Below are 55,189 nucleotides of genomic sequence, written 5' to 3'. Positions count from 1 at the left end.
TGCTGTTGTGGTGGTGCTGCCGGTAGATGGGATCCTTCGAGAAGTACAGCAGCGTGTCGTGCATCCACCCCATGTTCCACTTGAAGTGGAAGCCCAGGCCGCCCTCGCTCGCGGGGTGGCTCACCTTGGGCCACGCCGTGGACTCCTCGGCGATCACCACCACGCCCGGGTGCTTGTTGCGGATGACGGTGTTGAGCTCGCGCAGGAAGGCGATGGCCTCCTCGTTCTCGCGGCCGCCCCAGCGGTTGGGCACCCACTCGCCCGCGCGCCGGCTGTAGTCCAGGTAGAGCATGGAGGCCACCGCGTCCACGCGCAGCCCGTCCACGTGGTACTCCTCGATCCAGAAGAGCGCGTTGGCGATGAGGAAGTTGCGCACCTCGTTGCGGCCGAAGTTGAAGACCAGCGTCCCCCAGTCCGGCTGCAGGCCTTGCCGCGGATCCGCGTGCTCATAGAGCGCCGTCCCGTCGAAGCGCGCCAGCGCGTGCGCATCCTTCGGGAAGTGCCCCGGCACCCAGTCGATGATGACGCCGATGCCCTGCGCGTGCAGGTGATCCACCAGGAAGCGGAAGTCGTCCGGGTGCCCGTAGCGCGCGCTGGGCGCGTAGTAGTTGCCCACCTGGTAGCCCCAGGAGGGGCCATACGGGTGCTCCGACACGGGCAGCAGCTCCACGTGCGTGAAGCCCAGCTGCTTGAGGTAGTCGCTCAGCGCGGGGGCCAGCTCCCGGTACGTCATCGGCCGGTCCCCTTCCTCCACCATGCGCCGCCACGAGCCCAGGTGCACCTCGTACACGCTCCAGGGCTTCTGGGCCGGGACGCCCTCATCTCGAGTGGTGCGCCACTTCTCGTCCGTCCACGTGAAGCGGTGGAGATCATGCACCACGGACGCGGTGAGCGGCGGCACCTCCGTGCGGAAGGCGAAGGGATCCGACTTGAGGATGGGGGGGCCGCCGTGGCCGGGCCGGATCTCGAACTTGTAGCGCGTGCCCTCTCCCACCTCGGGGACGAACAGCTCCCAGATGCCCGAGGCGCCCATGCGCCTCATGGCATGCAGGCGGCCGTCCCAGCTGTTGAAGTCCCCCACCACGGAGATGCCGGCCGCCGTGGGCGCCCACACGGCGAAGGACACGCCCGCCACGCCTTGGTGGTGGAGCGGGTGCGCGCCCATGCGCTCCCAGAGCTTCTCGTGCCGGCCCTCGCCCGCGTAGTACAGGTCCAGCTCCCCCAGCGTGGGTGTGAAGCTGTACGGATCCCTCACGGTGAAGATCTTGTTGCCGGGGTACTCCACCTCCAGCAGGTAGCTGAAGACCTGGTCGCGCCCGTTGATCCGGGCCTCGAAGAGGCCGCCCCTGTGGTGCTCCATGGGGATCTTCCCGCCGGAGTCCTGGAGCACCCGGATGGCGGTGGCATCCGGCCGGAAGGCGCGCACCACCACGCCGTCTCCATCCGGGTGGATGCCGAGCACCCGGTGCGGCTCCGGGTGACGCAGCTCGATGATCTGCTGGATCTCCGCGTCGATCTGTTGCCGGTCGGCGGGCTTCTTCACTTCGGCTCCTCCATCCGCAAGAGGGCCTGAACGGGGATGCGGACCCAGTCCGGGCGGTTCTGCAGCTCATAACGCACTTCGTAGAGCAGCTTCTCCAATTCGAATGCGCGCAGCATCACCCAGAACGTCGCCTTGTCCGCCGGGAGGAAGGGCGCGCCCTGGGTCGTCTCCAGGTAGCCCGCGAGGAAGGCATCGCGCGAGGGCTCCATGCGCGGCGCGGGTGGGTTGCCCTCCAGCAGCACCGTGGCCTCCGCGTAGTCGAACGAGCGCAACATCCCCGCCACGTCCCTGAGCGGCGAGTACTTCTCCCGGCGCTGGGTGAAGGTGCGGGACGGCTCGCCCTCGAAGTCGAAGATGAGCCACTGGCCCTCGGCGCGCAGCACCTGCCCCAGGTGCAGATCCCCGTGGATGCGGATCTTCTGCCCGGAGGGCGTCACGTGCGCCAGCCTCCGCGCGTACTCCATCAGCCGCTCGCGATGGTGCTCCAGATCCACGTGCAGCCGCCCTGCGTCCGCCAGCGTCACCCCCAGCTCGCCCATGATGGAGGCGCTCCAGCGCTGCAGATCCTCCTGGAGCACTGGCTCCGGGGAGAAGACCTGATCGCTGGCGTCCGAGGACAGGGCGCGGTGCAGCTCGCCCAGGCGCCTTCCCAGCTCCCGCATCTCCTCCAGGAAGCCCGGCTCCAGCGGCTCGGACTTGCGGAACCGGTCCAGCGTGTACTTCCAGCCGTCCACGGCGTTGGGGACGAAGCGGTGCACCAGCCCCAGCGTGGCGCCGGCGGCCCCCTCCAGGTTCATCGCGCCCAGCAGCGTGGGCGTGGCGCGGAAGGAGGTGCGCGTGGCGAGGAAGCGCCCCACCTCGTACTCCGGGTTCACCCCTGCCTCCAGCTTGCGGATGATCTTGAGGATGACCTTCTCCCCGAAGACGACGGAGGTGTTGCTCTGCTCCACCATGAGCCGGCGCACGGGCGTGGGCTCGGGCAGTGAGAGGTGTCCCTCCGGGGTGTCCAGCCACTCGCCCCGGACGAGGCCAGAGGCGGACGGCAGCTCACGCTGCTCGCGGATGATCTGGAAGAGGGAGCGCAGGCAGTCCACGTCCTCGAGCGCGTCCTGGATGCCCTCCGCCGAGGGCTTGACGGGCAGCAGGTAGCGCTCGGACTTGCCCAGCTCGTACAGCACCTCGACGATGGCCAGGGTGAACGCGCACGGGCCGAAGTCCAGGGTGGCGTGATCCAGCACACCCACGGACTTGATGGGCCAGGCCTTGCCGCTGAACCAGCGCTGCTGCTTCAGGTACTCGGGCAGGTGGGTGAGATCAACGGGCGTCATGAGGGCGTCCTCCCCGGAAGGGGTTTCTCCAGCCGGAACCACAGGAACATGTAGGGACCCATGGAGAACTGGTACGGCAACGACGAGATTCGCGGGAAGGGTGTCTCGCCCAGCAGCTCCACGGGCACGTAGCCCTCCCACTCGCGCAGATCCACCACTGCTGGCTGCGCGAAGCGTGAGAGGTTGCAGATGATGAGGAACGTCTGGCCCTCCCACTCGCGGACAAAGGCCAGCACCCGGCGGTTGTCCGGGTTGACGAAGCGCAGCGTTCCCATGGCGAAGGCCAGGTAGCGCTGGCGCACTTTGATCAACCGCTTCACCCAGTGCAGCAGCGACGTCTTGATGCGCTCCTGGGCCTCCACGTTGATGGCCTGGTAGCCGTACACCGGATCGGTGATCACCGGGGCGTACAGCCGCGCGCTGTCCGCCCGGCTGAACCCCGCGTTGCGGTCGCCCGTCCACTGCATGGGCATGCGCACGCCGTTGCGATCGCCCAGGTAGATGTTGTCCCCCATGCCGATCTCATCGCCGTAGTACATGACGGGCGTGCCAGGCAGGGTGAAGAGCAGGCTGTGCATCAGCTCGATGCGCCGACGGCCGTTGTCCATCAGCGGGGCCAGCCGGCGCCGGATGCCGAGGTTGATCCGCATCCGGGGATCCATGGCGTACTCCCGGTACATGTAGTCGCGGTCCTCGTCCGTCACTATCTCCAGCGTCAGCTCGTCATGGTTGCGCAGGAAGATGGCCCACTGGCAGTTGGCCGGAATCTCTGGCGTCTGCTGGAGGATCTCCTGGATGGGGGTGCGGTCCTCCCTGCGCACGGCCATGAAGAGGCGGGGCATCACCGGAAAGTGGAAGCCCATGTGGAACTCGTCGCCGTCGCCGAAGTAGACGCGCACGTCCGCGGGCCACTGGTTGGCCTCGGCCAGCAGCATCTTGTCCGGGTACTCGGTCTCGATCGTCTTGCGCAGGCGCTTGAGGAAGGCGTGCGTCTCCGGGAGGTTCTCGCAGTTGGTGCCCTCGCGCTCGAAGAGGTAGGGCACGGCGTCGCAGCGGAACCCGTCCACGCCCATGTTCAGCCAGAAGCGCATGACGTCCAGCATGGCCTCTTGGACTTCGGGGTTGTCGTAGTTGAGATCCGGCTGGTGGCTGAAGAAGCGGTGCCAGAAGTACTGCTTGGCCACCGGATCCCACGTCCAGTTGGAGCGCTCGGTGTCCAGGAAGATGATGCGGGTGCCCTTGTACTTGTCGTCCGTGTCGCTCCAGACGTACCAGTTGCGCTTGGGGCTCTTCGGATCGCGGCGGGACTCCTGGAACCAGGGGTGCTGATCGCTGGTGTGGTTCACCACCAGCTCGGTGATGATGCGGATGCCGCGCTGGTGGGCGGCCTCCACCAGCCGCTGGAAGTCCGCCAGCGTTCCGTAGTCCGGGTGGACGGCGTAGAAGTCCGCGATGTCGTAGCCGTCATCCCGCAGCGGAGAGGGGTAGTGGGGCAGCAGCCAGAGGCAGTCCACCCCCAGATCCTGCAGGTACGGCAGCTTCTCGATCAGCCCGGGGATGTCACCGTGGCCGTCCGCGTTCGAGTCATGGAACGCGCGGATGTGGACCTCATAGATGAGGGCCTTCTTGTACCAAAGCGGGTCCTGTTCCATACGCCTCTCGGGTGTCACTCGTAGTAGTCGAACGCCTGCTCGGTGCGGCGGAAGCGGTACACCGCCCAGATCGCTGCGGGCTGCTCGGGGGTGAGGCGGACCTGGGCGTGGGGACCCTGCCAGAGGCGGCGCTCGTCTGTCATCAACTCATGCACCTGGTACGTCTCCTCGGGGAGGATGCCCAGCTCCTCGAGCGGCACGTCCAGGAGGGCCTCCTGGGGCAGGTGCGGATCCAGGCTCACGGCGACGAGCACCTGGCTAGAGCCGTCCTGAGTGCGCTTGCCGTAGAAGAGGATGCGATCGTTGTCCGCGCGGTAGAAGCGCAGGTTGTCGTAGAGCTGGAGCGCGGGGTGCTGCTTGCGGGCGGCGTTGAGCTTGCGGATCCAGTCGCGGATGTGGCCGGGCCGCTCCAGATCCCAGGCTACGAGCTGGTACTTCTCCGAGTCGAGGTACTCCTCCTTGCCGGGCAGGGCGCGGGCCTCGCACAGCTCGTAGCCGGAGTAGATGCCGTAGGAGGAGGAGAGGGTGGCGGCCAGCGCCACGCGGAGGCGGAAGCCTCCCGGGCCGCTGCGCTGGAGCAGCTCGGGGAGGATGTCCGGCGTGTTGGGCCAGAGGTTTCCCCGGAAGTAGTCGGACACGGGTGGGGAGGTGATCTCCGTCAGGTAGTCCTCCAGCTCCTGCTTGAAGATGCGCCAGGTGAAGTAGGTATAGGACTGGGTGAAGCCGATCTTCGCCAGGGCCTTCATCACCTTGGGGCGGGTGAAGGCCTCCGAGAGGAAGACGACGTCCGGGTGGACGTCCTGCACCCGGCGGATGAGCCAGGCCCAGAACTGGATGGGCTTGGTGTGCGGGTTGTCCACGCGGAACATGCGCACGCCCTGTTTCACCCAGTGGAGCACCACCGACTCGAGCTCCGGCCACAGCGTGGCCCGGCCGGGCCCCATCCAGTCAAAGTTGACGATGTCCTCGTAGCGCTTGGGAGGGTTCTCCGCCGTCTTGATGGTGCCGTCCGGCCGGTGGAGGAACCACTCGGGGTGCTCCTGCACATAGGGGTGGTCCGGCGAGACCTGGAAGGCGAGATCGATCGAGACCTCGATGCCGTGCAGCTCCGAGGCCTTGAGGAAGCGGCGAAAGTCCTCGGGCGTGCCGAGCTGAGGGTGGATCGCCTTGTGGCCGCCCTCGGCGCCACCGATGGCCCAGGGACTGCCCACGTCCTCGGGCTCGGCCTTGAGGCTGTTGTTCTTGCCCTTGCGCGCGGTGAGGCCAATGGGGTGGATGGGCGGCAGGTAGATGACGTCGAACCCCAGGGACTGGATGTAGGGGAGCCAGGCCTCGGCGTCCTTGAAGGTGCCGTGGGTGCGGCCGTCACGCACAGCCGAGCGCGGGAAGAACTCGTACCAGGCACCGGTGCGCGCGCGCTCGCGCTCCGCGAAGACCTCCAGCACCCGATCGTACTGGGTGGCCAGCGAGCGATCCGCGTACTTGCCGGCGAGCCGCGCCAGCTCGGGCGCCAACGCGACGGAGATGAGCTCGGGGGAGGGAGGCTGCTTCAGCTTGCGGGCGGCCTCGGCGAGCACCTGGGCGTCCTCTTCATTGAAGGGGCGGGAGCGCTCGGCGGTGCTCTCCATGAGGGCGGCCCCCTCGAGAAGCTCGCTGCGCACCTCGCGGCCCGCATCCACCTTGCGCTTGAGCTCGGAGGCCCAGGTGGCGAAGAGGTCCGGCCAGGCCTCGATGGTGTACTGGTAGCGGCCGTTGCGGGCGAGGGGGAACTCGGCGACCCAGAGATCGTTGCCGAGCGCCTTCATGGGCACCTCGGCCCAGGGGGTCTCCTGGCCCGCGGGGCTGAACTGGCGCCATCGGACGATGGCGACGAGGACGTCATGGCCCTCTTTGAAGAGATCGGCCTCGACGGTAAAGGTGTCGCCGGCGACGCGCTTGACGGCGAAGCGGCCACCCTCCAGCTCGGGGCGAACGCTCTCGATGACCACACTTCCGATTCTTGAGCTCATAAGGACAGCCGGCCCTTATAGGGGCAGGGAGGGGAAGTTCCGGGCACCATGACGCGGGGACGTTGATGCCGGACGGCTCCGTGCATGGAGGCGTTGGAGAGTGAACGTTCTGGCGGGGCCGGAGGACGGCGCTTGGGTTGGGATCGGGCGCGGGCATCGGTGCTAAAAGGTGGGGCCCTAACCGTGGATGCGGTATCCGGGAGCCCGTGGTGCCTTCTGATCCCCCCGCTACGCGAGCGAGCGATCCAGCGGCCGACCGGGCCCTCTTGCAGCAGGTGGCCTTGGGGAGCAGCGAGGCGATACGTGTGCTCTACGCGCGCTGCGCGCGGCGGGCGTGGGCGGTGGCGCTGCGGATCCTGGGCTCTCGGGCGGACGCCGAGGAGGTGCTGCAGGAGACGTTCCTGGAAGTATGGCGCCGCGCCCGGGAGTACGATCCGAGCCGGGGTGGGGTGGAGACGTGGGTGACGACGATCGCGCGGACGCGGTCGATCGATCGGAAGCGGGCGCTGGGCACGGTGGCGCGGATTGCCGAGGACGCGGCGCACCAGCCTCCGCCCATCAGCTCCGCGCCGGTGGATCCCTCGGAGGCCGCGGCGCTGGGGCAGGAGCAGGCCCGGGTTGCCACCGCGCTGCGCGAGCTGCCGCCCGAGCAGCGCACGGTGGTGGAGCTGGCCTACTTCGAGGGCCTGTCCCAGCGGGAGATCGCCGAGCGCACCGGGGATCCGCTGGGCACGGTGAAGACGCGGGCCCGGCTCGCGCTGGAGAAGCTCGCGAGCTTGCTGGGACGAGGGTAAGTCCAGGAGACGCGGGAGCTCAAAGCACGGGCCCGCGCTCTGGGGCACGCAGGTCGCGGGCCCCTCGTCTCGGCAGTGAGGCGTGCTCTGGCCAAACGGCTCAGGGCCGTCGAGTGCCGGCGCGCGACCGGGCTGGTTGACACTGTCAATCAAGAGAGGCCGGGTTCATACTCGCTCCTCAGCACAATGAAGACCGCCGTCATGAAGATCTCCGTCAGACCGGGAGGGGGATACCTCGCCCCTCTGGAGTGGGATCGCCTGGTGGAACTGTTCCAGAAGAACCCCGACTCGAAAGATCGCCACACCACGATCGGCGGGTTCCTCTACACCGCACTGTTCACGGGGAAGACGGGTGAGCAGTGGGAGGCGATGGCGTGTGATCCCGTCAACGATGCCCAGATCCGGCTTCGGTTCGAGGCGAGGGCGCTCTGGTCGGAGGTGTCGGCGAATCCGTCCTCGAACGGTTCTGCTCCATGAAGGAGGAGAGTCCATGCCGTTGGCACGTGGCTGTACTGCTCTTCGTGGTTTTGCAGATGGGGTGTGCTCGTGGCCTCAACACCGTTACCGGGCGAATCACCCCAGCTCACTATCGCTTCAAGACGGTCGTTGAGCTCTCGAAGCGCAACAAGCTTCGGCCAGATGGTTGGCGGGCCGTCTGCATCAACGCTCGCATCACCGAAGGCGACTCTGGAGCTACCGACGTCTGCAAGTTCGAGGTCGGGTTGCCGCTGCGCAACGAAGATCTGGGAGACATCCCGCCGGAGGTGGCTCAACGAAGTGCGGCGATCACAGCCAATCGCGCTGCACACCTCGTTCTGGCTGAAGCCAGGCCAGGTGAAATGATCGCTGTGCTGTGTCTCCAGTTCAAGGATCGCTACGAGCAACTGCTCAAGGAGGAGATTGCCGGCGCACGAGTGTCCCAGTGCGAGACTGAAGGTATCGAGACGGTGTACTTCGACATTCCAGGTGGCCTGACGCCATGAGCGACTTCACGAGAAAAGCGCTCATTGGCATCGCTCGGCGGTTCTACCCATCGGGGTTTCCCGTGGAGGAGGACGACTACAGCCAGCCGCTTCTTGCTCATCAGCGCACGCCAGAGCATGAGCGGTGGCGGTCAGCCTGGAAGAAGGCACTGGCGTGGGAGCAGTGGGATCAGGTGCTTGCCGCAGTGGAGTCTGCGTTCCCCGAGAATGGAGTCAGGGATGCAACCCAACCATGGCACTCCGCATGCCGTCGCTGTTGCCTCTACGTCAAGGAAGCTCTTCCGGCGGGTGGACAGACCGTCATCCGGATTGTTGCCGCCGCCAGTGTGTTGGCTCCTCTCTATGTGACGTACGTCACGACACGGACTCTCAAACCTGGTGCACGAGCGTCTTCCCCCCAGCTCACCTTCGAGCCCCCCCAGGAAGCCAAGCCGCAGGTGGATGCACTGACACGGGTGATCGAGCGGGAACTGGGCTACCGGCCGTTTCCGTTGGAGCTCGCGGAGGTCACTCTGCCCGACGTGCGAGTGGGCTATCGCAACAGCTTGGCTCCGCCCACACTCCTGGATGCACTCTTCTCGGACGATCTAGCGAATCTGCCCTGAGGGACAGAACCCAAGCTGGAGTCCATACGCAGAGCGCACAGCCACGCTGGCCGAGCTCACCGGCTGGGAGCTGGCCACCGTCCACGGGAAGAGGAGCCGAAGGGGCTGTCCCCGATCAGGGGAGCAGGGAGGTGCGGCGCAGGCGCTCGCGCAGGAGCTTGAGCCGCTCCTGAGGCTCGTAGCTGAACACGAGGCGGATGTAGCGCTCGGCCACCGACGAGCCCCAGTTCGTCATTGGCGTGGCCGCCACCTTCGCCTGCGACATGAGGATCGAGGCCGCGTCCGTGGCGCTGTAGCCCAGCGCGTGCGCATCCAGCAGCATGCTCCAGCCGCCCTCGGGGATGACGATGGGCAGGCCCTCCAGCTGCTCGAGCACCAGATCGCGCCGCTTCTTCCACTCGACCAGCGCCGCCGACACGCCTCCGTCCTCGGCACGCAGCGCCACCTCGGCGCCCTTCTGCGCAATGCCCGGTGGCGCAATCACCAGGTAGCTGTGCGTGTAGAACACGTCCGCCATCACCTTCGGCGGGCCGGCGATCCAGCCGATGCGCCAGCCGATCATCCGGTACTCCTTGGAGATCGAGCCGACGATGAGGGTGCGCTCCGGCATGCCCGTCAGCGTGGCCGGGTGGCGCAGCGTCAGCCCGTCATAGAGGACGTGCTCCAGCGCGGCGTCGTAGAGCAGCCACAGGTTGCGCGTCACGCACAGCTCGCGGATGGCCATCCACTCGGCCTCGGAGAGCACGTGCCCCGCGGGCATGTTCGGGTTGGAGAGCACCATCGCGCGCGTGCGGCTGGTGACCATGGCCCGCAGCATGTCCAGGTCCAACCGCCACCGGCGATCCACCACCTTCATGGGCACGAACATGGGCACGCCGCCCGCGAACGTGACGCGGTGGATCATTCCCGCGTACGTCGGATCCGTGAGCAGCACCTCGTCGCCGGGCTCGATGATGGCCAGCAGCGCCGAGATCAGCCCCTGCGTGCCGCCCGCCGTGATCACGATCTGCCGATCCGGATCGTACGAGAGGTTGCACTGCTTCTTCAGCCGCTGCGCCACCGCCTGGCGCAGGCTCGAGGCCCCCGTGAAGGGCGTGTAGCTGTTGGCCTCGTTGGTTCCTACTGCCTCGCGCGTGGCCGCTACGGCTTCCGGCGGTGGCGCCAGATCCGTACCGAAATTGTCCAGGCGGAGGACCTCTGGATCCATGGTGGCGTCAGACACCACCCGGTCGACGTTGAACCCCACCACGCGCATCATTCGGGACGGACGCATCTCTCCTCCGGTGCGGCGGGGACTATAGCCTCAGCAGGTAGGAGGAGTGGATCAGTGTTGAGATCCCTCCTGAACCCTTGAGTGCTTAGATTGGCCTACATCAGCCTCCATGTGAACCAAAAGTGACGCTGTGGGTAGGGGCCAGTACGCTCTGGGTGCGAACAACTGGAGGCATTTCCCATGAAAGCCGTTTACACACTGAGTCGACCGGTGCTCCCCGCAGGGACTTCGTCCAAGGTCGACCTGCTGGTGGCCTTCCGGCCCGACACCGCCCAGGGGCCCGCACGGCGCGGGCTCAACCTGAGCCTGGTGATCGATCGGTCGGGCTCCATGGCGGGTGCGCCGCTGAAGCACGCGCTGCAGGCCTCCCGCAACCTGATCGAGCGCATGGGGCCGGAGGACTGGATCTCGATCGTGGCGTACGACGACTCGCCCATGACGGTGGTGGCGCCGCAGCGCGTGCAGGATCGCGCGGCGATCGAGAAGGCGCTCTCGAAGGTGGGTGTCGCGGGCTGTACGAACCTGACGGGGGGCTGGCAGCAGGGTGTGAACCACGTGAAGGGCCAGCTGGCCCAGGAGCGCATCAACCGCGTCCTGCTGCTGACGGACGGACAGGCCAACGTGGGCGTCACCCGGCCGGAAGAGATCCTCTCGAAGGTGAAGGAGGCGACGGGCGCTGGGATCTCCACCACCACGCTGGGGTTTGGCTCGAACTTCAATGAGGATCTGCTGATCGGCATGGCCGGCGCGGGGGAGGGGCACTTCTATTTCATCCAGTCGCCGGATGACGCCGAGGGCGTGTTCGGCATCGAGATGGAGGGCCTGTCCTCGGTGGCCGGGCAGAACCTGGTGGTGACCATCCAGCCTGCGCCCACGGTGAAGGTGGCCAGCGTGCTCAACCGCTACCGCTTCGAGGCGCGCGGCCAGCAGGTGGAGGTGGGGCTGGGGGATGTGTACACCACCGAGGATCGGCAGCTCGCGGTGGAGCTGTCCGTGGAGGCGGGAGCGGCGATGGGCAGCGTCCCGCTGCTGACGCTGGCCTACAAGTACCAGGCGCTGGTGGACGGTGCGCTGAAGGAGTTCACCGGAGAGCTGCCGGTAACGGTGACGGTGGGCTCGGAGGAGGAGGCCAGCGCCCTGTCGGCGGACAAGAACGTGTTGGCGCAGACGAACCGGCTGCGCATCGCCCAGGTGAAGGACCGGGCCGTCACGCTGGCGGACAGTGGAGATCTCAAGGGGGCCTCGCAGCAGCTGCGCGGCACGATCGCGGAGCTGTCCGCGAACATCGACAAGAGCTCCTTCGAGCTGGTGGAGGAGGTGGAGCAGCTCGAGCACTACGCGAAGCGGCTGGAGTCGAAGAAGTACGACTCGGTGATCCGCAAGGAGCTGCGCGATCAGTCGTACCAGGCGGGCACGCGCAACCGGAATGATCTGGCGCTGCGCGGGACGGCGGGTGGCTCCGCGGACGAGCTGGAGGCAGTGTCCAGCGCCGAGGGGGGCGTCGTCGTGAAGTGCGAGCGCGAGGGCGGCAAGCTGCGCGTGCGCGCGGCCTCCGAGGGGTATGACGCCTCGTTCAACATCCAGTTTCCGCGCAGCGCGCGCGAGGAGGGGGTGACGTACCTGGTGGAGAAGCTGGTGCCCTCGGCGGACGGGAGCTTCTACCGGGCGCAGGGCACCATCAAGCGGCTGGTGCTGCCCGGGCAGGAGCGTGCGGCCCGGTCAGGGAGTGGGGGAGGAGCTCCGAAGAAGACGGGCAAGGCGTCGAAGGTGACGGGCTCGGCGAAGGATCTGCCCACCACCAACGCCGTGGGCAACGGTGTCCTCGTTCAGTGCGTGAAGGAGGGGAGCAAGCTGCGCGCCCGGGTCGTCTCCGACGGATTCGATCCGAACCTCAACATGCGCTTCCCGAGGGACATCCGCGAGGAGGGCATCCTCTACGTGGTGGACGAGGTGATCGAGATGTCCGGCGGCGGCTCGTACATCGCCTGCGGTGACATCAAGCGGCTGGTGCAGTAACGGTCATGGCTCAGACTGAGGGAAGCGGCCAGCCACTTCCCTCAGCGCCGCGTCACAGCCCCAGGCGTGACCGCAGCCACTTCCTCACCACCCATGCTGCCAGTCCCCCCAGGATCGGCAGGCCCAGGATCACTCCTACGAGCTGTAGCCACTCCGCCGAGCTCGTAGGACGGGACAGGGCTCCTACCTGCCAGGCCACCAGCCCCGTGCCGGAGACCACCAGCACCCCGGCCGCCAGGATGACCAGCCGACGGAGCCAGTTGCGCTGAGGCGGTGGCTCGAGCGCGGCTTCTGTCTGGAACTGCAGCGTGGCTGTGGGATCAGGGTGATCCGGCAGCTCCGCCACCTGCGCGAGGTAGCTCTGCCAGCGCGGTGCATCCTTCACCAGATGGGAGAGCAGGGCCATCCAGCCGATGGGCCCCTTCAAGAGCTTCAGCTCCGCGCGCAGGATCTCCGCGAAGATCAGCGAGCTGGCGCTGAGGCACTGGGACATCTGCTCCAACCGCGCAGCCAGCGTGTCGGCCGCCGACGGAGAGGCCTGGCTCCCGATGAACACCCCCAGGCTGCCATTCAGTGCGATCTGGCACTCCACTCGGCCCAGGCCCTGACCCACTCGGATGCTTCCGTCCAGGAAGGGCTGCACACCGTGGATGAGCGCTGCCACGGCCCTTCGGACCGTGGAGAAGATCTTCGACCCTTGCTGGAACACGTACCGGACCATGTTCCACACGAACGCCTTCGCGTACTCCACCCCCTTGCTCACGACCTCAGCCAGGGAGGAGAGCCCCGCGATCTGCTTCTGCAGCCACCGCGCGCCGCGCTTCACCCCATCCCAGATGAAGAACACGGGGCGGCAGGGAATGGTGTGCTCCCAGGCCTGGCGGAACTCCTCCAGGTGGCTGGCCACGAAGCTGGACACGTGCTCGTGTGCCTTCGCGTCGTCTCCAGTGAGAGCCCCCTGGTCCTGTTGCAATGCCGCGAACAGCGTGACGTCGATCAGCTTCGAGCGGCGCTCGATCGTCTCTCCGGGCGGCAGCGCCCGGTGGCTCCAATAGACCCGAAGTCCATCGGCCAGCCCCTTCTGTCCTGGAGCCACCTGCGTGGAGACGCGCAGATCCCCGACCTCATACCCCTGCAACCACAGCTCGTTGCGCACCATCCGCCGCAGCATCCGCGATGTTGCGTCGGCCTCCGGGGTCTCGAGGTCCTGCGGCCCGAGGACAGTCTGTCCCTCGAGTCCTCTCGCGGCGATCGAGAGGAGGAGCTCGTCATCGAAGAGCAGCGCCACCACCTGCCGCTCCGGAACCTCGGCCCCCGCAGGTAACCCCAGCTCGCGGGCAGCCCGCCGGAAGGCGGCCAGTGGCTCCGCGAGCAGCTCCTCCCGATCGGTAGGAGTTGCCTCGAAGCCCAGCATCCTCAGTCGCAGGGCCGTGGCTCGAACCAGGGCAGGGCAGGGACTCCCTCCGCTCGGGTACCAGCGCTCGAGCTGGAGGGGCGGCTCCAAGGTGATGAACTCATCGAGCGCCTCCCACGTCTGCCGCCCCACCCAGCCATCCACATCGATCTGCGCATCCTGCTGGAACTGGCGCACGGCCTGACGCAGGGTGCTGCTGTCGCCTTCTGCTCCAGGGGCGTAGCCCAGCAGCTCGAGCCGGGCCCGGACTGCCGACTTTCGGAGGTTGTGCTCCTTGTTGCCGGGCCGCACTTCCTCTCCCCAGCTCGTGTCGCCCGCAGGCAGCGGCGCCAGCTCGAGCTGCCGCTCTGCCCGGGTCAGCCGCTCCAGCAACCCCTGGAGCCTACGGTACGGATCGACCAGAATCTCGTCCGGCCTCGCAGGCGCCTGGAGGTGGAGTGGCTGCGTTCCTCGACGGTGGATCTCCCGCCGGATCTCGTCGAGGACGGCGTCCCAGATCGGCGCGTTCACGGAGCGGGAGCCTTTACTTCACCGCGTTCTTGAGGCCATCCATGAAGAACTGGATCAGGGACTGCCGGGCCAGGCGGCTGTTGTTCACCGACTTCTCATGGATCTCCAGCAGCGCATCCAGCCGGTCCAGCTTCTCGGAGGTCTGGAAGTTGTAGGTGTCCCCGTCGAACAGGACCTTGGTGGCAGCCACCAGCTTCAGGGCGCCGTCATTGGCCTTGGACTTCGTGAAGAGCTGGTCCCAGTCGATGCCGCCCCCGTCCTTTGTCAGCACCGAGTTGACATCGCCCGTGTAGGTGAACACCTGCAGCGAGCTGAGGTTCGCCGTCGCGTTGGCCAGTCCCTGCAGCGCTTCCTTGAAAGTCGCCATGGTGCCTCCTCTTGAGAGAGGCATCGAGTATGTCAGCTGCATCTGACAGGCGGCAATGGACCCAGGCCGCGCCGCTCGGAGCTCCCTGCGCTGCTTCAGTAGATCTCCACCTGATCCGCGACCTTCTCTCCCTCGCGCTCGTCGTAGCGGGTGCGGACCTGTTTGCCCTCTTGGAGCTCCAGCCGCTCCACGGGCTGGCCTCTGCGGACGAAGTCCGTCTCATCGTCGATCTCGAACGGCTGCTCATCTCCGTTCTGGTCGCGGACGATGAACTGCGTCCGGCTCACTGCAGTCACCGTCCCGCGGAACTCGGCGATGTCATCGCCGCCGAGCACACCCTCGCTCGCCAGGGGCGCGTCCTTCGCCACCACCGGCGCTTCCGCCCGCTCACAGCCGCCGAGCCCCAACCCCATCAGTGCCACCACACTCCACACCCAACGCCGCATGATCTCCCTCCTTGGCTCCAGGGCTCCCACCCGTTGTGAACGAACTCCCACCTGTGAAGGTTGGAACCCGGACAGCCCGTCACAACCAGGCTCATGTCAGTGGCTCGCGCTCTTGCCTGCTTGCCTGCTGCAGGGAGCGTGTGTGCGTAAACCTGCGAGATGCCAGGGCAACAGTCGACCCGGAGTCGATTGAGCGCGGGCCGGGACGGGCCTACGCTGTCAGACCATGCTCACCGTCGTGTTCCTCTCTCTTCTCCTGGGTTCGGCGCCGAATGACGGCTCGCCTGCCTCCTCCTCTTCATCCTTTGAAGCCCCTCCCGTGGCGGACGAGTCCCCCACCGCCTGGTCCTGCACCGCGGACACCCTGCGCTCGGGCAAGGAATGCGTCTTCGAGGCCGAGCTGACGCCTTCCGCGGCCAACAAGGACCAGGCTGCCAGCAACGTCCGCACCATCCAGGGGATGGGCCGGACCTTGTGTGCGGAGGCGGCGCGGGCTCGCTCCGAGAACGGCAAGGCGGACCGCAACCTCGCCTCCTCGTGCGAGAAGAAGTACGTCTCCGCCGCGGAGGTGTGCGATCTGGAGGGCACCGTCCCCATCGTCGACGCCAAAGGGCGCTTCGCCCCGGCCGCGCGCGCCTGCTACCGCGCGATCTCGGGCGTGCTGCAGGAGACCCAGCTGATGGCCACCGTGGCTGCCCCCTGCTGCCAGTGTGCCGCCCAGCGAGGCTGCCCGGGCGTGGGGGATCGCTGCTACGCGGAGCTCACCCAGCAGCAGGCCGGCGTCTCCACGCTCGCATGCATGCGCGATCGCTGCAGCGATGCCTGCTCCCTGGTGCCGTCGGCGGCTGGCCAGGGCAAGTCCGCTACTCCCTCCCTCAAGCCCGAGCCTCGGCCGAACCGGGGCTCCGCGTCCCTGTAGTGCACGGGAAGAGGACTCCCATGAAAAGAGCTACCTTGGTTGCTTCGTTGAAGCCGGCCTCGCGCCACGCGTGGGCCCTGATCTGCGCGCTCGCCATGACGGGGTGCGCGACCTCTCGCGCCGTGGAGGAGGATCCACGGGACAAGCCCTCCTCGTCGGGACCGAGGGTGACGGAGCTGCCTCCCGATCCCTTCAATCCCCAGACGTTCGCCGCTCAGTACTCGAACCCCTCCGAGTGTGAGCGACAGGCGCGGCGCTTCCTTCCCATCTCCCGCGATGATGCCTGGGCCGCGCTGAAGGCCTGCATCGACGGCACGCCCTTCACCTCGCTCCAGGCGCTGATGAGCCGCGCGTGGAGCAACGAGCTTCGCTCTCGTGCTGGAGCCGCGGCGCTGATCGCCAAGGTGGTGGCCCAGCGGGGAGGCAGCGTGGAGGGAGATCTCCGCCTGCTGAATGAGCAGCGGCTTCCGATCTTCTCCCTCGCCGCCGCCGTCGCCCAGCCGGACACGTACAAGGGGCGCTTCATCCTCGTCCGTGCCCAGGTGGGGGACTCGCGGGCCGAGGGTGAGAAGCCCACCGTGTGGCTCGTCGAGCAGGGCCTGGGCTCTGTCGCCAGCGAGCAGCAGGTGGGCGTGGCCGTCCGCAGGGACTCTGCCTCCACCACGTCGGGCAACCTGGGCGGTGAGACGACGCTCGGCAGCGGTACGGTCGGAGGTTCACTCTCGCAAGCAGACACGGATCGCAAGAGCCGCACCGTCCTTCGCTATGACAACATCTCCAGTGACACGGGGCGGGAGGCGCTCGGGCGGCTGGCGAAGCCGGATCCGTTCCTCGCGCCTGGCCGGGACTTCGTCATCCTCGCGCGGTTCGATGGCATGCGGACCACGTCCGGCTCCCTGGATGCGGACGACGAGGGCCCACGCATCCCCGTGCTGAGCATCGTCAGCTACTTCATCCCGCACCCGCTCGTCGTCTACTGAGCCTTCGAGTCAGGGGAAGCGCGCGACGAAGCCTGAGAGCAGCGCACCGCCCTCGCGGAGGGCTTCACGAGGGGGCTTTGGCGTGCTCGCGGGCAGCCGCGACAACAGCTCCACCAGGGCCGGCCGCATCTCCTCGAATGCGGCCGAGGCCTCCGCCGCGCTGCCGAAGAAGCGGGTGTGGACGAGCCACCCGGCGACGCCACAGGTGATCGCGTAGAAGGAGCGGCTCTCGTCCTGCTCCATCGTGAGCCGCACCTGCTCCGTGTACTCCTCGTCCCAGGTGATCGTCCCGCCTTCGGAGCCCTGCATGCCCAGGGTGCTCCCCCCCTGGTAGGGCTGCCACGATCTGTCTTCACTCATAGGAGCGCTGATCAATACCCCATCTGCGTCTGCCGGGGACGGCCCGCCTTGTCCGGGACGAACGCGGTGCGCTCGGCATCTCCGGTGACGGTGGCCGCCACGGAGAGCCGCCCTTCGCCCACGGTGAGGTGCTGAGAGCTCGGCTTCGCGGACGTCTCGTGCCAGGCGTGCAGCACGTACTCGCCCGGGGGAACGCCGCGCAGCTCGAACCGCCCCCGCCCGTCCGCCTGTGCGTACCAGGGCGAGTCCACCACGTAGACGAACGCGGACATGGAAGCGTGGATGTTGCAGAGCAGGCGCACCGGGCCGGGATTCGTGAAGACCTTGTTGCGCGCCACGCCCTCCTTATAGAGCCCCAGATCGAAGTCGTTGGGCCGGCTGAGCGAGAAGACGTTGTGGAACATCTTGTCCTCGTTCACGAAGGACACCTCCGTGCCCGTTGGTACCAGCAGCACGTGCGGCAGGAACCGCTTGCCCCGCTGGACCACGATCTGGCGCGGCGCGGGCTTCGGCTTCGGAGTGGGGCCCTGCGCGCGTGTCAGCCACACCACCGCGCCTGCCGCCCCGGACGGCCCGCCCTGCACCGTGCCCTCGAGGGTTCCCGTGGCGCTCACCCGAGGGCGGCGCACCTCCACGCGGGGGGAGCTCGCCGGAGCCTTCCGGGGGGACACGTTTTCCTGGAACGCCGCGGGCTCGGGCTTCAGCTCCGGCTTCGGCGTCGGGAGCAATGTGTAGCCCTGGGGCGGGGGAGGCATGGGCAGGTCCAGCGCCGCCTTGCCTCCGGCCTTCTGGCGGGCCTCGGCTGCCAGCGGCTTCACCACCGCCTCCAGCTCCAGCGGCAACCCGGGCACCCGCAGGAGCTCCTCCCAGCGAGAGGCTGCGGTGTCCATGTCCCCCCGGTCGTATGCGAGCCGGCCGCTCGAGAGGAGGTTGAAGATCAGGTACTGGCGCTCCGCCGCGGCCTTGAAGGCCAGATCTTCCGGCTCGCGGACGACGAGGGGCAGTGGCATCTCCTGGCCCGGCCAGTCCGAGGACGGAGCCGATCCGGCAGGCAGGGCGATCAGGACCGCAACGAGGAGCGCCAGGGCGGTGCGCAGAGATGAGAGCATGAGGAGCATCACTCCAGGCAAGAGGCTCAGAAGACGTAGATGGCCGAGGCGGTGAACACGTCGTTGTCGACACGGGGCGCACCCGCGTTCTCCCGGTTGAAGAGGTACTCAGCCTTGAGCGAGAGCACGCTCCAGAAGTCCAGCCGCGTGCCCACCGTGTAGCGCGACGTCAGGATGCCCCCGAAGCCGTGGAACTCGGCGGCACGCCGGTCATAGCGGCTGTACACGGTGGCGGTGCGCAGTGCCTCGTCCCCCACCGGCACCGCGAGCGCGAGCGTCCCGTAGAAGCCATCCACCGCGAAGCCCGAGGCATAGAAGAAGTCCCCCACACCGGTGTGCTTGCCAGGGGCCGAGCCCGCATCGTCTCTCGCGCGCACGTACTCGGCCGCCAGGCTGAACCAGCCCGCGGTGAGGCGCGCGTCCGCCCCCAGCTGAGTCTGGCGCACATGCGCGTCATCCTGATCGTTGCGCGCGCCTGTCTGCCCGCTCATGCCCAGCTTCAGCTGCAGCCGCAGCAGCTGAAGCTCGTAGCCGAGCCTCGCGCTCACGAACGGCAGCCCCGTGAGGCTCAGGTCCGCCGTCTGGAGGCTCTCCACCCGGCTGCTGCTGTTGGTGATCGCCACGTTCAGCGACACCGCCGAGGACAGCGAAGGGAGCTGCCGCCGGTAGAAGGACTTCACCCCGAGCTGGTGTCCGGTGGTGTAGCGGGCCATCAACGACGGAGTAATTCCCGTGCGGAGGGGGGACTCGTTCTCCCGGTACTCGATGCCGAAGACGGAGTCGAAGCGGCCTACAGTGACGGTGAGCTCGTGGCCCGAGAACGGGGTGACGCGGCCAAACGCCTGCTGGAGCAACAGCCGCGTGCCGCCGCTGCCCTTCTCGAAGCGGGGCAGGAACTGCGTCCGCGCGAAGACGAGCACCGGTGCCGACGAGGGCTCATAGAAGAGATCCAGGCTGGCGGTGTTGAGCAGGAAGGACGCATGGCCGCCAATGTCCACCGTGCGCGGCAGGAAGCCGTTGACGAAGCGCCCACCGGCATCCAGCGAAGCCACATCGCCGCGCGAGTTCACCGCTGGAGCAAAGGCGTCCGCGCCGTAGTCCGCGGGCACGCGCGTGTCGTCCGGGTGGAAGGAGCTGCCGCGCCCCTGGGCCTTGGCGAAGCCCACGTCCACGTAGCCGGACACCCGGAAGGGCGAGACGGACTCTGCCTCCGGCGTGTAGCCGCTCGGAGCCGAGCTGGATGAGGCGTCCGGCTCCTCCACGCCCGGCAGGGCCTCTGGGAGCACCTCGCCGACAGCGTCCGCCATGGCCTCCGAGACTTGCGTGCCCTCTTGGGATGCTGACTCCGCGGGCGCGGGAGCCGCGGCCAGCAGCAGCAGGGTGAGCGTGGGAATGAACCCCGTGCGCGCGCTCATCGGCCCACCTTCTTTCCGTCATAGAAGAGGACAGGGGAGGTGAAGAGCACGTCCTGGGGCAAGAGACTCGACGGCGCGAGGTTCGTCTCCACCGCTGCTTGCGAGTCCAGCCAGCGGCACGCCGTGGGAAACCTCGCCGGATCCTGGAAGCAGTCCGGGTTGAGCGCCACCCGGAGCACGTAGTCCTGGGCGTCCGCTCGCGCCTGGATGTCCGGGTGGACATCCACCACGGAGACGCCACCCTCGCCACGCAGCATGTCCTTGAGGGGCTCCATCGTGCTCGGCACGAAAGGACCCGCGGACACTGGCAGCAGCGCGAGGTGAGGGCGGCTGAGCGCTCCAAAGAGGGGCACCCCGGCCGCGGACACCCGCGCCACCTGGCCCGCCCCTCGAGGGCCCGTGCCGATCACCGCTGGGAGTCCCAGGGGAGTGGGGCGCCCCTCCGAACCCGCGCGCGCGAAGACGTAGAGGGCCGCCTCGTCGATGATGCCCGCCCGGCTCGGCGCCGTGCTCCAGGTAAAGTTGCTCGAGCCGAAGCTCAGATACGGCACTCGCCGCCCGTGCAGCCACGTCTCTCCCTGGCGCGCGCTGCCTACCGCCTCCCCCGTGTACGGGCGAACCGGACCCGTGTGGCCCTCAGCGATGGCCGGCATGACGTCGGAAGGTGTCAGTGGCGCGAGCAGGCCGCCTCCGCGATGCATGGGCAGCCCCGCGGACAACAGAGCGGTAGCACTCGTGTACCGATCCGGCGGGGTGTCCTCCGGAACCACCGCATAGATGATCTCCCAGAAGGGACTGTAGAAGAGGCTCTCCTCCTCGATGTCCACCACCGGCAGGGAGTCCTTCAAGCGGTACTGCCCGGGGTTGGAGGGCTCGTATGCGGTGACGAGCACGTACCAGGGCTGCACCCAGACCTCGGGTACTCGCTCCCACACCTCCGCCACTGCGAACGCCGCGGGGCGCCCCTGGCTGAACGCCGGCAGCACGTTCAGCCCGTCCTGCTCCTCCACCTGGAGCAGCGGCGTCGGGGAGAAGGGCGGCGACCACTGCGGGATCGGCTGGCCTCGCGGGGTGATCCACTCCGTGGCGGGGACTCCCGCGATGGTGCCTGCGAAGAGCGATGCCTCTCGCAGCTGGCGCAGCGTCCAGATGTGGGGCGGGGGCGTGGAGCCCTGGCTCGAAGAGCCACAGGCCGTCGCCAGCAGCAGCAGCGCGAGGACGATCGCCATGCGGAGGAGAACGAAGGGGGCGGGTATCATGGGGACCTCGCGTGGGGAGAGACGGGAGGTGAGGGCAGGAAGAGCCCGGCGTCAGCCCGTGAAGGCCTGGCCGAGCAGGGTGGGAGGATCCGACACAGCGGCCAGCGCGGAGCGGTAGGCGGACTCGGCGCGCAGCTCCTCGCCGAAGAGGCGCAGCATGGTGCGCTCCAGACTCGAGGCGTCCTCCGGCCTCACCGCGGGCAGCGCCCGGGCGAACTCCTCGGCCGACTGGAACCGGTCCGCGGGGCGGGGCTGCAGGGCTCGGTGGAGGATCGCCACCGCGGGCGCGGGCAGCCGGTGGATGCGCTCCCAGTGCGCCTCGCCGGGGCCCTCGGCGGCCTGGATGACCCGATCGAAGTCGTTCTCCCCGTCATAGAGCAGCTCGCCGGTGAGGCACCAGAAGAGCGCCAGGCCCAGGGAGAAGAGATCCGCACGCCCGTCCACCTCGAGCCCGCGTGCCTGCTCCGGAGCCATGAAGTTCACGTTGCCCTTCACGAGCCCCACCCGCGTCTGCGTGGAGCGGTGCGCGCTCTTGGCGATCCCGAAGTCCAGCAGCTTCACCTCGCCGCGCGAGGAGGCCAGGATGTTCATCGGCGACACGTCGCGGTGGACGATCCCCAGGGGCTTGCCCTGCGCGTCCTGCCGCGTATGCGCGTACCCGAGCGCCTTGAGGATCTCCTGCGCCACGAAGAAGACCGTCGCAGGCTCCAGGGGGCCGCCATCCCGCTCGAAGGAGCGGCGCACTACCGTGTCGAGATCTCGGCCGAGGATGTACTCGGTGGCCATGTAGTACTCGCCGTCCACCTGACCGAAGTCATAGACGGGGACCACGTTGGAGTGGACGAGGCTGGCCCCCAGCCGGGCCTCATCCATGAACTGCGCCACCGCATCAGACTGGCGCGCGAGCGGCTCGTGCAGCCGCTTGATGACGAACAATCGCTCGAAGCCGCCCGCGCTCCGGGCCAGTGCCAGGTACACCCGTGCCATCCCTCCCTCGCCGAGCGGCCGCAGCAGCTCGTAGCGGCCGAAAGGCACTGGTGCCGCCAGCGACGGCTCGGTGCGCGGGTGCAGCAGGGGAAGGGAAGCGCTCGGGGCGTCCTGGATGGCCGGAAGGGTCTGCGACAGGCGCTGGAGCTGGGCCTCCGCCGCGGCGAGCCGCTCTGTCGTCTTCGCGAGCAGCTCCGCCGTGGCCTTCTCCCGCTGAGGACGCAGCCCGAGCCAGAGCGCGATGCCCGAGATGAGCAGGGCGGTGAACCACACGGGCACCATCAGCGCTCGCGCGGCTCCACGCAGCTGGGATGCCTCCGCCCGGGTGTCCGCCTGGAGCCAGAGGAACAGGCCCGGCCCCACCTGGGCCCGAGCGATGGACCACTCACCGCTCGGACCGCTGATCGGTACGTCCTCTTGCTCTGGCAAGGGGAGCTCTTGGGAGACCAGGCCTCCCTCACGCGCCAGGGGCACCCCCTTCGCGTCGACGAGGACGAGCGTGGTGCTGAACTCCTGCGCGAGCGCCTCGAGCTCCGCGCTCTCCAGGGGCCGCGCGAGCACCAACAGGGCCCGCCCGGCCACCGCCAAGGAGGACACCTCCACCTCGGCCACGGCGGCCAGGTGCGGTACCCCGCCCACGAGAATGAGGCTCGAGGCCAGCGAGCGGCCCTCCGAGGCGGCCAGCAGGGTCGAGAGATCCACCTGCCGGGAGGCTCCATCCGGAGTGAAGTCGAAGCGCTGGCGCCCATCGATGAGCGCGTGAAAGGTGAACTCGTCCCGGAAGGCCTTCCACCAGCCCTCCGTGCCGAAGGCATCCTGCAGGGTGGCCGTGTCGACATGCTCGGCGACGAGCGCGCGCACAGGATTCAACGATGCGCCCGCCGCGGCCCGGGCCTCCACCCCTCGCAATCGACGGGTGAGCGACTCGCGCGCCCCGGTGAGCGCCACGCCCGCGATCTGGGCCGCCCGCGTCCGCGCCACCTTCTGTCCGCGATCCTCCAGTTTGATCGTGGCGAGTCCCGCACCCACCAGAGCGCAGGCGGTGACGAGGAACCCCAGGACGCGGCGGTGCACAGGGCGCATGGTTTCGGCCCGAACGCTGTGCATGCTGGCAGGCACGGCAAGGTCTACACGTGCTTGTGGGTGGGGGCTTTCTTCCGGCAGCCAACGTCGTCCTGCCCCAGATGATCAGTGGTTGAAAGTCGCAGCAGGCGTGTGCACTCGCTGGCGTCCGTGTGCCCGGTTGCTTCCGGGGATGCCGTGCCTACTTCTCTGCCGGCCTTCATGGCCGGCGCGCCCCCTCAGTCGCGCCACCCCACCCCAGACGTCTGGAGGAAGACATGCGCATTGTACCCGGAGGCCAGGCGGCGATCCGACCGTGGCTGGTCCGCGGCACGCTGGCGATGCTCGCTGCCTGTGCCCCTCCCACCCCTGAGGAGAGCGGTGCGCCCGCCATGCGTCAGGATGAAGTGGTGGAGCTCGCTTCGATCGATCCGGCGCGCGAGCTCTTCATCTCCGATGTCAGCGTGGTGGACGACACCCGCTACACCACGTGGGCTCCCAAGAAGGACAAGGATCCCGAGGGTGCCTGGTCCTTCGGGCGGCTTATCGACAACATGCTGCCCGAGCAGCTGCGCAACCCCTACGGCCGCTCCCAGTTCATCCTGCTCTGGCTGAAGACGTGGGAGCGCGACCAGACGGTGAACGGGCTTGTCATCCCGGCCCGGCCGCTCATCCGCTCCTTGATCATCGATCCGTGGCGCACGGCCAGCGGCTGCACGGGCCGCGACGAGCAATGCGTGCTGGACATGGCCCAGGCGCCCTTCCGGCTGCTGGCCATCGTGAACCGGCCGGACCTGCGCCGGGTGCCCACGACGCTGTACTCGGGCGATGCGGGGCAGGGTCGCCTCCTCTTCGGCGCGCTGGGCCCCCAGCGCGAGCGCCTGCCCTTCACCGTCATCTTCGAGTACCGGCTCCCCGTCTCCTCCAAGGTTGACATCCTCACGTGGGCGGAGCGCTGGCACCAACTGGGCAGCCTCCCCTTCGGCCCGCGCTACAACGAGAAGCTCTTCAGCGTGACGCGCGAGTTCACCCGGAGGAACGCAGCGCCGCGCCAGGTGAATGGCAGCGCGCTGCTGCAGATTCGCACCAACGAGGTGCCCCTGTCTCCCGTGCAGCCCCCACTCTGGGAGATGAGGGAGTTCGTCCTTAGCCGCTCCACGGGGCTGCTGCAGCCCGCCACGGTGAAGCAAGAGGTGAACGCCGCGCTCAACGGCAGCGCCACGCTCGGCGCCTGGGTAGAAGGGAACGCGACGGTCATCCTCGCCGGGAGGCACGTGGTGCCCACCACCTGGCAGGGCCAGAGCTTCCTCGCGGCCTCTGCGCCGGTGCCGGCGGAGCTGGCGTGGGTCGTGCCCGGCGCCACCGAGGAGGTGCGTCACGCCTTGGCCCTGGCCACCTGCAGCGGGTGCCACAAGTCCGAGACGGGGACGAACTTCCTCCACGTGCGCACGCGCGAGGCGGGCAGCCCCTCACAGCTCTCCCCCTTCCTCACGCAGGAACTGAGCCCCACCGGGCCCCGAAGGGCGGACTTCCACACCCTCCTCAACACCCACGATCCGGAGAACGTGCAGGACGGGGAGGGGAACGATCACCCGGGTGAGGACGACGAAGACGACGACTGAAACAGCGCTCGCGCGCTCGACAGGACTGCGGACAGGAGCGCGGCCTTACGACTGTGGCTTCGCGTGCTTGTAGAAGAGGATCAGGGTGTAACAGTGGAACTCATTGTCGCTCGACTGGCAGACCACCCGATCCACGATCTCCAGATCCGAGTTGCTCTTGATCCAGCGGGTCACGTTTTCCCCTAGCTCCTCCCGCTCCTTGGCTTTGGTGGCCGAGAAAACCTTCACGCCCGTGAACATCGTCCCCTCCTAGAGTAAAGCGACTTCAGTTGGCAGAGTTATCGCACATGCTTTTACAGGGTGTCAAAAACCCGGCTTCGCGGGCACCGGGGGTTTGCAGGTGGGAGAACGTGCCTAGATTTTCCTGGTCGCATCAGAGGCCGAGCCTGGGAAACGGGTCCTGGGGAGGGTGGGGGCGACGGGGGATGGGTACGTGGACGTGAAGACGAAGAAGGACCTGGCGGTCGATTTCATCAATGCGATCCGGACCATGGATCCGGCTGCTCTCAACGCGCTGATCGTCAAGGAGGCGGGCGAGGATCTGGCCCAGTTCTTCCTCAACTACAGTGCCAACCTCATCTCCAAGGATCCCGCCCGGGTACTGGAGAACACCTCCTCGCTGATGCTGATGGGGTACCTCATCCGCACCTATGAGGAGAAGAACTCGAGCACCCAGAAGGGGCTCTTCCAGAGCTACGCCTACGCCTGACGGCCCACGGCGAGGGCGGCGAGACTCGACAGGCTCCGGCGAGCCTGTTAGGGAGCGGCGCCCATGCTGATCGACCTGCACGCGCACTCACAACTCTCCAAGGGCTGCGACCTGGATCCGCGCGCCGTACTCGAGCGGGCGGCGCTGTTCGGACTGGACGGAGTCGCCTTCACGGAGACGAACACCCAGGACGGCTGCGACGAGCTGTTCGACGTTGGCGCCAGGTCCAAGCTCAAGGTCTTCGTGGGGCTGGAGCTCATCACGGACAAGGGACAGTACCTGTGCTTCTTCCCGAAGCCGGAGCTGGCGCCCGAGCCCGTCCAGCTGTGGGGCAGCAACCGGGAGAAGCCCTGGAGCGCGGCCGAGTGTCTGCCCAAGGTGAAGTCGATGGGGGCCGCCATCATCGCTGCGCGGCCCTATGATCGCGACACCCCGAATCCACCCATGGACTTCATCCGCTCGCTCAACCTGCTGAGCGCCGTGGAGGGGTACAACGCCAAGGTGAAGCAGACGGCCAATGATCTGGCCGTGGAGGCCGCCGAGGCGCTGAAGCTGCCCTGCACGGGGGGCAGCGACGCGCGCGGCTCGCTGGATGAGGTGGGCCGCGGCGCCACGCTCTTCAAGCGCCCCATCGCCACCCAGGAGCAGCTGGTGGCGGAGCTGCTCAAGGGCGAGTACTGGCCGGTGATGGCGGGTGAGCTGCCTCGGCTGACGCGGCCAGGCGAGGCCCAGTCCGGCAAGAGCGGTGGCAAGCGGGGCGGTGGGGGTGGGGGCGGGGGTGGTGGGAGCCGCCGCCGCCGCCGCTGAACCCGCGCTCGCAGCGCCCGTGGCTACTTCGCTGGCGGCGGGCCCTCCTCCACGCGCACGAGCCTTCCATCGGTGAGGAAGGCCCGGCGCCGGCCACCCGGGTAGATCCACTCCTCGTTGCGCACGGTGCCCTCGAGCGTGCGCCGGATCGTCTCCGGGGTGCCCCAGGACATCTCCAGCGCCTCCGCGGACATGTCCGTGAGGGCCTTCTTCTGCCGGACGGCCTCACGCACGGGCTCGGGGAGGGCGGCCAGCTGCGCCGCAGGATCCTGGGCGGCCAGGGAGCGCCCCACCTCCGCGAGCACCTCCTCGCGTGTCTTGAGGTTGCCCGGTAGCACGAGCACCAGCGGAGGCCCCTTCGGTGCGCCCTCCACGTCCACGTACACCCAGGGCAGGGTGCGCGGCGAGTAGAGGATGCGCTCCGTCACCACCCACGCGGTGGGGAACTCCACCTTGCGGATGCGCGCGCGGGAGCCGGCCGGCAGCGTCGCCTCGATGGGGCCTGGGTTGAGCGTCTGCCCCTTCGTGTCGTCCAGCAGGAGCACCTCGTCCGGCGGGTAGGGCGTGAGCAGCCGCTTGGAAGCGTCCCCGAAGAACGGGGTGACGTACATGGACCCGCGCAGGAACCGATCCGCCTCCGGCCCGGAGAGCGTCTGCTCCAGCGCGGCGCGATCACCTGGCGCGATCTGCGTGTGGGATTTGCAACCCGCTCCCAACAGGGCGAGCAGCACGGCGAGCAGTCTCTTCACGAGGGCCTCCCGAGGCGTGAGAGGCCCTGCTTAGCTCAGCGGGTGGCCTGCGTCAGCGGTTCGGTGGAGCGGGCGAGCGAGTGGCATCCCCGCTGAGCCGGGCAGACGGGGCCTCGACCCTCGGGGTCCGGGACCAGCAGGAAGCGGCCCAGGCCTCTGGCGTCCGTCAGCTCCGGATGACCGCAGAGGACACAGCGGCGGGGAGGTCGCTTGGTCGGTGGAAAGGGCACGACGCGAAGTGTGCGTCGCACCCCACCCCTCCGCCAGTTTCCAGCCAGCCTAGCTCTTGCTCGCCGCTGCTGCGGGGGCGGGGGCAGGGGCCGCGGCCGTGCTGGAGGAGCTGCTGCTCGAGGTGGAGGCAGTGCTGCTGCTCGAGGAAGCAGCGCCGCCGCTGGAGGAAGCCGTGCTGGCGCTGGCTGTGGACCCCGAGTCCGAGCTGGTGCTGGCTCCATCCTTCTTGGTGGAGCTGTAGAGATCCGAGTACCAGCCGCCTCCCTTGAGCACGAAGCTGGAGCGGCTGACGATCTTCGTCAGCGAGCCCGTGGCGCCACACGCGGAGCACGTCTCGGGCGTCGGATCGCTCACCTTCTGGAGCACGTCGATGGTCTTCTCACAGCTCTGACAGGAATACTCGTAGATGGGCATGATGGAACCTCGTCAGGGCAAAGAGTGATGGGAGCTGGCCGCGAGCTGCTCGCGCAGCTTGCCAGCCATCCCCAGGCGGTCAATGGCACGGAGGATGAGCTCCTGCGGAGCGCCGTGCTTGCGGCCCACCGCCAGCGCGAGCCCCGGCAGATCCTGGGCGCCCGGCAGCTCGTCGTGGACGAGCCCCTCCAGCTCCTTGCGAAGCGTCTCCGTGAAGCGCTTCTTGATCCCCAGATCGGCCAGGTACTTGTCGCGGCCGAGCAGATCCAGCCGCTGGGTGAGGTGGCGCGCGCCCAGTGTCTCGCGACGGAAGCGCTCGCGCAGCTCCTCCACCTCCGCCTGCAGCCCGAGCGTCGCGGTGAGCCGCTGCAGCTCGGAAGGGCTGAGGCCCAGAGCCCAGGCCACGCGGCCCGCCGCGCCTCGCTGCTCCGTGTATGCGGAGAGGATCGCCTGCCGCTCCTTCGCGGCCAGCGTCTCCATCACCTCGTGCCGGCGCAGCACGCTCTCCAGGTCCGCCATGCTCAGCTCGCCCTTGGCGCCGTTGTACTGCTCGGCCAGCGACTTCAAGAGCGCGAAGCGGTGCTCGTTCTGCGCGAGCGCGGAGTCCAGGGTGTCCTTGCCCTCGGCGCGCACCAGCAGCTGATAGCTGACCCTGGGCGCGGTCACCTGGGCAAAGCGGCCTCGTGGCTTCGGCAGATCCCGCTTGAGGAAGCGCGGCGACTCGGCCTCGGCCACCTCCTCCTGCTCTGGCTCCTGCTCGGCCGTTGCAGCGCGCTTGCGGGGCGCAATGCGCTCCTGGACGGACTCGGCTCCAGGGCGGGCGGCCTTGTCGGCCTTCGCTCGGCCCGTCGCTTCTGCGGCTTCCTCGGCCGGGGCCGGACGGGGCGGGGGAATGGCAAAGCTCGGAATCGCCGAGGCGGCGGGCCCGGGGGCCAGCGGCGTCTTCTCCTCACGCGCTCGGGCCAGCTCTTGAACGAGCTCGTAGTAGCCGCACGCCTGGCGCTGGGCCGCCAGGGAGGGGGCCGTGCCCCGCAGGAGGTCCACCACCGCAAACGGTCCCAGTGGCGAGGCCTCCGGTTCCGTGTCGGTCAAGGTGCGCACACGGAAGTCCTCTTCCTCGGTGAGGAGCGCGAGCGCCTCGCGGACCTCCGTGGGGGAGGCCGAGGCTTTGGCGCGCCGACAGAAGTCGGAGACGGCAACCGCCACGGGGGTGGGGACATCCTCAGGCTGCCGTCTTCTCTGCCACTGGCTGTTCATGGGAGAAACTTGCGGAAAAATGCTCGTTTACGAGGCCTGTTGCCTCTATCTTTCGCTGCGGACGGGTGTCAATGAGCCTGACAGACTCCAATGTAAACAGCCTTTCGTCGGCGCAAGGGCCAGTATCGTATGAAGTCTGGCGGGGGCACAGAGGGGCGGTTTACCGTCCGCCCGGTAGGGTGAGGTGGCGCGATGGCGCTTAGGACTCGGCAGGCTTTCGGAGAAACCCTGCCTGAGGGAGGCTCGTTACACGTGAGCGCGGAGTCGAAGGAGGCGGTCCTCAACCGCTACATGGCGCAGCATGGGCTGAAGAGCACGCGCCAGCGCAGCCTCATCATCGACATGTTCTTCTCCGTCGGTGGACACCTGTCCGTCGAGGAGCTGTGGAGCAAGGTTCGCGAGCAGGACACCAAGGTGTCGGTGGCCACCGTGTACCGGACGATGAAGCTGCTCAACGACTGCGGGCTGGCCCACGCGCGCAACTTCGGGGACGGGCAGACACGGTACGAGGCAGCCGCCGGGCGCGAGCACCACGATCACCTCATCTGCACCCGCTGCGGGCGGATCGTCGAGTTCGAGAACGATCGGATCGAGGCGATGCAGGAGGCCGTGGCACGCAAGCACGGCTTCACCGTGACGTCGCACAAGATGGAGCTGTACGGCTTGTGCAGGGACTGCCAGCGCGCCGGGATCGAGCGCAAGACCGAGGCATGAGCGTGCTCCTGCGCACCCTGGCTTGTGCCCTGCTGCTGGGGCTGGCGGCGTGCAAGAGCGGCCCCGACGCCATCGAGGCCCCCGGGGCTGGGTTCCTCGGGGCGCTGGCGCTGCCAGCGGTGGGTCCGCAGAGGGGCGCCGCGACGGAGCTCACCGGGCGGGTGGTGCTGGTGAACTTCATGGCCACCTGGTGCTTCCCGTGTGTGGCGGAGGTGCCCACGCTCGAGGCGCTTCAGCGCGACTACGGGCCCCAGGGCTTCCAGGTGGTGGCGGTGGGGATGGATCTGGAGGGTGCAAAGGTGCTGGCCCCCTTCGCCGATCACTACACGCTGCGCTACCCGGTGCTGCTGGCGGACGAGCGCATCATCTCGGGGCAGAGCGTCTTCGGGCCGATCATGGCCCTGCCCACCTCGTTCATCCTCGATCGGCAGGGGCGGGTGGTGGGTGCGTGGCAGGGGATGGCCGGGCATGAGGATCTGGCCAAGGCCATCGAGAAGACGCTGAAGCGCTGAGGCGCAGCCAGGGGCCGTATGCCTACGGGAAGCTCCTGGGCAATCCCCCTTTCGGGTGACAGCCAGCGAAGAGACTCTCGCATATCTCCCCGTCTTGAAGTGAAGGTCTGCCGTTCATCGGACCCGAGACGGGAGTCATCATGTACGTGAAGAGTCGCGCTAGACAGGGGTGGCGACACCTCTTGAAGGTTCTTCCCGCAGTAGCGCTCGTAGCCTGCACCTCGACGGGAGAGGGGGAGCCAGCCAGCCGCAACGCGGAGCAGGGGCTCGCGGAGCGCTGCGAGGTCATCCCCCCGTTCACGGGCAACTTCGAGCCGGAGCTCGAGTGGGCCTGGAGTGGTAGCTCGATCATGCCCTCCCACAACCAGGTGATGATGACGCCCGTGGTGGTGGAGGTGAACGGGGATGGGATCCCGGACGTGGTGTTCAATACGTTCGCGGGGGGCGGCTACACGACGAACGGGGTGTTGCGCGCCATCAGCGGCGACAACGGACAGGATCTCTGGGCGGTGACGGATCCGGCCCTGCGCGTGCACCCTGGCGCCAATATCGCCGCAGGTGACATCGACAACGACGGGCTCGTCGAGATCTGCACGGTGGGACAGAACCGGAGCGAGCTGATGTGCTTCGAGAACACGGGTGCCCTCAAGTTCCGGGCCGTGGGCGTCTCGGGTGACAACTACGGTGCCCCCGCGCTGGCCGATCTCAACGGTGATGGGCAGGTCGAGATCATTCTCTCCTCCGCGGTCTTCGACAACCAGGGCACCCGTCTCTGGGCAGGCGGAGCCGGTGCGCCGCTTCCCTTCGCAGCCGATCTCGACCAAGACGGGTCTCAGGAGGTGATCATCGGCGGGAGGGTGTACTCCGCCAGCGGCACCCTGAAGTGTGCCAGCTCTGCCGCGGCGAGCTTCTCGGCAGTGGGGAACTTCGACTCCGATCCTCGTGGCGAGATCGTCCTTGTGGGTGGCGGCCAGGTCTCGCTGATGGACGATAACTGCGCCCCGCTCTGGTCGACGCCCATTCCTGGCGCAGGTGGCGGCGCGCCCAACGTCGCGGACTTCGACAACGATGGGCAGCCGGAGATCGGCGTGGCCGGCCGGTCCTTCTATGTCGTGTTCGAGACGAGTGGCGCTGTCAAGTGGACAAGTCCGACTCAGGACTTCAGCTCGCAAGTGACTGGCTCCTCCACGTTCGACTTCGAAGGAGATGGCCAGGCAGAGGTGATCTACGGCGACGAGGTCCGCCTCCGGATCTACGACGGCGCTACCGGGGCCATCCGTTTCAACGTGCAGCACGCCTCGGGCACTCTCTACGAGAACCCCGTCATCGTGGACGTGGATGGCGACAACAACGCGGAGATCGTCATGCCCGCCAACAACTATGCCTTCCCAGGCCCCACGGGCATCCGCGTGTTCCGGGACCGGAGGGATGGCTGGGTGAACACCCGCCGCATCTGGAACCAGCACGCCTACTCCGTCACCAACGTGAACGAAGACGGCTCCATTCCGGCACATCCAGCAGCCAACTGGCTCACGCAGGGCCTGAACACCTTCCGCTCCAACAGCCAGGGGACCGGTACCACCAGCCCCTTCGCGGCCGCGGATCTGGTGGCCTCGGAGGTGGTGGCCTCATGCGACAGCGCCACGACTCAGGTGACGCTCAGCGCCAGCGTGCGCAACCAGGGAGAGGCAGCGGCGTCCGCGGGCCTGAAGGTGGCCTTCTTCCAGGGCAACCCCACCACGGGCGGCACGCTGCTCGGCGTGGCGACGATCGCCAACGTCCTCCCGGCTCAGGGGAGCGCGATAGCCACGATCACCTTGAACCCTGCGCCCGGCGGCCTCGCGGAGGTCTTCGTGGTGGCAGACAACGACGGCACCGGCGTTGGCCGCGAGCAGGAGTGCCGCGAGGACAACAACACCGCGTCAGCCCAGGTGAGCCTCGCGTGCAACGACTGTATCGAGGTCCGCCTGAGTGACGCCAACCTGTTCCTGCTCGAGGACTACACCGGGGGCCACGATGTCCAGGGCAAGGTGGCCGCAGGCGGCAACGTCAGCATGACCGACTTTGCAGTGGGCGCGGGGTTGCCAGACACCCACATCTCCAACACCCTGGTGGCGGGCGGCAACCTGACCCTCTCGCGCGGCGGTGTGTGGGGTGACGCCTGGTATGGCGGCAGCTACAGCGCAGACCAGACCGTGGTCTACCCCCGGGGCACCTCGGCGCAGGGGATGCCCATTCCCTTCGCCGCCCGGTTCGGAGAGCTGCGCGACATGTCCTCGCGGCTGGCAGGCTTGGTGGCCAACGGCACGACGACGCGCGAGTCCTGGGGTGGCGTCATGCAGCGTGGCACGAATCCGGAGGTGAACGTCTTCGACGTGAGCGCTACCGCCTTCAACGGTGCGGTGCTCTGGTCCATCGACGCGCCGGCCGGTTCCTTCGTGGTGGTCAACATCCGCGGCGCCACGGCCAACTTCGGCGGCTTCGGCATCCACTTCAGCGGCGGCATCGACCAGCACGGCGTGCTCTTCAACTTCGTGGACACCACCAGCATCAACGCCCAGGGCTTTGGTTTCTGGGGCACGGTGCTGGCGCCCTACGCTCACGTGAGCTTCAGCAACGGGAGCTGGGATGGTGGCATGTACGCCAGGTCGTTCACGGGCAACGCCGAGGGCCACATCAACCCTCTGAACGACCGCGACATCTGCGAGTAGCGGAAGGTGTGGCGCTGGGGGGAGTGGAACGCGGCCTCCGGATCAACGGGGCTGCTTGCATTCCACCCAGCGCGCTTCTCCCCAACGGGTCACGGCAGGGGGCCTCTCCAGGCGAGGTTCGGTGCTCAGCGCAGCAGGAACATGATGAGCGAGGGCACGGCCGCCACCAACACGCCCGCGCCGAGCGACAGGATCATCTGGAAGAAGAACAGGTCCTCCAGCGTCTCCGCCAGGGCGAACTCGAGCCGATCGATCCCCAGCGTCTCCAGGTTCTTCACCGCAGTGGGGACATCGGGGGCGGAGAGCGCGGCGCGCAGCGCGACCAGGCCCAGGACGCGGCGGGAGTGCTCCATGAGGAAGCGCTCCAGCTTTGCTGTGCGCGAGGGCGGCTCTTGATCACTGGCGGAGGCAGCCTCCCGCAGGCGCTCGGCCAGGGAGTCATCGATCACACGGGTGAGCTCGGCCCGAGAGAGCGTCCCAGAGCCCCGCAGGCGGTGCGCCGCCTGCACGGCGACAGGCTTGATGATGGCGTACAGGTAGCCGACCAGCCCGCGCTCTTGCGTCTCATGGGCCAGTCGTGAGGTGACCGCCTGAAGCATGAGGGCGTAGCCGCCCGCAAGGGACAGCGCCACAGGGGGCAGCACCCCGCTCAGGATGTCGAGCCAGAGCGGGGTTGGCGGGGTGCCCATCCACCGTGGCAGCAGCAGGTACCCCACCGAGACCAGCACCCCGACCATTCCGAAGATCACCGCCCCTTTCACCGCTCCCCACAGGCCAGCGCCTACCAGGGAAGGCACCACGCTGACGAGGGTCCTCAGCCCGGCGCGAGCCACCTTCACCAGCTGCTCACGCTTCTTGAGGGAGGGGGCCTGCTCCAGCGGCTCCTGCTCCGCGGGAGAGGGGGCCTCCTGGGGCTTCAGCAGGGCGTTGCTCATGCCGCACGCTCCTGCTCGAGCTCGACGCGCGCCAGCTGGTCCACTTCCTCAGGCAAGGGTGGGGGTGGTAGGGCGTCCGCCGCCCCCCGCCGGCGCCTGAGCCAGAGCAGGAACGCGACGACGCCCAGGGCGACCCCCGCCAGCGCCACCCGCGGCAGCAGCCACCGGATAGGGCTGGGGCTCCTCTCTCGGCGCGCCTTGATGGCTCCGATCGTCGCGAACAGGGCGAGGATGAAGGCCAGGGCCATCGGCACACTGCGCAGGCCCTTCTGGGCCTCCTGGGCAGCGACCGCCATGAGCACGAGCAACGAGGAAAGAATCCACAGCACGATGCGCCCGATCTTCACCTGCGCCACCGCCACCAGTACCTTGCCGACTGCCTCCCCACCTGCACCGCTCATGAAGCGTGTTCCTCCTTCTTCCCCGGCATTCTTCTATGGGGACCGGGTCCTCCGATAGAGGGGGTGCTACAGGTCTGAAGCAGTTTTCTTGCCCAACCTCCAACCGCTGGTACCTTCCGTCGGCTCATGACAGCGCGGAGAAAGTTCCTGGCAGTGGCAGCGGTGCTTGCGGGGGTGCTGTCCCTGGCCTCCGTCGCCGACGCCCGGGGCTTCCGTCGCTACCTGACGCTGCGGCAGGACGTGGAGTCGCTCCAGGAGCGCAACCGCGTGCTGTCCGAGCAGAACGAGGCCCTGCGGCACGAGATCAACGCGCTGCGTAAGGACCCTGCCGCCCTCGAGCGGACCGTTCGCGAGGAGCTCGGCTACGTCAAGCCGGGCGAGATTGTCTTCCACCTGGAGGAGGAGCCATGAACGCGCTCTCGTCCATCCCGTTGATGCCCAAGGTTGTCCGCCAGGCGGTGCGCTCGGTGCCCGCGGCTTCGGTCCTCCTGGTCTTCATGCACCTGGCGCGCAACGGCTTCCGGGGCCTGAACAGGCTGGGGTGGACGGAGGCCTTCCTGGTGCTGTTCCTGCTGGTGGGGCTGGGGCTGTCGGGGTGGCGGCGGGTGCGGCGCAGCGCCCTGGGCTCGCCGGTGGAGCTGCGAGACGACCTGGAGCTGGGCGGGGGCCTCATCGCCGCGGCCTTCATCGTGGTGTCCACGGGGGGCGCGGTGCTCTTCCCCCTCGTCTACCTGCTGATGGCGTTCCTGGTGGCCTTCCTGCCGCGCAGCGCGGGGCTGACGCTGCTGGGAGTGGCGCTGGTGTTCGACGGGCTCGTCACCCTGGGCGCGCGGAAGAACTGGGACTGGTCCGGGTTCGCCATGCACGCGCTCTTCCTGACGCTCTTCGCCGGCCTGTACCACGCGGTGCTGGCCGCGCGGATGGTGGCCGCCCGCCGCGCGGAGAACGACGCGGTGCAGAAGCGCATCAAGGAGGTGGAGGAGCGCGCCCGCACCTTCCGCCTCGTCAACTCCGGCACCCAGGACAGCTTCTCGGGGATGAACCAGGACGAGAAGTGGCTGGTCGCCTCGGTGAAGGAGATCGAGGGCGCGGTGGGCGCGGCGCTGGAGGTCGCGGAGACGGCCCTGCGCACCCACACCTGCGCGGCCTTCCTGCTCGCCTCGGACGACCGGAGCCTCAAGCTCTACGACTGCCGCTCCACCTCCGAGCGCATCCAGCGCGAGCGCTTCCACGCGGGCGAGGGCATCATCGGCGGCGTGCTCAAGCGCCAGGCGCCGGTGCAGATGAACTCGCCGCACGGGCTCAAGGGCATCACCTACTACGACAACGGGCCGCAGGTGTCCGCGGTGCTGGCGGTGCCCATCATCGAGGCCAGCGGGCTGGTGCGCGGCGTGCTGGTGGCGGATCGGGTGATGCCCGAGCCCTTCACCGATCAGGACGAGCGGCTGCTGACCACCATCGCGGGCGAGGTGCTGCGCGCCATCGAGGTGGAGCGGGTGCTGACGTACATCCGCAAGAGCCGGGACGAGAAGGATCGGTTCTTCCGCGCCATCGAGGAGCTGAACCGGGCGGGCAGCCCGGAGCAGGTGTTCATCGCCGTGCTGGAGAGCGCGCGGCAGATCGCCAACCTGGACTTCTGCGCGGTGACGCTGGTGAGCGAGGTGGACGGCAAGCGGATGCACAAGGTGGCGCGGATGACGGGCGTCACCGCGGCGGGCAAGGCGCTGGAGGGCCGCGCCTTCCCGGACAACAACGGGCTGGTGGCCAACGTGGTGCGCTACGGCGCGCCGCTGCCGGGGCGGGACATCAAGGCCATGGATCGGCAGGTCATCTTCGACGAGGAGACGCAGATCCGCGGCCTGGGTGCGCTGAAGATCTTCCCGCTCACGGCGGGCGATCGGATCCTGGGCACGCTGGTGGCGGGCTCGCGCAAGAAGGCGCTGGATCAGGATGTGCTGCGGATGCTGGAGGTGATGGCGATCCAGGCCGCCCAGGCGGTGCTCCGTGCCCAGCTCTTCGAGCAGATGGAGCGCATGGCCACCACGGATGGCCTCACCTCGCTGCTCAACCACCGCACCTTCCAGAGCAAGGCGGACGAGTACCTGGCGCAGTCCAAGCGCTACCAGCGCAAGGTGTCGATCATCCTCACGGACATCGACCACTTCAAGAGCGTCAACGACACCTATGGCCACCCCACGGGGGACGCGGTGCTCCGGGGCGTGGCGAAGATCCTCCGCGACAAGGCGCGCGACACGGACATCGTCGCCCGGTACGGCGGCGAGGAGTTCGCCATCATCATGCCGGAGACGGACGCCAAGGGTGCGCAGGTGATCGCCGAGCGCATCCGCGAGGCAGTGAAGGCCGAGGTGTTCCAGACGGAGATGGGGCCGCTGAGGGTGACGCTGTCCCTGGGCATCGCCTCCGGGCCGGACTACGGCTACGAGAAGCAGCAGCTCGTTGATCTGGCGGACCAGTGTCTCTACTACGCCAAGCGCCACGGCCGGAACCAGACGGTGACGGTGGCGCAGATGCAGGGCGGCGGCAAGAAGCTCCACGTGGCCGAGGCCGGGTAGGGGAGCGGCTCGCTCACGCTCCGGTGAGCGGAAGCTCCAGTGTGGCCACGGCGCCCTTGCCCGGCCCCTCGCTCTCCAGCGTGAGGCGCCCTCCCAGCATCTGTGCCGCCAGCGCGCTCGAGTGCAGGCCGAAGCCATGGCCCTCCTTGCGCGTGGTGAAGCCGTGCACGAACAGCTTCTCTCGTGCCTCCTCGGGGATTCCCGCACCGTTATCCACCACCTGGATGCGCGCCAGCTTCCCTTCCGGGGCCAGCCGCACGTGCAGGGAGCGCTGGCCCTCGGGCACCGTGTCCAGCGCGTACTTCGCATTGGTGATGAGGTTGATGAGGATCTGCAGCACCTTGTGCTTGTCCACCTTCATCCTCGGCACCGGTGAGAGCTCCCTCCGGACGGTCACCCCGTGGCGCTGGAGCGCCACCATCTGGATGCGCAGGGCATCGTCGATGAGCTGCGCCAGGTCGCACTCCTCCGCCATCAGCGAAGGCCTGGCGTACGTCTGCTGCACCTGGACGATGGTGCGGATGTGCGCGATGTGCCGTCCCATCGCCTCCAGGTCTTCCAGCAACCGCGTCTGCTCGCCCATCAGCTCGTCGGTCACCGCTGACAGGTAGTCCGGCAGGTGTTGGCCGCGCGCACCTGCCGACAGGAAGTCCGCCAGCTTCTCCCGGTGCTCCAGCAGCAGGGCGGTGGCCTGCTTCAACCGGCCCACGCGCGAGGCGCCCACTGCTCGCTGCATCGTCTCCAGGTTGATGACGGCACTGGTGAGCACATTGCCCACGTTGTGAAGCACGTTGGAGGCCACCTCCGCCATGCCCACCGCGCGCGCCGTGTCCACCAGCCGGGCCTGGGCATCCCGCAGCTCACGCGTGCGCTCCTCCACCCGCTGCTCGAGCTCGTCGTTGCTCCGGCGCAGCTCCGCCCGGGCGCGCTGCACGTCCGCGTACAGCCGCGCGTTCTCGATGGAAATGGCCGCCTGCGCGGCGAGGTGTCCCAGCAGCACCAGTCGCGCGGGACTGAAGGCATGGGTGGCCAGGCTGTTCTCCAGGTACAGCGCTCCGGAGAACTGCTCCTGGCGCAGCAGCGGCAGGCACAGCACCGACCGTGCACCGCTGCGCGCCAGGTACTCGTCGGATGAGAACGGATGGGGCTGGGACGCATCGCCGATGAGCACGTGCTCCCGGGCGCGCTGGACATAGGAGAGGATCGTCCACGGGAGCTCGTGGGTTGCACCCTCGCCCGGCGAGACGGCGAAGCCGTCCGACGAGCCACTGGAGGTGGCCACCACCGAGAGCGTGTCTCCGCTCGGCAGCAGCAGGACTCCGCGTTGGGCGCCTGCATTCTCGATGGCGGCCTTCAGCAGCGTGGTCACCAGCCGCTCCAGCTCGATCTCTCCGGAGATGGCCTGCTGGGTCTTGACCACCGTGAGCGCGTCGATCCGGACGGAGGTCGTGTTGCTGGTGCTCAGGGTCTCGTCCGCCTCCGGCTCGGGGGCGAGGTGCGGCCACCGGGCCTCCAGGTGTTGGACCTTGCCCAGGGCACCCCAGTGCAGGTACGCCCCTCGGGCCTCGCGTGCGAAGGAATGGGCGACGATCGGCGCCTGTCGCGTGCGCCAGAAGCTCGCCGCCAGCTCACTGGCCAGTCCCACCCACTGTGTGGCACCGCTCTCTCTCGCCGCGCGGATGGCCTCCTCATAGGCGCGTATCGCCTCGTCCAGCCGTCCCGCGAGACGGGCCTGCTCCGCGAACACCATCCGCTCGAGGGCATGGAAAGTCTCAGGGCAGTGCTCCGCCCACTCCGCGAGCTGTTGGTGATCGCGCTGGAGGAGCTCGAGGAACCGCTGCCGCTCATCCGGCGGGGCCTCCTCGAAGCACGCGGTCAGGGTGAGGGCGCGAAAGAGGTGGAAATCCTTGAGCGCGAGGCTGCCCGTCATGGACCAGAGCAGCTCGGCCGCCTTGCCTGCCGCGTCGCGGGCCTCCTCGTAGGCGCCGCTCATGAAGCGCGACTGGAGCTTGACGATCCAGTACGTGCACCGCACGGTGCTCGGGAACTCGGGCGTCAGCCCAGCCTCGAAGGCCTGCTCGTCGAACCCGTCCCCGCTCAGCGTCCCGAATGAGCGCGTGCGCCCGCTCAGCAGCAGCACGTAGCGCTGGTGGAGGACGAGCATGTCCAGCGCAGTCTGGACACCCGCCTTGCGCACGAACCCGGCGTGCGTGACGGACTCCTGGTAGATGTCCTCCAGATCATGCCCCATGGCGAGGCGGTTCTGGATGAGCCAGGGGCAGAAGTAGCTGGCGGTGAAGAAGTCCCCTGCCTGGAGCCCATGGTGGAAGCCGCTGAGGGTGATCTCCTGCACGGCGGACAGGGGCTGAGTCCAGCAGCAGATGCTCTGCAGGCTCAGGAGCACCTTCGAGCGGGAGGAGGACAGGTTGTACCGCTCGACGAACCCGCGGGCGAGCATGCTCAGGGCTTCGCCTTCCCGGTACCGCTTGAAGAAGGTGCCCGTCAGCACCCCGAACCAGCCGAAGCCATGCACCGCCGGCTCACTGAAGCCGTGGCGCAGGGTGAGGGAGACCATCCGGCTCACCGTGACGAGGAACAGGTGATGGTCCGTGACGTAGGCCGCCACGCACAGCGAGGAGAGGGAGCCCAGCACCAGCTGCTGGTCCGGGTCGGTCATGAGCGGCAGGTCGATGAGGCTCACGATGGAGCGCTCGCCCAGCAGCTCCCACACCTCTTCATGGTCAGCCACCACCTCTTCCCAGGTGGGGTGCAGGGACAGGGGCATGCCCAGCAGCGCCAGACACTCCCGCATGCACGTAGCGGCCCCCTGGACATCCCCCATGGTCAGACAGGTGTCACCCTTCAGGCAGTAGGCGGCGGTGGTGTCCGCACGGTTCCGCGCCCGGGCTCGGAGCTCCTCCTCCAGGGGGCGCACCCCGGCGATGTTGCCACTCAGGAGCTCGCACCTGGCCCGCGCAAGCCGGACCTTGAAGGCCAGCTCGTAGTCCGTCTCCCACGGGTCTCCTGGAATGAGCGAGAAGGCCATCGTGAAGTAGGTGAGGGCGGGGCGGTGTGCCACCGCGGCCTCGGCCTTCGCGCCTGCCTCGGCGTTCAGCCGGGCCACATGGTGGCGCTCGGCGGGCTCCTGGATCAGGTCCGCGCCTGCATTGAGCTGGCTTACCACGTCGAAGATCGCCTCGCGCACCTGCTCGGGTGACAGGCTCTTGAGCAGCAGCCGGCCAATGCGCAGGTGGATGGCCTTGCTCTCCTCCTCGGAGATGAGGGAGTGGGCCGCCTGCTGGATGCGGTCGTGAAGGAAGCGGTCCTGCTCCGGCCCCACCCGCACCAGCATGCCGGCTTGGAACGCGGGCTCGAGCCCATGCTCCACCTGCGCCACCTCCTCCAGGCTGGCCAGGGTGCCGAGCATGGGGAGCGAGAAGACATTTCCCACGCACGCCGCCAGCCGGAGCAGGGTCTGCGTCTCGGAGGGGAACTGGCGCAGCTTGCGCACCATGAAGTCGACGACGTTGTCCGAGTACCCCTGGGCCCGGACCGCGGCTTCATCCCACTGCCACCCGGCCCCCGGCCTGCGCACCAGCAGGCCGTCCTGGTTCAGCGTCACCAGCAGCTGCAGGAGGAAGAAGGGGTTGCCGCCTGTCTTCTCGTGCACCCGCTCCGAGAGCGGGAGCACCACCTCCTCTGTTGCGCCTGGGAGCGTGTCCGCCACGAGCCTCGTCACCTGGTCCAGGTTGAGGGGCTCCAGCTGGATGTCCGTCATCCTCGCGCCGGCCTTGCGCACCTCTTCCAGCACCGGCACCAGCGGATGGGTGGGGCTCACCTCGTTGTCGCGGTAGGCGCCAATCCACAGCACGGGGGGCGTCTCCGGCTGGGACAGCAGCTGCTGGATGAGCCGGAGGCTGGCCAGGTCCGCCCACTGCAGATCATCGAGGAACACCACGAGCGGGTGCTCAGCGGTGGCGAACACCTCCAGGAACTGGCGCACCACCCGGTTGAAGCGGTGCTGCGCCTCATGGGTGGGCAAGGGCTGGAGCGCCGGCTGCCGGCCCACCAGGACGTCCAGCTGAGGGACCATGTCCACGAGCACCTGGCCGTGGCCCTCCCAGACCTGGTTCAGCCGCTCGCGCCACCTCGCGAGATCCTCCTCCGTTCCCACCAGCAGCTGCTGCACCAGTCCGCGGATGGCCTGGGCCAGCGTGGCGTAGGGAATGTCCCGCTGGAACTGATCGAACTTGCCACTCAGGAAGAAGCTGCGCCGCTGCACCACCGGCTTGTGCAGCTCATTCACCACCGAGGACTTGCCGATGCCAGAGTAGCCGCTGATCAGGAAGAGCTCGGGCCGCCCGCTCTGGATGACCCGCTCGAAGCCCTGGAGCAGGGCGGAGACCTGGGTGGCGCGCCCGTAGAGCCGCAGGGGCAGCTGGAACCGGCTGGGCGCGTCTTGCGCACCAGGCGTGAACTCCGCCAGCACATTCTGTCTCAGCCCCTCGCGGCACCGCTCGAGGTCCGCTCGGAGTCCCTCGGCGCTCTGGTAGCGCTCCTCGGCGACCTTGGCCATCAACTTCAGCACGATGGCCGACACCGCTGGCGGCACCTGCGCGTTGTGCTCGTGCGGTGGCGCCGGGTTCTGAGCCATGTGGGCGTGGAACCACTCGAGCGCATCACGCCCGTGGAACGGCCGCTGTCCCGTCAGCAGCTCGTAGAGCGTCACGCCCAGTGAGTAGAAGTCCGTGCGGTAGTCCACCGCCCGGTTCATCCGCCCCGTCTGCTCGGGCGACATGTACGCCAGCGTCCCTTCGATGAGGTGCGAGGACGCCGCGTCCAGGTGCTCGACCTTCTGGAGCGTGGCGACGCCGAAGTCGATCAGGCGCCCCTCCCCGGACGGCTCGAGGATGATGTTGGAGGGCTTGATGTCCTTGTGGATGACGTTGCGGCTGTGGACCTCCGCCAGGGTCGACGCCAGGGAGATGGCCAGGTCCAGGAAGCGTGGGAGCGCCAGCGGTTGACCCGCGGACTCGGACAGGGACTGGCCCTGCACCCGCTCCAGCAGGAGCAGGGGCCGCTCGCGAATCCGCTCGAAGGCGTAGGGCCGCGCCACGCCTCGCACGTCCTGGAGTCGCTTCAGGATCCCAAACTCGCGCCGGTAGCACTCGCTCTCGCTGGGGCCAGGAGACGGCACCATCGGAGTCTTGATGATCACGGGCAGGCCGTCTGCCTCACGCACGGCGTGAAAAAGCACGTTCAAGCCGGTGGCTCGGATCGTCCCGAGAACCCGGTACCCAGGAATGTCCAGCATGATCAGCTCCCCACGGGCACTGCTCTGCTGATCGTACACCTTCAGAGGCGAACGTGGCCTCCGCGCTCATGCCAACGGCCACCCTCATACTGCGCGCGGTTGCAAGCGCCTCCCATTTAGACGTGTCAGGTTCTACACGGAGGCGGTACCCCCCGGGTGGGCAGCCACTTGAGATAGACTGTCGGTCCAGGCGCTGGACGGCGCGAGCGATCACAGGGGGCCATCGCTTGAAAGATATTCATTCGCCGATCTCTCCGAGGAGCCCCTTGCGAGGATGACCCCGTGAGCAGCCTGGCCGGATATGACCTCTCGAGCGATGCGTTCTTCCGTGATCCCTACCCGACGCTCCGCCAGCTGCAGCGGGACGAGCCCGTCTATTTCTGGGAGCCGATGAAGAGCTGGATGCTGACCCGCTACAACGAGGTCAACATCCTCCTGCGCGACTCCCACTTCACCTCTCAGCGCGTCCGGCCGCTGCTCAGCAGCCTGGTGTCCGCCGCCGGGGCCGAGGAGGTGGAGAAGATGATCGCCCAGTGGTCGCGGATGCTCTTCTTCCAGGATCCGCCCCGGCACACCCGCATCCGGTCGATCGTCAACCCTGGCTTCACGGCGGGCAGCATCGAGGCTCTGCGGCCTGGAGTGGCGGCCACGGCCCGTCAGGTCCTCGCGGCGCACCGCGGGCGCGGTGAGATCGACCTCGCAGTGGATTTCGCGGATCTCGTCTCCCTGGGCACCATCAGCCAGCTCTTCTCCATTCCGGAGGCGGATCGGCCCCAGTTCCGGCAGTGGACTGCGGACATGCTCAAGCCTGCCGGGATCGGCGTGTCCGCGGATGAGGTGTCGCGCCGGGTGGTGAAGAGCTCCAAGGAGCTCTTCGGTTACATGGAGGCGCTCGTGAAGGAGCGGCGGGAGAAGCCTGGCAGCGACATGGTGAGCCGTCTCATCGAGGGGGACGCCTGGGATCCGGAGCTGGCGGGCGAGGTCAGCATCCAGTGCATCCAGGTGCTCGCTGCCGGCTACACCACCGCCGCGAACCAGATCACCAATGCCGTGCTGTGCTTCCTGAAGCACCCCACGGAGCTGAAGCGCCTGCGCGAGGAGCCAGGGCTGCTCAAGAGCGCGGTGGAAGAAGTCCTGCGCTACGAGCCCGCGGCCCTCACGGTGAATCGCCTCTGCATGGAAGCCACGGAGCTTGGCGGCAGGGCGATCCAGAAAGGGGAGTTCGTCTTCGGCTCCATCGCCGCGGCCAACCGGGACCCTGCAGTGTTCCCGGATGGGGACCGCTTCGACATCGGCCGGAAGCCAGGGCGGCACATCGCCTTCGGCAGCGGCCCTCACTACTGCCTGGGCTCTGTGCTCACCCGGTTGGAGCTCGAGGAGTCCCTGCGGGCCCTGCTGGAGCTGTCCGACTGGGAGTTCGGCGCGCAGCCCTATGCGTATGCGAGCTTCAACCTCCAGGATCGGGGACCGAAGACGCTGCCCATGCGCTTCCGCGCGTCGAACTGAGCGTTCCTCTCGGGCTCTCGCTGACCCTGCGATAGGGTGCCTTCATGACCTCGCTACCCTCCGCCGCTTTCGTCGTCCACGCGCTCGATGTCCCTGAAGAGGAGGGGTCCTATCCGGTCCCCTTCGACGGCGAGAAGCTCTCGTTCGGGCGGAACCTGGGCAAGGCGGCCGGGAGCGAGCGGCTCGGGATGTGGCAGGAGCGCCTGCCGCCGGGCCGGCGCACCAGCTTCACGCACGCGCACTCCCACGAGGAGGAGCTGGTCTACGTCCTCGAGGGCGAATGTCACGTGCGCCTGCTCGAGCCGGGCGCGGCCGAGGCGAGGGAGCTCCCGCTGCGCGCCGGTCACACCGTCAGCTTCCCCTCGGGGACGGGGATCGCGCACTGCTTCGTGAACCACGGTGCGCGCGACTGCGTGCTGCTCTGCGTCGGGGAGCGCCGCCGCGACGTCGACGGCTGCTTCTATCCCGAGGACCGCGCGTACGACGAGCACCGCCGCCGCACGGAGCCCCACCGCCACTGGTCACGGTAGGGAGTCCCCATGAAGCTCGGCTCCACATCCGACGGTGTGCTCATGGAGCACGCCAGGCCCATGGGCCCCTGAGCCGGAATGCGCGTCCCGCTCGCCGTCACCACCAGCGCCCGGCTCAACCCGCAGCTGCTCGCTCAGGCCGAAGCTGCCTCGCGCCGGTGGGGCGTGCCGTTGTTCCTCCGCCGGCACAAGCGGGGCATCACCTCCTGGTTCGACGACCGCGCCGAGGCCCTGCTCATCTTCGGCCATGACGGAGTGACGCTCTGGGATCGCGAGGGCCACCACGGCTTCCACGGCGGCATGGCCCACCTGCGCAGGCTCCGGCTGGCCGCGGGCGAGCCGGACATCTTCGTCCGGGTGGCGGAGCTGCGCAAAGGGGATGCTGTGCTCGACTGCACGCTGGGACTGGCCCAGGACGCCCTCGTGGCCTCCCTTGCGGTCGGCCCAGAGGGCAGGGTGGTAGGGGTGGAGAAGAGCCTGCCCCTCTGCGCCCTCGCCTGGGAGGGGCTGAAGACCTACGAGCTCGGACCGGACTCATGCCGCATCGAGGTGGTGCACGCGGATGCGTACGAGTACCTGCGCACGCTCCCGGCCCGTTCGTTTGACGTCGTCAGCTTCGACCCGATGTTCGCGCGGCCTCGCAAGGCCCAGCCCGGCTTCGATGTGCTCCGTCGCTTCGCCGACCACGCCCCGCTCACTCCCGAGGCGCTGCAGGAGGGCCAGCGTGTGGCCCGGCGCTGGGTGGTCGTCAAAGGCGCGAAGTACTCCGATGACCTGAAGAAGCTCGGGCTCACCCCAGAGCCCGGCTCCCGCTACACCGGCGTCGACTGGGGGCGCATCGGCTCGAGCAAAGAGGACCGCCCTGGCTGATGCAAGAGAGCTGTGTGACTCAAGCGGGAGTGGGATGGTCACCAGACTCGGTTGGCGAGGCTTCGGCTCGCGCCGACTCGGCGATCGGAAGCGTGAAGGAGAAGGTCGCGCCGTGGCCAGGCTCGCTCTCGGCCCAGATCCGTCCCCCATGCCCGTCGATGATGCCTTTCGCGATGAAGAGGCCCAGCCCTGTTCCCTTCTTCCCCGCCTTCTCGTGCTTCCAGAAGCGATCGAAGACATGCGGGAGGTGCTCGCTGGCGATTCCGGGGCCCGAGTCGGAGACGGCAATGCGGACGGCCTCCCCCTGTCTCTCGACCGCGATCACCACTTGACCGCCCTGGGGCGTGAACTTGATCGCGTTCCCAAGGAGATTCGAGAACACCTGGAGCACTCGCTCTCGATCGGCCCGGACGGTGAGTCCGGGCATGTTCACACCCCGCAGCTGCAGCCCGAGTGGCTTGGCTGCTGAGAGATTGCTGAACATCTCGACGGCCTCGCGCAGCAGACCCGCCATGTCGCATGGCGCTGGAGTCACGGAGAGCCGCCCAGCTTCCAGGGTGGCCACGTCGAGCATGGACCTGATGAGGTGCTCCATCCGCAGCGTGATGTGCTCGATCGACTCCGCATGCTCTCGAAATTTTTCGGACTCGGCTCCTTTGCGTAGGAGCGTCGCCTTGAGCTTGATGGCGTTGAGGGGATTTCGCAGGTCGTGGGCGATGATGCCCATGAGCTCATCGCGTGTAGCCAGTGCCTTCTGTGCAGTCTCCAGAGCGTCTTGCTCCTGGCGGTACGACTGGGCAAGCAACCTCGAGAAGTACCAGCTGGTACCCAGACTGATGAGGACGAGGACTCCAAGCAGGCTGTGCATCCAGGAGCTCAGCTGGGCTCGGGTTGCTGTCCCTTGCGCGTAGGCGTCTTTCAATGCGGCTTCCTTGTAGTCGACCAGGCGATTCAGAGACTGCCCCAGCTCGTGCTGAAGAGGCAGAAGCTCCGTCTCGAATCGGCGAGCGAGCTCCCCGGTGTCCACGTCTTGCTGCCTCGCCGTCACGAGCTGTTTTTGGCGGCGCGTGAAGCTCGTGGCGGCCCGCTCGACTTCTGCAACGAGCGAAGCAGCACTGGGAGAGAGAGAGTCGTTCTTCAGGGCCTGAAAGCTCCTGTCGAAGTCGCCCTCCGCCTCGTGCAGAGTTGCGAGGAGCGCGGCATCGCCGGAGAGGAGAAAGCCTCTCCCCGTGGACACGAGCACCTCACCGCTCCATCGAAGACGTTCCACGAGCGTGATCTCGTCTTCCTCCATCCGGAAGTGTGCGATCTGGCCGGCCGCAAGAACATCGAGGCGTCGAATGGCGAACGTCATGCCGCCAGCGAGGAGTAGGACGACGGCCGCGTAGCCCGCCATCGCCTTGGTCCGAAAGCTGCTCAGTCGTCGCATGAAGGAGCTCCTCAATGGGGCGTGGTGCAGGTGCTGCCAGGGCCCTTTCGGTGAGTGCTGATCTTCGTTCGACTCTCGTTGAAGGTATCCCACGCGCGATCGGTCCTCGCAACGAGCTCTCCGTGTCCCCCTGCTCCCGAGCGACGGTCTGTCCGCTCCAGGACTTCTTCATCCGAAGCTTCAAGCCCCAGGCGCTGCAGCCACCCTGTCGCATTCGATCGCGCCGTCCTGCGAGCGTCTGCTCGCTCGAGTTGGATACAGGCCGCTCGCGTTCAGAGCCCTCCGGTGTAGGGTGTGGTCCCGTGAGCCGCATCTCCTCCAGAGTGTTCGCCGTTGTGGGCCTGCTGTTCGTAGCCTCGGGGATGAGCGGGCTCGTCTTCGAGGTGATCTGGGTCCGCTACCTCACCCTGGTCGTGGGGCACACCACCTTTGCCGTGAGCCTCGTGGTGTCCTCGTTCCTCGCGGGGCTCGTCCTGGGCAGCCTGTGGATCGGCCGGATCGCGGATCGGCTCCAGCGCCCGCTGCTCGTCTATGGGCTCCTGGAGGGCGCTACGGCGGTGCTCGCCCTCGGTATCACCTGGGTGCTTGCGAGGCTGCCGGAGCTGCTGGACGGCGTGGGCCTCGCGGGGGGAGGGCCACTCCCGGTGCGTGGCGCGCTCTCCTTCCTTGCCGTGCTGCCGCCCACCTTCGCCATGGGCGGCACGCTGCCCGTCCTCACGCGCTTCATCGCCCGTGAGTTGGAAGGGCTGGGCCGCTCCTTCGGTGTCCTCTATGCCCTCAACACGCTGGGCGCGGCGCTCGGCTGCGGCGTGGCTGGCTTCTACCTCATCGGAGCAGTGGGGCTGTGGCGCACGGCCGTCATCGCCGCGGCGCTCAACGGGCTCATCGGACTGGTCGTCACGGCGCTGCACTTCCGGCTGCCGTCCCAGGAACTCCCAGCCACCGCGCCCGCACTCGCCGCCGATCCTCCCTCCGCCTTCACCGGGAGGCGGCGCCAGCTGTTGGTGGCCGCCTTCGCGCTCTGCGGCTTCGGCTCCATCTCCTACGAGGTGCTCTGGTTCCGGGTGCTCTCCACGGTGCTGGACTCCTCCACCTACGCCTTCACCATTCTGCTCGTCACCTTCCTGCTCGGGCTGGTGATCGGCGGGCTCATCTACTCGCTGTGGCTGGCGGGGCGGGGGAGGGAGCTGGAGCTGTTCGTCTCCGTGGAGGCCCTGCTGGCCTTCACGGGCCTGGTGTCCATGGCGCTGCTGGGCCTGTCCCGGCCCGTGGGGAAGCTCCTCGCCGAGCAGCTCGGTGGCTGGGGCCCCCAGGCGCCCTATGTGGGCATGCTGCTTCATGCGGCCCTGGTCATCCTCGTACCCACCTCGCTCATCGGCATCATCTTCCCGCTCGTGGTGCAGCTCACCACGCGGCATGTGGCCGCCGCCGCCAGCAACGTAGGCCTGCTGTACTCGGTGAACACCCTGGGCGGCATTGCCGGCTCGCTGCTCATGGGCTTCGCGCTCGTCCCCGCGGTGGGCACCCAGTGGAGCTTTGTCTTCATCTGCGTGCTCAACATGGCGATCGCGCTGGGCGTCCAGGTGCTGGATCCGGACGCCCGGCCTCGGGCCCGGCGGAGCATGTGGGCCGGCGCGGTGCTGCTCGCGGTGGCCGTGCTCCTGGTGCCCCGGGATCTGCTGGTGCGCGCCTTCGCCGAGCACGTGGACTCCCGCGTGCTCTTCGTGAAGGAGGGGACGGACGGCACGCTCGCGGTGCTCGAGTACGACAACCAGACGGTGTGCGACTCGGGGCGCTACGCCTGTGGGCCGGGTTGTCGTGAGCGCCCCTTCCGCCACCAGCAGCTTCTCTTCGGCTCGGTGAGCTACGCCAACACCGTGCTGCCGCGGAAGCGCTACATGGCCACGCTGGCCCACCTGCCCATGCTGCTGCACCCCGAGCCTCGCGAGGTGCTCCAGGTGTGCTTCGGCACCGGCAGCACGGCAGGCTCGTTCGCCAGCTACCCGGCGCTGCGCTCGCTCACGATCGTCGACACCAACCCGGACGTGCTGCAGGCCGCGCCTCACTTCGCCGAGCACAACCACCACGTGGCCGAGGATCCGCGCACACACGTCGTCTTCAACGACGGGCGCCACTTCCTGCTGTCCGCGTCCGGCCAGTACGACGTCATCTCCTTTGAGCCCCCGCCGCCGCGCTCGGCTGGCGTGGTGAACCTCTACACCACGGAGTTCTACCGGCTGGTGAAGCAGAGGCTGGCGCCGGGCGGCGTGCTCTCGCAATGGATTCCCCTGGAGCAGCAGCCGGACAACCTCACCCGGGGGATGATCGCCTCGCTGTTGGAGGCTTTCTCCGAGGTGACGCTGTGGATCCCCTCCGACTACGAGGCGATCCTCGTGGCCTCGGATCGGCCGCTGAGGGTGGACTGGGCGCGCTGGCAGCAGGAGTGGGCGCAGCCGGGCGTGGCGCGCTCCCTGATGGACGTGGGCTTCACCAGCCCCTACAGCCTGCTGGGCACCTACGTGGCGGGCACAGAGGCCCTGCGGCGCTACGTCCGGGGCTACCCGGCGATGACGGATGACCACCCGCGGGTGGAGTACTTCCTGTTCAACGCGGACCGGCCCTTCCACCCGGAGGAGCTGCTGGCGGTGGGGGAGCCACCGGCGTCACGCCTGGCGCGTGCCGAGGGGCTGGAGGCGCCGCGGCTGGCCCGCGAGCTGGAGGCGAACCAGCGGGTGCTGGAGTCCACGCGCTTCAAGATGGATCGGGACTGGGAGGCGGCGCGCGCAGCCGTCGGCCAGGCCCGAGCGGCAGTGGGAGACAACGCCTTCCTCACCTTCCTCCGGGAGCTGGAGCTGGACTGCCTGCGACCGGCGGAGCCCTGAGCCAGCGATCTGGCGTCGAGCCAGAATCTCTCCGCTATATCTCCGAAAAACCCCGTGGGGGAATTTGAAAGGGATCAAGCCAGAGGCCGCGCAGGGCCAGAGCGCTGGAGGCCATGGGGAGCGGGGGGCTGTCAGGGCCTGAGCATGAGGTTCTGCATCATCCCCGAGTCCTCGTGGGGGATGATGTGGCAGTGGAACACGATCTTGCCGGTCCACTCCTTGAACCGGATGCGGATGCGCACCGGGGTGTTATGGGGAACCCAGACGGTGTCATGGAGCGTCCCGGGCTCCACGGGCTTGTCGCCGATGGAGATCACCTCGAAGGAGTTGGTGTGTATGTGGAAGGGGTGGCCTTCCGCTGACCCGCCATGCGCGTGGCCATTGTCCTGAATGGTCCACTCCTCCACCGCGCCGAGCTTCACCTCGATGGGCACCGCCGTCTCATCATACATCTCGCCGTTGATGCCGAAGTCGATGCCCACCACCTTGTTCATCTCGGCGGGGTACATCATGTCGAAGGTGATGCTGCGGTGGTTCTGCACCTCGTCGGGGCGGATGAGCGGGTAGTGGCGCTTCGGCTCCGGCAGGCTCGTGGGCAACGCCATGTCCATGGGCTCGCCCGAGATCTCGATCTCGGCCAGGATCTTCCCCGCGCTCTCGAGGAATTGCTGGCTCTGTGCGAGCTGCCGGATGCGGTAGATGCCGGGTGTGGAGCTGGCTTTGATGAGGAACTCGGCCCGGCCGCCGGGGGCGAGCAGCACCTGCTCCTGACCATCCACGGCGTCGGGCACGTACGGGCGTGGCCGCGGGGCGGTGAAGTTCACCCCGTCCATGGCGATCAGCTGCATCGTGTGGCCCTCGACGACCAGGGGGATCAGGTTGTCGCTGCAGCCGTTGAGCATCCGGAAGCGCACCACCTCGCCAGGGCGCAGCGTGTAGCGCGGCCCGTCGTCGAGCTGGCTGCCGATGGGCTTCGGCTGCTGGTTGGGCTGGGGCGGAACGGGGTTGTGCGTCTCCTGGAACACGGGCTGGCCGTTGACGAGGAAGAGGCGCAGCGGGAAGTCACCCGTCGAGAAGCCGCTGTCCACGGGCTCCTTGTCGTTGCCCTGGGCGTCTTTGATGAAGCTCTTGCCTGTGCCAGTGCTGTAGATCGCGTTCTGCTGAGGATCGTAGCTCCACAGGCCGGGCTCCTTCGCGGACTCGAAGAGCCCGATGTCCTGGATCGCGATCACGTGCTGCTGCGCCGCGGCGATCTCAGGCACCTGGTCAATGGCGCCCTCGACGATGAGTGCCCCTGCCATGCCGTTCTGCACCTGGACCGCGGTCGAGCCGTGGTGGTGCGGGTGGTACCAGTAGAGGCCCGTGGGGTGATCCTCGGGGAGGGTGAAGGTGTAGAGCTTGTCTTGCCCGGGATCGATGGCAATCATCTGGGACGAGGGATCCGAGGTGCCAACCGGCTCGAAGAGGTGGGGCACGACCTCCAGCCCATGGACGTGGAGGTTGGTCGTGTTGAGCATGTGCGGCACGTTCATGTGCGCCATCTCAGGCAGGCCCTTGAGGCCGTGGTGCCACGCCGACGAGTCGTAGGGGGGGAGCTCGTTCCGGATCCGGATCGCGAGCTGCGCGCACGGCTTCGTCTTGAGGGTGGGGCCCGGAATCGTGCCGCCATAGGTGCGCAGCCGCACCTTGTAGCCGGCGAGCATCATCGTGACGAACTTCACGTCGAGCTCCGTCACGTCGGAAGGCTCGGGATCGGAACAGCCGGTGAGGGGATTGAGAGCGAGCGCCGCGGTGAGGGTGGTGCCAGCCTTGAGGAGATCGCGTCGGGAGAATGGGCTCATCGGTGGGTGCGTGGGAGGGGGATGAAGTGGAGGGAGGCAGGTGAGGGGCTGGCCTCAGGAGCGGCGTGACGGCGGAGCGGAGTTACGCGGGCGCGGAGCGATTGAACTGATTCAGCACGTAGTTGTAGAAGCCCGTACCGTCATCGGCGAAGTTGAAGACGACGCTGACCGCGCGCCCTGTCTTCGCGATGCGGATCGTCCCCATGGCGCCCGTGAGATCGGTATCGACGGTGAGCTGGAGCGTCGGCGGCTCCTGGAACAGGTCGGGCCGGGTGAGCCAGCACGTCGCGGTGACGTCCCACATGTCGTAGAAGGCCTCGGCAGCCACCAGCGCGTAGCTCTGGTCCGCCAGGGCGGAATAGCTGGCGGTCTTCGCCTGCTGCGCCAGGGTGTTCATGAACGACGGGGTGATGGCGGCCTGGTTGGTGATGTCCAGCGGAAACATGACGATGGGGAACTGCGTGTTCTGGAAGATCCAGCTCACCGCTTCCGGATCCCAGAACGCGTTCCACTCCGCATAGGGGTTCCAGGTGGGCGGCGGGACGGTGGCGGGATCCAGGTTGCCCCCCACGGAGACGGCCCCTCCCATCCAGATGAGGCGTGACACGTTCTTGGCCAGTGCGGGGTTCTTCTGGAGCACGCTGGAGATCGGCGTGAGGGGCGAGGTGACCAGGAGCGTCACAGGGGTGGTCGCCTGGGAGAGGAGCTGTGTGAGCAGCGCGTCCCCGTCGGGATAGGCAGGCCACTCCGGGTTCGCCGAGTAGGACTTGAGCACCGCCAGCTCGTCCACCTTGACGCAGTCCCCCCGGTACTCCCAGGGGAACGGATTGAGGCCGCGCGCGTTGCTGAGCCCGATGGGAACGGACTGCCGCGTGAAGGTGTTGAGCTTCCAAGACACGCTCATCGCCGGAGCCGCGAGACAGTCTGCATTGACGACCACGATGCCGAGCAGGTCCACCTCGGACATCGTGCTCAGCAGGAGGACCGACATGAACTCATCAATCGCGGCGTCGTGAATGAGGATGACGGGCGTCTTCGGCACCAGCGCGTTGCGAACCTCAGGCATGTTTGCTCCCTCTTGGGGTGGTGGTGAACAAGCCCTTAGCAAGCGACAGACCAGCCCGGCCTTGCCGGTAACCCCGTGCAGGAACAATGAAAAGGCGACCGCGGAGCCCACGGGCGCGAGGCTGACGTGTCAGTTGACATGTCAGCTGCCATGTCAGGTGGCGTGTCCGGATGATCCTGTTCGTCGCCGCGATAGACGTGGGCTTCACCAGCCCGTACGGACTGCAGGGCACCTATGTGGCAGGCACAGAGGCCCTGCGGGCCTGCCGTCCGGAGGCAGGGTCCTGGCCGGGCTCAGCGAACGCCAGGGCTGTCTGGATCCTCGCTCAGGGCAGCGCCGTGGGTGGAGATCACGCGAGAGTAGAAGCGCGCTGTCCTTGGGAGTTCCCTTCAGGCTCTCGAAAGCTACGCATGTTCACGGAGTCCCCGAAGTCGGCTGGCGAGGGCCGTCGTAGATGGCGAAGTAGCACCGATTCTCGTAGTCAAACATGCCCTGACCGCAGGGAGGTCGCTGTCCTTCAATCGGTCCTGCCCAGCAGGCGCCGTTGACAGCGACTTGTCCAGGACCGCAGGGCGGCTTCTTCTGGCCCTCCGGTGGCTTCTTGGGGATAGGCACCCCGACCGTTAGGACGAGCGGCATGACGGCGCGTGGAGCGTCCTGGACAGCAGAGAGGGCCTCTTCGGCCACGCCCGCGTCCGTGGCAAACTGGGCGAGCTCCTCGGGCGTGGCGAGCCAGGGCGCAGGCTCCGGTGCCGGCTCTCGCTGCGGGTGCGAGGGCAGCAGCACCAGCAGCACCGCCAGCGCCATGACGAGGCCCCCCACTGCGCTCGCTCCGGCCCAGGAGAGCCAGGCTGGGAACGCGGGGCGTCGGCGCCGCTCCTCCCGCGAGGAGCGGGTGCTCGGTGGGCGCGCTGGCTCCGTGTCGGAGAGGTCACCGGAGCCGCTGGCCGGAACATCGTCAAGGCCATCCGAGGAGGGGGAGGTAGACGGATGACCACCCTCCTCGGTGGGCACGGCGCTGGGGGTGAGGAGAATGGGCCTGTCTGCCTCGGGCCCGGCCGCCTCCACTACCACCTGGACATCCCGCTCGAGCTGCTCCGCGGTGCCCCGGGCTTCCCTGTCCTCGGAGAGCAGCCGCAGGGTGAGCGCTTCCAACTCCAGGCAGACTGTGGCCATGGCGCTCGGGGCAAGCACCTCCCGCTCCACCAGCTCACCTCCATCCGTGCACGGGGGCAGGTACACCCCTGTCACCATGCGGTAGAGCACCACTCCCAGGGCGTACAGGTCATCCGAGGGCTGGGAGTGCCAGCGCGCCTCGGTGTCCTTCCTGAAGCGCCAGGTGAAGGCCTTCTGCTCCGGGGGCCGGTAGGCGTTGGTACCCGGGGGCGCGGTGGTGTCCGTGAGGGGCTGGGCGCCGGCGAAACAGCCCGAGCCCCAGTCCACCAGCACCGCGCGGCCCTGCGGGGTGACACGGATGTTGTCGCCCTTCACGTCCCGGTGGACGGCGCCCCGAGCGTGGGCCGTGGCCAGGGCTCCAGCCAGTTGCGCCAGCACACAGAGCACCTCCCGCGAGGAGCGCGGCTGCTCCCGGAACCAGTCGTAGAGGGTGAGACCCTCCACCCACTCCATAACGACGTAGGGGTAGCGGTGGCCCTTCGGGGAAGTCCACACACCCATGTCTTCGTACCCGGGAGTGGAGGGGTGCAGGCAGCGCCGGAGGAGCTCCGCCTCGCGCGGGAAGCGAGGATCCTGGGGGTTGCGAGCCATCTTGAGGGCCACCGAGGGAGCCTCGGGGTGCCCGGCACGCTGGGCCCGGAACACCACGCCGAAGGTGCCCGAGTCCAGCCGCTTGAGGATCAGCCAGGGGCCCACGGTGGAGCCAGGCACGGGGGCGTGGGGATCGACGGCTGTCACGTCATCGCTCATGAGGAGTTCTCCAGAAGAGGCTGGGAGCTGGGCAAGACCCTACCGCACAGGTGGCCAGTCTGACACCCGCTCTCTTTGGTAGCGCACAGAACAAGACCCAGGGGCGGACACACCCGGGGCCATCCAGTCCACAAATGCCCTGGCGGAGGTGCTCACGCAGTCGAAGCAGAAGCGCGGTTATGCCCTCGCCCCGTGTCTCGACGTCCTCACCCGGGATTTGGGGCTGAAGGAGCGGGCCGCGTTCCTGGCCTCCATCGTGTGACCCGCGGAAGTCAATGCCACTTTCCGGGCTCGCGGTTGCGGCGAGCGTCCAGAGGACTTGAGGTACCTTTTCCATTCATTCGCCACGGCCAGTTGCTGCGGTACGCCGAGGTGATGGAAGGAGCACGGATGCGACTCAGTGCATGGATAGGGCTAGGCGTCCTGTTGGGAGCCGGTGCGGCGCAGCCCGAGCCCATGCTGCGCGAGGAGGTCCGGGTCGAGGTGGATGGAGTCACTGAGCGATGGAGGCTCGAGTGGCGTGATCCCCCCGAACTCGACTGCATCGAGACCGATTTCGTCACCTGCTCCTGCCGGGGCTTCGCATATGCCGAGAGCGGCAAGCTGGACCTCATTCGTCTGCGCCCGGGCAAGCCGGCCGAGCGCATCCCGCTTACACCCTTGTTCGAATTCGAAGGGCTTGACCCGGAAGGGGAGAACGTCAAGGCAGTGCTGCGCCGCTGGCGGCCAGCTGCGGGGGATGACGAGATCCTCCCTGACGCATGGCTCCAGGTCCTCGCCCGGCGCAAGCAGCTGCCGGCCATGGTGCTCGGCGACTACGATCATGATGGTCATGCGCGTGAGTTCGTCCTGCAGACAAAGGCGATGGCGTGCGGCATGCGCGCGGCCGTGCTCATCGGCGTCGATCGGCGTGACGGACGCGTGCGCGCTCTAGGCAGTGCCGAACACCCCGAGCGCCCTCTCGTGCTCGAACCCGAGACGTGGGCCCTGCTGCTGAAGTCCGCGCGGATCGAGTCCGTCGAGCAACCTTGCTTTGACCATGGCAGCGAGGGAGAACATGTTGTGCGTGTAAATGCCGACAAAGAGGGACTGCACGCCACGTGCGAGACCTACGAGTGCGCCGAGACGGGTCAGCGAGGCACGCTCTTGTCGATCGAGA

The 55,189-nt window shown here is 67.9% G+C and carries 44 protein-coding genes; 20 read left to right on the top strand and 24 right to left on the bottom strand.

The features are described from left to right. The 4 genes from glgB to VD972_RS40170 form a co-directional block, all read right to left on the bottom strand. Nucleotides 1–1,543: 1,4-alpha-glucan branching enzyme (gene glgB, locus VD972_RS40185; protein WP_324994415.1), on the bottom strand; the 1,543-nt coding region annotated here is incomplete at its 3' end. Beyond that, nucleotides 1,540–2,871 carry a phosphotransferase gene (locus VD972_RS40180; protein WP_324994413.1) on the bottom strand — a complete coding sequence of 444 codons (1,332 nt, stop codon included), beginning with the start codon at nucleotides 2,869–2,871 and terminating at the stop codon, nucleotides 1,540–1,542. The genes glgB and VD972_RS40180, both read right to left, overlap by 4 nt. After that, entirely contained in the window at nucleotides 2,868–4,523 is a 1,656-nt protein-coding gene (gene treS, locus VD972_RS40175) for a maltose alpha-D-glucosyltransferase (protein ID WP_324994411.1), read from the bottom strand. Before treS ends, VD972_RS40180 begins: the two co-directional genes overlap by 4 nt. Nucleotides 4,524–4,537: 14 nt before the next feature. Then, nucleotides 4,538–6,532 carry an alpha-1,4-glucan--maltose-1-phosphate maltosyltransferase gene (locus VD972_RS40170; RefSeq protein WP_324994409.1) on the bottom strand — a complete coding sequence of 665 codons (1,995 nt, stop codon included), beginning with the start codon at nucleotides 6,530–6,532 and terminating at the stop codon, nucleotides 4,538–4,540. A 206-nt stretch (nucleotides 6,533–6,738) separates the two neighbouring features. On the opposite strand from VD972_RS40170, the gene VD972_RS40165 reads away from it, so the two are divergent. The 4 genes from VD972_RS40165 to VD972_RS40150 all read left to right on the top strand — a co-directional run bounded on the left by VD972_RS40165 (nucleotide 6,739) and on the right by VD972_RS40150 (nucleotide 8,914). After that, nucleotides 6,739–7,326 (top strand): sigma-70 family RNA polymerase sigma factor, encoded by a 588-nt coding sequence (locus tag VD972_RS40165; RefSeq protein ID WP_324994407.1) that lies wholly within the window; start codon nucleotides 6,739–6,741, stop codon nucleotides 7,324–7,326. Nucleotides 7,327–7,527: 201 nt separating this feature from the next. Next, nucleotides 7,528–7,803 carry a hypothetical protein gene (locus tag VD972_RS40160; RefSeq protein ID WP_324994405.1) on the top strand — a complete coding sequence of 92 codons (276 nt, stop codon included), beginning with the start codon at nucleotides 7,528–7,530 and terminating at the stop codon, nucleotides 7,801–7,803. Continuing rightward, nucleotides 7,800–8,309, top strand: coding sequence for a hypothetical protein (locus VD972_RS40155; RefSeq protein WP_324994403.1), 510 nt, complete (start codon nucleotides 7,800–7,802; stop codon nucleotides 8,307–8,309). Before VD972_RS40160 ends, VD972_RS40155 begins: the two co-directional genes overlap by 4 nt. 62 nt (nucleotides 8,310–8,371) lie before the next feature. Then, on the top strand, nucleotides 8,372–8,914 hold the full coding sequence (locus VD972_RS40150; RefSeq protein WP_324994401.1) for a hypothetical protein: 543 nt from the start codon (nucleotides 8,372–8,374) through the stop codon (nucleotides 8,912–8,914). A gap of 115 nt (nucleotides 8,915–9,029) precedes the next feature. On the opposite strand, the gene VD972_RS40145 is transcribed toward VD972_RS40150, so the two are convergent. Then, entirely contained in the window at nucleotides 9,030–10,187 is a 1,158-nt protein-coding gene (locus VD972_RS40145; RefSeq protein WP_324994399.1) for a pyridoxal phosphate-dependent aminotransferase, read from the bottom strand. Between the two features lie 180 nt (nucleotides 10,188–10,367). On the opposite strand from VD972_RS40145, the gene VD972_RS40140 reads away from it, so the two are divergent. Next, nucleotides 10,368–12,203 (top strand): vWA domain-containing protein, encoded by a 1,836-nt coding sequence (locus VD972_RS40140; RefSeq protein ID WP_324994397.1) that lies wholly within the window; start codon nucleotides 10,368–10,370, stop codon nucleotides 12,201–12,203. A gap of 52 nt (nucleotides 12,204–12,255) precedes the next feature. On the opposite strand, the gene VD972_RS40135 is transcribed toward VD972_RS40140, so the two are convergent. The 3 genes from VD972_RS40135 to VD972_RS40125 all read right to left on the bottom strand — a co-directional run bounded on the left by VD972_RS40135 (nucleotide 12,256) and on the right by VD972_RS40125 (nucleotide 14,940). Further along, on the bottom strand, nucleotides 12,256–14,127 hold the full coding sequence (locus VD972_RS40135; protein WP_324994395.1) for a peptidoglycan-binding domain-containing protein: 1,872 nt from the start codon (nucleotides 14,125–14,127) through the stop codon (nucleotides 12,256–12,258). A gap of 13 nt (nucleotides 14,128–14,140) precedes the next feature. Beyond that, on the bottom strand, nucleotides 14,141–14,494 hold the full coding sequence (locus VD972_RS40130) for a hypothetical protein (RefSeq protein WP_324994394.1): 354 nt from the start codon (nucleotides 14,492–14,494) through the stop codon (nucleotides 14,141–14,143). 95 nt (nucleotides 14,495–14,589) lie between these two features. Next, entirely contained in the window at nucleotides 14,590–14,940 is a 351-nt protein-coding gene (locus VD972_RS40125; RefSeq protein WP_324994391.1) for a hypothetical protein, read from the bottom strand. Nucleotides 14,941–15,259: 319 nt separating this feature from the next. Here VD972_RS40125 and VD972_RS40120 point away from each other — a divergent pair, with 319 nt between their 5' ends. Beyond that, nucleotides 15,260–15,859, top strand: a complete 600-nt coding sequence (locus VD972_RS40120; RefSeq protein ID WP_324994389.1) for a hypothetical protein — start codon at nucleotides 15,260–15,262, stop codon at nucleotides 15,857–15,859. 20 nt (nucleotides 15,860–15,879) lie between these two features. After that, nucleotides 15,880–16,839, top strand: a complete 960-nt coding sequence (locus VD972_RS40115) for a hypothetical protein (protein ID WP_324994388.1) — start codon at nucleotides 15,880–15,882, stop codon at nucleotides 16,837–16,839. Between the two features lie 9 nt (nucleotides 16,840–16,848). Here VD972_RS40115 and VD972_RS40110 read toward each other — a convergent pair whose 3' ends face one another. From VD972_RS40110 to VD972_RS40090, 5 genes are read right to left on the bottom strand one after another with little or no spacing between them, the layout of a single operon-like run. Beyond that, a complete protein-coding gene (locus tag VD972_RS40110) occupies nucleotides 16,849–17,199 on the bottom strand; it encodes a hypothetical protein (protein ID WP_324994386.1) in 351 nt (116 codons plus the stop codon). Nucleotides 17,200–17,210: 11 nt separating this feature from the next. Then, nucleotides 17,211–18,308: a hypothetical protein gene (locus tag VD972_RS40105; RefSeq protein ID WP_324994384.1), complete on the bottom strand. Its 1,098-nt coding sequence runs from the start codon at nucleotides 18,306–18,308 to the stop codon at nucleotides 17,211–17,213. Between the two features lie 26 nt (nucleotides 18,309–18,334). After that, a complete protein-coding gene (locus tag VD972_RS40100) occupies nucleotides 18,335–19,723 on the bottom strand; it encodes a hypothetical protein (RefSeq protein WP_324994383.1) in 1,389 nt (462 codons plus the stop codon). After that, a complete protein-coding gene (locus VD972_RS40095) occupies nucleotides 19,720–20,982 on the bottom strand; it encodes a hypothetical protein (protein ID WP_324994381.1) in 1,263 nt (420 codons plus the stop codon). Before VD972_RS40095 ends, VD972_RS40100 begins: the two co-directional genes overlap by 4 nt. A gap of 51 nt (nucleotides 20,983–21,033) precedes the next feature. Next, nucleotides 21,034–23,052: a serine/threonine-protein kinase gene (locus VD972_RS40090; protein WP_324994378.1), complete on the bottom strand. Its 2,019-nt coding sequence runs from the start codon at nucleotides 23,050–23,052 to the stop codon at nucleotides 21,034–21,036. A 257-nt stretch (nucleotides 23,053–23,309) separates the two neighbouring features. Here VD972_RS40090 and VD972_RS40085 point away from each other — a divergent pair, with 257 nt between their 5' ends. Beyond that, on the top strand, nucleotides 23,310–24,653 hold the full coding sequence (locus VD972_RS40085) for a hypothetical protein (RefSeq protein ID WP_324994376.1): 1,344 nt from the start codon (nucleotides 23,310–23,312) through the stop codon (nucleotides 24,651–24,653). Between the two features lie 45 nt (nucleotides 24,654–24,698). Here the strand turns inward: VD972_RS40085 and VD972_RS40080 are convergent, their stop codons facing one another. Beyond that, nucleotides 24,699–24,893 (bottom strand): hypothetical protein, encoded by a 195-nt coding sequence (locus VD972_RS40080; RefSeq protein ID WP_324994373.1) that lies wholly within the window; start codon nucleotides 24,891–24,893, stop codon nucleotides 24,699–24,701. 193 nt (nucleotides 24,894–25,086) lie between these two features. On the opposite strand from VD972_RS40080, the gene VD972_RS40075 reads away from it, so the two are divergent. Beyond that, nucleotides 25,087–25,362, top strand: a complete 276-nt coding sequence (locus VD972_RS40075; RefSeq protein ID WP_324994371.1) for a hypothetical protein — start codon at nucleotides 25,087–25,089, stop codon at nucleotides 25,360–25,362. Nucleotides 25,363–25,425: 63 nt separating this feature from the next. Then, a complete protein-coding gene (locus VD972_RS40070) occupies nucleotides 25,426–26,169 on the top strand; it encodes a PHP domain-containing protein (protein WP_324994369.1) in 744 nt (247 codons plus the stop codon). A 23-nt stretch (nucleotides 26,170–26,192) separates the two neighbouring features. Here VD972_RS40070 and VD972_RS40065 read toward each other — a convergent pair whose 3' ends face one another. The 3 genes from VD972_RS40065 to VD972_RS40055 all read right to left on the bottom strand — a co-directional run bounded on the left by VD972_RS40065 (nucleotide 26,193) and on the right by VD972_RS40055 (nucleotide 28,769). Then, nucleotides 26,193–26,918, bottom strand: coding sequence for a hypothetical protein (locus VD972_RS40065; RefSeq protein ID WP_324994368.1), 726 nt, complete (start codon nucleotides 26,916–26,918; stop codon nucleotides 26,193–26,195). Nucleotides 26,919–27,197: 279 nt separating this feature from the next. Further along, nucleotides 27,198–27,563 (bottom strand): zinc ribbon domain-containing protein, encoded by a 366-nt coding sequence (locus tag VD972_RS40060; RefSeq protein ID WP_324994366.1) that lies wholly within the window; start codon nucleotides 27,561–27,563, stop codon nucleotides 27,198–27,200. Nucleotides 27,564–27,575: 12 nt separating this feature from the next. Beyond that, on the bottom strand, nucleotides 27,576–28,769 hold the full coding sequence (locus VD972_RS40055; RefSeq protein ID WP_324994364.1) for a hypothetical protein: 1,194 nt from the start codon (nucleotides 28,767–28,769) through the stop codon (nucleotides 27,576–27,578). A gap of 342 nt (nucleotides 28,770–29,111) precedes the next feature. Here VD972_RS40055 and VD972_RS40050 point away from each other — a divergent pair, with 342 nt between their 5' ends. From VD972_RS40050 to VD972_RS40040, 3 genes are all read left to right on the top strand, one after another. Beyond that, entirely contained in the window at nucleotides 29,112–29,534 is a 423-nt protein-coding gene (locus VD972_RS40050) for a transcriptional repressor (RefSeq protein WP_324994417.1), read from the top strand. Further along, nucleotides 29,531–30,046 carry a TlpA disulfide reductase family protein gene (locus VD972_RS40045; RefSeq protein ID WP_324994362.1) on the top strand — a complete coding sequence of 172 codons (516 nt, stop codon included), beginning with the start codon at nucleotides 29,531–29,533 and terminating at the stop codon, nucleotides 30,044–30,046. The genes VD972_RS40050 and VD972_RS40045 overlap by 4 nt, the downstream gene beginning before the upstream one ends. Before the next feature lie 140 nt (nucleotides 30,047–30,186). Beyond that, the gene (locus VD972_RS40040; protein ID WP_414654205.1) at nucleotides 30,187–32,757 is read left to right on the top strand and encodes a choice-of-anchor A family protein; all 2,571 of its coding nucleotides are present in this window, start codon (nucleotides 30,187–30,189) and stop codon (nucleotides 32,755–32,757) included. A 125-nt stretch (nucleotides 32,758–32,882) separates the two neighbouring features. Here the strand turns inward: VD972_RS40040 and VD972_RS40035 are convergent, their stop codons facing one another. Both VD972_RS40035 and VD972_RS40030 read right to left on the bottom strand, forming a co-directional pair. Then, a complete protein-coding gene (locus VD972_RS40035; protein ID WP_324994358.1) occupies nucleotides 32,883–33,692 on the bottom strand; it encodes a hypothetical protein in 810 nt (269 codons plus the stop codon). Next, complete coding sequence (locus VD972_RS40030; protein WP_324994356.1) at nucleotides 33,689–34,093, bottom strand: hypothetical protein; 405 nt, start codon at nucleotides 34,091–34,093, stop codon at nucleotides 33,689–33,691. The genes VD972_RS40035 and VD972_RS40030 overlap by 4 nt, the downstream gene beginning before the upstream one ends. Before the next feature lie 126 nt (nucleotides 34,094–34,219). On the opposite strand from VD972_RS40030, the gene VD972_RS40025 reads away from it, so the two are divergent. Then, complete coding sequence (locus VD972_RS40025; protein WP_324994354.1) at nucleotides 34,220–34,504, top strand: septum formation initiator family protein; 285 nt, start codon at nucleotides 34,220–34,222, stop codon at nucleotides 34,502–34,504. Continuing rightward, entirely contained in the window at nucleotides 34,501–36,666 is a 2,166-nt protein-coding gene (locus VD972_RS40020; protein ID WP_324994352.1) for a diguanylate cyclase, read from the top strand. The genes VD972_RS40025 and VD972_RS40020 overlap by 4 nt, the downstream gene beginning before the upstream one ends. 13 nt (nucleotides 36,667–36,679) lie before the next feature. On the opposite strand, the gene VD972_RS40015 is transcribed toward VD972_RS40020, so the two are convergent. Next, nucleotides 36,680–41,980 carry a trifunctional serine/threonine-protein kinase/ATP-binding protein/sensor histidine kinase gene (locus VD972_RS40015; RefSeq protein ID WP_324994350.1) on the bottom strand — a complete coding sequence of 1,767 codons (5,301 nt, stop codon included), beginning with the start codon at nucleotides 41,978–41,980 and terminating at the stop codon, nucleotides 36,680–36,682. A 282-nt stretch (nucleotides 41,981–42,262) separates the two neighbouring features. On the opposite strand from VD972_RS40015, the gene VD972_RS40010 reads away from it, so the two are divergent. From VD972_RS40010 to VD972_RS40000, 3 genes are all read left to right on the top strand, one after another. Then, the gene (locus VD972_RS40010) at nucleotides 42,263–43,486 is read left to right on the top strand and encodes a cytochrome P450 (protein WP_324994349.1); all 1,224 of its coding nucleotides are present in this window, start codon (nucleotides 42,263–42,265) and stop codon (nucleotides 43,484–43,486) included. 44 nt (nucleotides 43,487–43,530) lie between these two features. After that, nucleotides 43,531–44,016: a cupin domain-containing protein gene (locus VD972_RS40005; RefSeq protein ID WP_324994347.1), complete on the top strand. Its 486-nt coding sequence runs from the start codon at nucleotides 43,531–43,533 to the stop codon at nucleotides 44,014–44,016. Between the two features lie 78 nt (nucleotides 44,017–44,094). After that, entirely contained in the window at nucleotides 44,095–44,886 is a 792-nt protein-coding gene (locus tag VD972_RS40000; RefSeq protein WP_324994345.1) for a class I SAM-dependent methyltransferase, read from the top strand. A 19-nt stretch (nucleotides 44,887–44,905) separates the two neighbouring features. On the opposite strand, the gene VD972_RS39995 is transcribed toward VD972_RS40000, so the two are convergent. After that, complete coding sequence (locus VD972_RS39995; RefSeq protein WP_324994343.1) at nucleotides 44,906–46,315, bottom strand: ATP-binding protein; 1,410 nt, start codon at nucleotides 46,313–46,315, stop codon at nucleotides 44,906–44,908. A gap of 302 nt (nucleotides 46,316–46,617) precedes the next feature. Between VD972_RS39995 and VD972_RS39990 the strand changes: the two genes are divergently transcribed. Continuing rightward, the gene (locus VD972_RS39990) at nucleotides 46,618–49,197 is read left to right on the top strand and encodes a fused MFS/spermidine synthase (protein ID WP_324994341.1); all 2,580 of its coding nucleotides are present in this window, start codon (nucleotides 46,618–46,620) and stop codon (nucleotides 49,195–49,197) included. A 131-nt stretch (nucleotides 49,198–49,328) separates the two neighbouring features. Here VD972_RS39990 and VD972_RS39985 read toward each other — a convergent pair whose 3' ends face one another. The 3 genes from VD972_RS39985 to VD972_RS39975 all read right to left on the bottom strand — a co-directional run bounded on the left by VD972_RS39985 (nucleotide 49,329) and on the right by VD972_RS39975 (nucleotide 54,030). Beyond that, complete coding sequence (locus tag VD972_RS39985) at nucleotides 49,329–51,038, bottom strand: multicopper oxidase family protein (RefSeq protein WP_324994339.1); 1,710 nt, start codon at nucleotides 51,036–51,038, stop codon at nucleotides 49,329–49,331. An 82-nt stretch (nucleotides 51,039–51,120) separates the two neighbouring features. Next, nucleotides 51,121–52,104, bottom strand: coding sequence for a nucleoside hydrolase (locus VD972_RS39980; RefSeq protein WP_324994337.1), 984 nt, complete (start codon nucleotides 52,102–52,104; stop codon nucleotides 51,121–51,123). A gap of 414 nt (nucleotides 52,105–52,518) precedes the next feature. Beyond that, the gene (locus tag VD972_RS39975) at nucleotides 52,519–54,030 is read right to left on the bottom strand and encodes a serine/threonine protein kinase (RefSeq protein ID WP_324994335.1); all 1,512 of its coding nucleotides are present in this window, start codon (nucleotides 54,028–54,030) and stop codon (nucleotides 52,519–52,521) included. 456 nt (nucleotides 54,031–54,486) lie between these two features. On the opposite strand from VD972_RS39975, the gene VD972_RS39970 reads away from it, so the two are divergent. After that, nucleotides 54,487–55,189: hypothetical protein (locus tag VD972_RS39970; RefSeq protein ID WP_324994333.1), on the top strand; the 703-nt coding region annotated here is incomplete at its 3' end.

The organism is Hyalangium sp. (assembly GCF_035629615.1).
Taxonomy (GTDB): domain Bacteria; phylum Myxococcota; class Myxococcia; order Myxococcales; family Myxococcaceae; genus Hyalangium.
Note: the sequence above shows the minus strand (reverse complement) of the source record. Positions and strands in the feature narration are given on the sequence as shown.

Coding starts and splice junctions, on each gene's coding strand:
- VD972_RS40020 (WP_324994352.1), top strand. CDS start 34,501: ATGAACGCGCTCTCGTCCATCCCGTTGATGCCCAAGGTTGTCCGCCAG.
- VD972_RS40170 (WP_324994409.1), bottom strand. CDS start 6,532: ATGAGCTCAAGAATCGGAAGTGTGGTCATCGAGAGCGTTCGCCCCGAG.
- VD972_RS40040 (WP_414654205.1), top strand. CDS start 30,187: ATGTACGTGAAGAGTCGCGCTAGACAGGGGTGGCGACACCTCTTGAAG.
- VD972_RS40015 (WP_324994350.1), bottom strand. CDS start 41,980: ATGCTGGACATTCCTGGGTACCGGGTTCTCGGGACGATCCGAGCCACC.
- VD972_RS40060 (WP_324994366.1), bottom strand. CDS start 27,563: ATGCCCATCTACGAGTATTCCTGTCAGAGCTGTGAGAAGACCATCGAC.
- VD972_RS40085 (WP_324994376.1), top strand. CDS start 23,310: ATGCGCATTGTACCCGGAGGCCAGGCGGCGATCCGACCGTGGCTGGTC.
- VD972_RS40180 (WP_324994413.1), bottom strand. CDS start 2,871: ATGACGCCCGTTGATCTCACCCACCTGCCCGAGTACCTGAAGCAGCAG.
- treS (WP_324994411.1), bottom strand. CDS start 4,523: ATGGAACAGGACCCGCTTTGGTACAAGAAGGCCCTCATCTATGAGGTC.
- VD972_RS40050 (WP_324994417.1), top strand. CDS start 29,112: ATGGCGCAGCATGGGCTGAAGAGCACGCGCCAGCGCAGCCTCATCATC.
- VD972_RS40000 (WP_324994345.1), top strand. CDS start 44,095: ATGCGCGTCCCGCTCGCCGTCACCACCAGCGCCCGGCTCAACCCGCAG.
- VD972_RS39995 (WP_324994343.1), bottom strand. CDS start 46,315: ATGCGACGACTGAGCAGCTTTCGGACCAAGGCGATGGCGGGCTACGCG.
- VD972_RS40110 (WP_324994386.1), bottom strand. CDS start 17,199: ATGAGTGAAGACAGATCGTGGCAGCCCTACCAGGGGGGGAGCACCCTG.
- VD972_RS40030 (WP_324994356.1), bottom strand. CDS start 34,093: ATGAGCGGTGCAGGTGGGGAGGCAGTCGGCAAGGTACTGGTGGCGGTG.
- VD972_RS40070 (WP_324994369.1), top strand. CDS start 25,426: ATGCTGATCGACCTGCACGCGCACTCACAACTCTCCAAGGGCTGCGAC.
- VD972_RS40080 (WP_324994373.1), bottom strand. CDS start 24,893: ATGTTCACGGGCGTGAAGGTTTTCTCGGCCACCAAAGCCAAGGAGCGG.
- VD972_RS40105 (WP_324994384.1), bottom strand. CDS start 18,308: ATGCTCTCATCTCTGCGCACCGCCCTGGCGCTCCTCGTTGCGGTCCTG.
- VD972_RS40100 (WP_324994383.1), bottom strand. CDS start 19,723: ATGAGCGCGCGCACGGGGTTCATTCCCACGCTCACCCTGCTGCTGCTG.
- VD972_RS40140 (WP_324994397.1), top strand. CDS start 10,368: ATGAAAGCCGTTTACACACTGAGTCGACCGGTGCTCCCCGCAGGGACT.
- VD972_RS40025 (WP_324994354.1), top strand. CDS start 34,220: ATGACAGCGCGGAGAAAGTTCCTGGCAGTGGCAGCGGTGCTTGCGGGG.
- VD972_RS40160 (WP_324994405.1), top strand. CDS start 7,528: ATGAAGATCTCCGTCAGACCGGGAGGGGGATACCTCGCCCCTCTGGAG.
- VD972_RS39975 (WP_324994335.1), bottom strand. CDS start 54,030: ATGAGCGATGACGTGACAGCCGTCGATCCCCACGCCCCCGTGCCTGGC.
- VD972_RS40130 (WP_324994394.1), bottom strand. CDS start 14,494: ATGGCGACTTTCAAGGAAGCGCTGCAGGGACTGGCCAACGCGACGGCG.
- VD972_RS40095 (WP_324994381.1), bottom strand. CDS start 20,982: ATGATACCCGCCCCCTTCGTTCTCCTCCGCATGGCGATCGTCCTCGCG.
- VD972_RS40125 (WP_324994391.1), bottom strand. CDS start 14,940: ATGCGGCGTTGGGTGTGGAGTGTGGTGGCACTGATGGGGTTGGGGCTC.
- VD972_RS40005 (WP_324994347.1), top strand. CDS start 43,531: ATGACCTCGCTACCCTCCGCCGCTTTCGTCGTCCACGCGCTCGATGTC.
- VD972_RS40115 (WP_324994388.1), top strand. CDS start 15,880: ATGAAAAGAGCTACCTTGGTTGCTTCGTTGAAGCCGGCCTCGCGCCAC.
- VD972_RS39985 (WP_324994339.1), bottom strand. CDS start 51,038: ATGAGCCCATTCTCCCGACGCGATCTCCTCAAGGCTGGCACCACCCTC.
- VD972_RS40035 (WP_324994358.1), bottom strand. CDS start 33,692: ATGAGCAACGCCCTGCTGAAGCCCCAGGAGGCCCCCTCTCCCGCGGAG.
- VD972_RS40090 (WP_324994378.1), bottom strand. CDS start 23,052: ATGCGCCCTGTGCACCGCCGCGTCCTGGGGTTCCTCGTCACCGCCTGC.
- VD972_RS40155 (WP_324994403.1), top strand. CDS start 7,800: ATGAAGGAGGAGAGTCCATGCCGTTGGCACGTGGCTGTACTGCTCTTC.
- VD972_RS39980 (WP_324994337.1), bottom strand. CDS start 52,104: ATGCCTGAGGTTCGCAACGCGCTGGTGCCGAAGACGCCCGTCATCCTC.
- VD972_RS40045 (WP_324994362.1), top strand. CDS start 29,531: ATGAGCGTGCTCCTGCGCACCCTGGCTTGTGCCCTGCTGCTGGGGCTG.
- VD972_RS40145 (WP_324994399.1), bottom strand. CDS start 10,187: ATGCGTCCGTCCCGAATGATGCGCGTGGTGGGGTTCAACGTCGACCGG.